The following is a 48606-nucleotide window of genomic DNA, read 5'->3' on the forward strand; positions in this document are numbered from 1 at the left end:
CTGTGATTCCATTATCTTCTATCACATGACCATTTGGAATTTGTGTTAAAAATAAATAAGCTTGATCATTAGTAAGTTTAACTTTTTCCAATCTTTCTGGTATATCTAAGCTCTCATCTTGCTTTAAACCTAAATTTTCTTCAATATCTGCAAGTTGGGTTTGAAGCTCATCATATAAGGCTGTTTTTTCCTCTAAACTTTTTTGCATGCTCTCATTTTGAGAAAATAATTTAGTATTTTTTGCTGATAAAGCTTCTTGTTCTTTTAAAAGCTCTGAACGTTTGTCTGCTAAATAATTAATATATAAAGCACCTAAAACTATAACAACAAAAACAAAAGAAGTAAAATAAATAATTACTTTTTTTATAATCTGACTTAATAAGAAATGTCTAGAACCATTTACATCTGTGATAGTTAGCGTAAATTTATCTTTCATTATAGCCTCTTAAAAAATTTTCTACCAATACAAAAGAACCAAAAACCAAATACAACTCATCTTTTTTTATTTGTTCAAATTTTTGATAAGCAATATCCAATTTTTCTAAATTTTCTAGCAAAACAGAACCTGCCAAAGGCCTATCTTTGCTTTCATACTCATAAATTTCAACTATTTTTATTATAGGCTTTAAAGCCCTTAAAATTTTATAAGAATCTTTATCTAAAAAACAATTATAGACTAAATGAACTTTTTTTTCCTTGAAAATTTCAGCTAAAGCTAAAGCCGCCATTTCATTATGACCCACATCAACAAAAATATTTTGACTTATTTGCTCACACCTTCCTTTTAAATCAAGTTTTGGTAAATTACTAATGCTGCAAATTAATTCTTTTTCATTTTTGGTACAAATTTTAGAAAAAGCTTCTAAGGCTAAAAAAAGATTATCTTTTAAAAAAGTTGCTAAATTATATTTTTGAATATAATTTTGCACATAAGGATAAATAGCCTTGTTTTCATCTAACGCACTAATATCTAAACTAGCTTGTTTTAAATTGGCTATTTTTTGAGCTAAATTTAATACTTTTACCTCTTGCTTGCGACTAACTAAAACTTTAGCGCTCATGGCCTTTAGTTTTGTTCTTGCTATTTCATCTAAGTTTTTACCTAATAAATCTTGATGATCAAAACCTATTTTAGTAAAAACACTAAAATCTATTTCAAAAACACTTGTTGCATCATACTCCCCACCTACTCCAGCTTCTAAAATCACATAATCGCAATCTTTAAAAACAAAAAATGCTAAAAATGTAGCATACTCAAAATAACTAAGTTTTTTGATATCTTCTAAAAAAATACCTTCTAATTCTTCATGTGCTTTTTCTAAAAGTTCATTGCTTACAATTTTCCCATTTAACCAAAATCTTTCATTAAATTCAAAAATATGTGGACTTGTATAATGCCCTACTTTATATCCTTGCTCTAAAAGTAAAAGTGCTAAAAATCTACCTGTACTTCCTTTGCCATTAGTGCCAATAATTTGAATATTTTTAGTTTTTGGAATAAATTTTTTATATTTTTCATACATACTAAACATAAAAAATCTACTGATTTTTTGTACATACATGGTTTTTTGTGAGAGTGTTTGTTGGAATTTCATACTAAGCTTTTTGCATTAATTCTTTTAAAATATCGCCATCTGGAAATTCTTTTTTTTCTACACAAGAAGATGATAAAACAAGCTTAACCACTTCTTCTTTATAAATAAATTTATAATCATCTATAAGTTTTAAAGCTTTTTCTGTAAAAATTTGAGCACTTTCTAAATTTTTACCTGGAAATATAATCAAATAAGAACTTTCATCTAAAATCCAAATTTCAGCCAAATTTTTACATAAATCTTTGAGAATTTTTTTAAACTTTCCGCTGATAGTTTTAAAACTATCAATACCATAGGCATTAATAACATGTTCTATATTATTGATTTTAAAGAAAGATAAAGCGTAATTAACCGCATAAAGCTTATAATTTTCATCAAGTTTTTTAAGCTCTTGAGCAAGATTCCATTGCTCTCTTTGCTCATCATCACTTGTAGCTTGAATTTGCGTTTTAATTTGAGCTATTTGCTCGTTTGCATATAAAAGTTTATCTTTTAATGTATCAAAATTAATCTGCACATTACCATTTTCATCTTTAGTTAAAGCATTAATAAATTTCACATCTTCTTGACTATTATCATAAAGCTTTGACACCATTTCATTTAAACTTTCTAAGTGCTGATTAAAAAAAGAAAGATTTTTTTGTATATAGTATTTATCTATTGCTTCTTTTTTTTGCAGCATCAAACAATACTCATGTGCAAATTCTTTTCTAGCAATCAATCTAGGATTTTCTTTTAGTTTTTGTTTAAATTGCTCCACTTCTTTACTCTCGCCAAATAAAGGCTCTAAAGAAGCTAGTAAAAGTTCGGCTTGTTTTTCGTAAGAGCGTTCTTTTAACATAGTGATAAGTTTTTCTATTAAAACATGAAAATCCAAAAACGCTCGGATGTTAAATTCTTCTAATTTTTTTAAAAGCTCATGATCTTCATAAGATTTTTCAAGTTCTCTCCATTTAGCTCTTAATAGATATATGGTTTCTAAATCCATAGCTTGAGATAATCTATGTTGAGTAATCTGAGCAAGTTCTTTGATTTTTTTATCTTTACTAATACTAAGTTGTTGAATGATTAAACCAAGTAAAGCATAAACATCTTCATATTTTCTACTTACCTGCCTATTAAGCCTAGAAACCAAAAACATCAAAAACTCATCAATAGTTCGAATACTTTTTCCTTTTAATTCTTGTTTATAAGAATCATCTAAAAGATTAGTATATTTTTCTATTCTAGCTTTATTAAGACTCATAACTCCTGCTTTTTTGGCACACTCTTCAAACACCTCACTATAATTTTCAGGAGTTGGATATAATTTACGCTCTTTTAATTTTATCAATGTTTCTTTTGCGATTTCATTGATATGGCTTGCCATTTTATTTATAACCCCTAATAGCTATAATAGAAACAAATTCATCAAAAGCTTCACTTGATGCATTTTTAATCGCTTCAAATCTAGCTTGATCGCTAATGATAGAGTTTGGATTAATATCAAAATTATAACTTCCTTTAGTATTTACGATTTCTTCTTTGCCATTTTTATAACGCAACACAAACTCCAAATAAAGCTCTGCTTTATAATTAACCACATAGCCATTTTTATCATAAACCATAGGATGAAATTCTAATTTTTTCATCGTAACTATAATAGAACTATCTGCATTATACTCATCTGTAATTTTTCTACCAAGCTTATTAAGCATAGCCTCTCTTAAAATATCTGTTATGTAAACACTATTTTCAGGATCTTGCTTACTGATATTAATTTTTAAAAATACATTTTCACCCAAAACCCTACTTGCCATTTGAGATGATGGAATATATCCACAAGCTATGATGAAAAAAGCAAAAAAAGATATTAAATATTTTTTCATTTAACCACCAAATTTACTAATTTCTTATCAATATAAATTTCTTTTACTATGGTTTTTCCGTCTAGCCATTTTGCAACATTTTCTTTAGCTAAAGCTAAAATCTCATCTTCTTTAGCTTCTGAATTTATTTCAATTTGTGCTCTTTTTTTACCATTAACACTAATAGCTATATTAAAACTATCTTTTACAAAAACTTCATCTTTTATTTTTAATACTTTAAAATTTTCACATTTAAATAAAAACTCACTAAGTTCAAAACAAACATGAGGGATAATAGGCTCTAAAATATTTAAAATAATATAAAAAGCTTCTTTTGTCACTTCTTTATGATTGATAGTATTTAAGGCATTTAAAGCCTCCATACATGCAGCTATTAAGGTATTAAAGGCAAAGCTTTCTTCATAAACTTCAAAAGATTTTTTCAAAGCTTCATATACTTTTAATCTAGCATATTTTTCTTCTTTATTTAAACTTTGATGATCAATTTCTTGCAATTTTCCACATTCTAAACTCATAGCCTTTTCATAAAGCCTATTGATAAATTTAAACGCACCTTCTAGCGCACTATCGTTCCATTCAAGTTCTTTAGCAGGTGGTGCAGCAAATAATATAAACAATCTTGCGCTATCTGCTCCATATTTTTCTATAATATAATCAGGATCAACTACATTACCCTTAGACTTACTCATCTTAGCACCATCTTTAGTGACCATTCCTTGGGTTAAAAGTCTATTAAAAGGCTCATCATCTTTTAAATAACCCAAGTCCCTAAGTGCTTTTTGGAAAAATCTAGCATAGAGTAAATGTAATATCGCATGCTCAATACCGCCGATATATTCATCAACATTCATCCAATAATTGACACTTTTTTCATCTACTGCTTTTTCTTGCCATGTTTTATCATCGCTTGCAAAACGCGCAAAATACCAAGAACTTTCAAAGAAAGTATCTAAAGTATCGCTTTCTTTTTGCGCTTTTTTTCCACATTTTGGGCAAATACACTCTTTCCATGCTTCATGCTTATCAAGTGGATTTCCTTCTCCATTTATCACTACATCTTCAGGCAAGGTAATAGGTAAATTTTCTATTTTTTGAGGAACTATACCACAAGAATCACACTTAATCATTGGTATAGGAGCTCCCCAATATCTTTGTCTAGAAACACCCCAATCACGAATTTTAAAATTAGTAACCTTTTTACCAATACCCAAAGATTCAATTTTTAAACTAATTTTTTCTCTAGCATCATTGCATTCTAGTTGATCAAATTCGCCACTATTAGTTAAAACGCCTTCTTTTAAAGTGTAGCATTGTGCGTCATTTTCATCTTTATAAATTACTTTTTTTATAGCCAAATTATAAGTTTTTGCAAACTCATAATCTCTTTCATCGTGAGCAGGCACACTCATAACAGCCCCGCTACCATAATCACTTAAAACAAAATTAGCTACCCATAAAGGAATTTTTTCTTTACTTAGTGGATGGATTACATAAAGATTTAAAAAATATCCTTCTTTTGGTGCGGCTTGTCTTTGGCGCGGTGTTTGATTTTGCATATTTTGAATTTTAGCTATAACATCTTGATCTAGTAATTTTTTATCAATTAATTCATTTACTATTTCATGATCAGGTGCTAAAGCAATGTAAGATACTCCATAAATAGTCTCAGCTCTTGTGGTAAAAACATTGATTTTTTTTACACTGATTTTATCATTTTCTTCTATATCAAAATCAAAACTAAGCCCTGTGCTTTTGCCTATCCAATTTTCTTGCATAGTTAAAACTTGACTTGGCCATTTTCCTTCTAATTTTTTAAGATCTTGTAATAATTCATCTGCATAAGCAGTGATTTTTACATAATATCCTGGCATTTTTTTTCTAATGACTTCATGCCCACAACGCCAACATTTGCCATCTTCAACTTGCTCATTTGCTAAAACTGTTTTATCATTCTCACACCAATTAACTTCAGCTTCTTTAGTATAAATAAGCCCTTTCTCATACATTTTGATGAAAAATTCTTGCTCAAATTTAGTATATAAAGGATCAGAAGTAGCAAGCATTCTTTTTTTAGAAAAAGAAAAACCCAAAGAAGCAAGTTCATTTTGCATATAATCAATATTTTCATAAGTCCATTTTTTAGGGTGGATACCATGTTTAATCGCAGCATTTTCAGCAGGCATACCAAAACTATCAAAACCTATAGGATGTAAGACGTTAAAACCTTTTTTTCTATAATACCTAGCCATAGCATCGCCTATGCTATAGTTTCTCACATGTCCCATATGAATTCTACCACTTGGGTATGGAAACATAGATAAAATGTATTTTTTTGGTAAAGAAAAATCATCTTTTGGTTCAAAATATTCTTTTTCTTGCCAAATTTTTTGCCATTTTTTTTCTATTTTACCTGCTTCATATGCCATTTTCACTCCTAATTTTCTTCTTGATTTTTTACTGAATCAACTATAACTAAAATCATTGAAAAGATATTAGCTATCAAAGCACCAATTGCTAAAGTATAAACCATAACATTAGCTTCTGGATTAATTTGTATTAAAGCAAAAGCTGGAATTAAATGCAAATCAGCCACTAAAGAACTAGCAAATAATTCAGCCGCTAAGAAATTTCTAACTCCAATTTTCAATAAAGTAGAAATTAAATTCACACAAGCTGCAATAAATAATGCAACTTCATTTTGATCATATAAAAATCCTGCGGTTGTAGTTAAGCTCATTAGAGCAAAAAAGATATAAATAACCTTACCCCAATTCATTTTTACACCGTTCCTTTTTCATACATCGCTCTTAATTTTTCTTTTTCTTGTTTTTTCTTTACTTTTTCTAATTCTTTTTGGCGATACTGTGCAACGCTGAATTTAAACCATAAAAGTGCTGGACTTGCTACAAATATAGAACTCGCAGTACCTGCTACAATACCCACTATCATAGTTAGAGCAAAACCTTCTATCATAGATCCACCAAAGAAATAAAGCACTACAACAGTAATTAAAGTTAATCCCGTTGTTAAAGTAGTTCTTGATAAAGTAGCTGAAACCGATTCATTGATAATTAAATCAAGTTTTGAATTTTTACTTGTTTTAACACCTTCTCTAATCCTATCAAAAATAATAATCGTATCATTTAAAGAATACCCAAGCACGGTTAAAACAGCCGCCAAAATATCTAAATTTACATCTATTTCAAATAACGCAATAGCGCCTAAAGTAATGACTATATCATGAATTTCACACACAATGGAAGCCATAGCAAAACGCCATTCAAATCTTACTGCCAGATAAATCAAAATAGCAATCAAAGAAATTCCAACCGCCATAAGACCTTTATTACGCAGTTCATCTCCTACTTTTGGACCTACCACATCCACACGGCGCACTTCAAATTTACCTGTATCTTTTAATAAATTTGCAATACTTACTCCAATGTCACTTCCCAAGCTATCACTACTTCCTGAAAAACGAATAATCACTTCATTAGCACTACCAAATTCAGTAACGCTAGCACCTTTTAAATTTTCATTGATAGCTAAAGCTTTGCGAATTTCAGCCAAAGGAGCTTTTTGCTCGTATTGAAGTTGCACTAAAGTTCCACCGGTAAAATCAATACCAAAATTCAAACCCTTAGTAAAAAGGATAAAAATAGAACCAAAAAATAAAATAAAAGACAAAGAGATGGCTGCAAATCTCATTCTCATAAAATCATAAACATGTTTTTGACTAAAAAATTGCATTAAGGTCTCCTATATCCAAACCATAATCTTGTGTTATTGCTTTTTTCCATACGGTTCATAAACATTTCAAACATACCATGAGTTCCAACAATAGAAGTAATCATCGAAACTAAAATCCCAATACTCAAAGTCACCGCAAAACCTTTTACCGCACCTGTTCCATAAGCATAAAGTACCACTGAAGTAATAAGCGAAGTAATGTTAGAATCCAAAATCGCACTCATTGCATGCTTATAACCATTTTCAACACTTTGCCTTATACTAGTACCTTCTCGCAATAATTCTCGAATTCTTTCATTAATAATAACATTAGAATCTACTGCCATACCCACAGTCAGTACAAGTCCTGCCATACCAGGTAAAGTTAAGGTTGCTCCAAACATAGCCATTACAGCAATAATCACTAAAATATTTGCTACCAAAGCAATATTAGCAAAAATCCCTGCTATACCATAATACATCACCATAAATGCAATAACTAATATAGAAGCACCTGCTAGGGCTATCATACTCATTTTAATACTATCAGCACCCAAAGATGGTCCAACGCTTCTTTTTTCAAGCATTTTAACCGGTGCTAAAAGCGCCCCACTTCTTAAAGCAATGGCCACATCATGAGCTTCTTCAACAGTAAAACTGCCACTAATTTGGCCACTACCCCCGCCTATTCTTTCATTAATTCTTGGAGCTGAATATACTTTATTATCCAAAACTATAGCTAAGCGTTTGCCTACATTATTTCCTGTATAGTCTCCAAATTTTTTCGCACCTTCTGAATTTAAAGTAAAATTAATCACAGGAAGATTATTACTTTGCGCAAAACCTACTTTTGCATCTGTTAACATAGAACCATCAAGAATAGGTATAGATTTTACTAGATATTTAATTTGAGGATTTTTTGCATCTTCAAAAATCAAGTCTCCATATTCAGCAGCTTGAGCTGGAGTAAGATTATTTACCTGATCCATTCTAACATCATCTACTTCCATTAATTGTAAATGCGCAGCTTTTGCGATAAGCTCTCTAGCTCTAGCCTCATCTGCAGCAGTTTTAATACCTGGAAGTTCGACTAAAATTTTATCCTCACCTGATCTTGCTACATTTGGCTCTGCAAGGCCAAATTGATCAAGTCTGTTTCTAATGGTTTCTACAGCTTGTAAAATAGCTTGTTCATGAGTTAATTTAATTTCTTCTTGGGTTAAAGAAAGTGTGTAGTGTAAATTTTCGTGTGTAATAGCCAAGCCTTTAATGTCTTTTAATAACAAATCAACCTTAGCTACATCATTTTCATCTAATAAACTAAATTCAATACTAGTATCATTTACTTTGATTTTATCAACAATAATATCTTCTTTATTGATAGAATAACTAAGAGAAGAGGCTATGGATTTAACCTTTGATTTAACCGCCTCTTCTACTTCTACACCTAATAACATATGCAAACCACCTTGCAAATCAAGTCCTAGGTTGATCTTAGCACCACTTTGGGTTTGCATAAAAGAAGGTATGGAAAAAACTAATCCTATAAGAAAAACTACAAAGAAAATAATACTTCTATAGGTAATTTTTCCACTACGCATCAATTTTCTTTGCTATAAAATCTCTAGAAATTTTTACAACTACATTTTCATCATTAAGCTTAACTTTGATAAAATCCTCTTCTGGTTTTACCACCTCGCAAATTATCCCACCATTTGTGATGATTTTATCCCCTTTTTCTAAAGATAAAACCATTAATTTGTGGTCTTTTGCTTGTTTTTGCTGTGGTCTAATAACCAAAAAATAAAAAATCGCAAAAAGCACAATGAGAGGCAACAATGAAGTCCAAATATTTCCGTTTTCTGCCATTTCTTCCCCTTTTTTTAAAGTTCATAAATTCTAATTCTACCACTTTTAAAATAATAAAAGCCTTTTTTTCTGCACTTTTATTGTCAAATTTTATTTATTTTTCTTTTTTTGAAAATTTACTTTTTGAATTTATTTCACCATTTTTAAGTATATATGGTTTGGTTTTATTACTAAGAAATAAAAGTAAAGTAGGATATTTTTATACCGGATTTTTTGTAGGAATTTTATGGTTTTGGTGGATAGCTTTATCATCAATTTATTTTGATTTAGCTTGTTTAATTCCTTTAGAAATTATCTTAATCGGATTAGTTTATGGATTATTATTTTTAGTATGTTTTTTTCTTAAATATGATTTTTTAAGACTTTGTGGAATTTTTTTACTTAGTTTTATTCATCCTTTTGGTTTTGACTGGCTAAATTGGGGTGTTTTAAGTGTATATGGAATCTTTGATGCAAGTTATCAAGGCATTATAACTATGTTTTTGATTGCTTATTTTTATTATGAAAAATACATTTCAAGATATTATAAGATGGCAATTATTTTAATCCTTATTCTAATCGGAGCTCAATATAATCAAAAACAACCACAAACACTAAATTTAGACTATAAATTAATCCAAACTAATATCTCCCAAGATCAAAAATTCATACAAGAAAATTTACAAACTCATTCTAAAGATATATTTTATCAAATCAATCAGGCCATAAAAGAAGGTAAAGAAGCAATTATTTTTCCTGAAACAGCTTTTGCCTTTGCTTTAAATAAAGCTCCAAGTTATTTACAAGCTTTAAAAGATTTATCAAAACAAATCATCATCATTACAGGTGCTATAAGTACCACACCTAATCATCTATACAATAGTACTTATGTATTTGACAATGGTAACATACAAGTTTTTAACAAACACTATCTTGTACCTTTTGGAGAAGAAATTCCTATATTTAAAACCTTTTTTAAAAAATACCTTTTAAACATTGATGAATTTTCAAAAGGAAAAGAATTAAATCAATATACTTTAAATAATCAACTCATCACTAATGCTATATGCTTTGAAGCAACTAAAGAAAAACTTTACAAACACTCAAAGATCATCATAGCCATTTCAAACAATGCTTGGTTTAATTTTTCAAGTGAGTATAAATTACAAAATTTTCTAATGCGTTTTTATGCAAATAATTATAATGTAAGTATATATCATGCAGTTAATGGAAAAGAAAATGCAGTAATTAAACCAAAAGAGATATTGATTTTAAAAATAAAAGAAAAACTTTTAAAGCAAAATGAAGCTTAAAAGCTTCATTTTATAATGCTTTAAATTCATCAAGCGCGTCTAATTTTTCCCAAGGATAATCAGCCTGCCCCACTTGACCACGAGCAGCTACATCAGCATACATGAAAGTATCTTTACTTGGTTTATCAAGATTGAATTTATTTTTAATCCAATTTGGAGTTAATGGGAAAGTTTTCATTACAAAATCACTTAAAATATCATCATTTAATCTTGTATTTGTTCCCATACAATCCACACTAACAGAAGTTGGTTTAGCCACACCTATAGCATAAGAAAGCTGCACTATGCATTTTTTAGCAAGACCTGCAGCTACGATATTTTTAGCAAGCCATCTTGCTGCATAAAGCCCACTTCTATCAACCTTAGTATAATCTTTAGAAGATTGCGCACCACCTCCTATTGGAGCATAGCCACCAAAGCTATCTACTATAAGTTTTCTTCCTGTTAAGCCACTATCATGTAATGAACTGTGATTTACATATTTTCCCGTTGGGTTGATTAAAATTCTTGTTTTTTCTGGACAAAAAAGCTCTTTTGGTAAATTTGAATCCAAAATCAAATCCATCACCAAAGCTCTTAAATCTTCTATTTTCATACTTTCGACACAAGGAGCTGAAACTACAATAGTATGGATACTTTGAGGTTTACAATTTTCAAAATTTTCTTTATTTGCATAATCAATCGTAACTTGAGTTTTAATATCCACTCCAAGTTTATCAGGATTGTTTTTTGCAAACTCATACACTTTATCGCAAAGCATTCTAGCATAAGAAATAGCTGCTGGCATATATTCTTTTGCTTCATTACTTGCAAAACCAAACATTATTCCTTGATCACCTGCTCCAATTTCTCCATCTTCTTGATCAACACCTTGATTAATATCAGGACTTTGCTCATTTAAAAATACCATTACATCTAAATCATCAGGATGTAAACATTGCTTTTTACTAAAATGTGGATGCCCATCATAACCAATATCTGCTAAAGCTTTTTTTACAATATTTTCATAATCTTGTTTTTCTAGCTTATGTTTTGATTTAATTTCACCACCAATTACTACTTTATTTCCTGCTACAAAAACCTCACTAGCAACCCTTGAGTCTTTATCGTGAGTTAAGAAAGCATCCACTATAGAATCAGCTATAATATCAGCACATTTATCAGGATGTCCTGCACTAACAACTTCAGAAGTAAATAAATACATATTTTTAATATTCCTTATCATAAAAAATTCTAGCTTTATTTTAACATAAGCTAGCTTAAAAATCAAAAAGCTTATTTAAGCTTTACTTTGTTAGAATAAATTAAAAATTTATCACTACAAAAAAGGTAAGAAATGAGTTTATTTTCTTGTGCAATCAAACGCTATAAAGATGGAAATCTTATTTTACAAATTTGCATAGGTATTGTTTTAGGAATTTTAGTAGGTATATTTTCTAAAGATTTAGCTATTTTTGCAAATATTTTTGGTGCTTTATTTACAGGAGCTTTAAAAGCTATAGCACCGATTTTAGTTTTTATCTTAATCTTAACAACTATTTGCACAAAAGAATTTAATCATGGAAGTGAAAAAATAAAACATATTATTTTCTTATATATATTTGGAACTTTTTTAGCTTCTTTAAGTGCAGTTAGTATAAGTTTTGTCTTTCCTGTAGAATTAGTATTAACCGATATTGAAAAAGCTTCCACTGCAAGTCCTGCACACATAGGCGAAGTATTTAAAACCTTACTGTTTCAAATCGTAGATAATCCTATCCATGCTTTATCTTCAGGAAATTATTTAAGCATATTAGCTTGGGCTATAGGTGGGGGTTTTGCTCTAAGGCATTGCTCTAATGATGCAAAACAACTTTTTACTGATATCAACGAAGGCGTGTTAAAAATCGTTAAATTTATAGTCAAGCTTGCTCCATTTGGAATTTTTGGACTTGTAGCAAATTCAGTTGCTCAAACAGGAGCAGCAGGACTTTTAAGTTATATTAAATTATTAATCATTTTAGTTTTAACCATGTTTTTTGTAGCCTTTGTGATTAATGCTTTAATTGTCTTTGCTTATACGAAGAAAAATCCTTATCCTTTGATTTTTATTTGCTTAAAACATAGTGCTGTTTTTGCATTTTTTACAAGAAGTTCTGCAGCAAACATCCCTGTAAATATGGCACTTTGCTCTAAATTAAATATCAACAATAACCTATATAGCATTTCTATTCCACTAGGAGCTACGATTAATATGGCAGGAGCAGCTGTAACTATAGCTATACTAAGTCTTGCAGCAGCTCATACAGTAGGTATTGAAATAAATTTTTTACAAGCTATGCTTTTGAGCGTTTTAGCTGCATTTGCAGCTTGTGGAGCTAGTGGGGTTGCTGGAGGTTCGCTTTTACTCATACCGCTTGCTTGCTCTTTGTTTAATATCGATTATGATATAGCCATGCAAGTAGTTGCGGTTGGTTTTATCATAGGGGTTATCCAAGATAGTGTTGAAACTGCATTAAATAGCTCAACAGATGTTTTATTTAGTGCTATTTGTTCAGATAATGAACTTAATTTAAAAATTTAAGGAGGACTTATGAGGCATTTAATTACTACAAAAGATTTTAACAATGATGAAATCTTGACTTTATTTAAAGAAGCAAAAGAATTTTTAGATGAAAAACCGCGTACATTTTTAGAAGGAAAAAGTGTCACAACAATTTTCTTTGAAAATTCAACACGCACTCAATCAAGCTTTGAAACAGCCGCAAGAAGACTAGGTGCTAAAGTTTTAAAATTAGATGTTTCAAGAAGCAGTTCAAGCAAAGGCGAAACACTTTTTGATACTGCTGCAAATTTAGACGCAATGGCGCCAAGTGCTATTGTAGTTAGACACAAAAACTCAGGTGTACCTCATACTTTAGCAAATTACACTCATTGTCCTATAGTTAATGGAGGCGATGGTAAACACGCTCATCCTACCCAAGCTTTACTTGATCTTTTTACTATAATGGAGCATTTTAACTATAATGTAGAAAGTAAAAAAATAGCCATAGTAGGAGATATTAAAAACTCACGCGTTGCTGCTTCAAATTTAGAATTATTACCTCGCTTTGGTATTGATATCACCCTAGTAGCCCCACCTCATTTTATGCCAAATTATCCTATTAAAAAAACAAATAAACTAAAAGAAGTTATTGATGATATTGATATTATCATGAGTCTTAGAACACAAACTGAAAGACACAATATTCCAACCTATGCATCACTTAAAGATTATGCAAATGATTTTTGCATTAGTAAAGATTTAATAAAAGATAAAAATCTCATTATCCTACATCCTGGCCCTGTGCATAGAAATATCGATATTAGTGATGAAATAATGGCCGATAAAAGATGCAAAGTTTTAACTCAAGTTAAAAATGGCGTTGCCATTAGAATGGCTGTATTAAAAAAACTCATTTTAGAAAGTTAAAATCATGCAAAATTGGAACTTAAGTACATTATTTAAAGATGAGCAAGAATTAAATCTTTTTTTACAAAAAATCCAAGATGATGCTTGTGAATTTAAAAAACAATATGAAAATAATCTTCATAGTTTAGACAATGAGCAATTCTTGCAAGCTTTAAAAAATTACGAAGAATTAATCTTAAAGCTTTCCCACATACTAACCTATGTGTATTTAAATTTTGCACAAAATACCACAAAAGGTGCTTTTTATGCAAAATATGAAAATTTAAGTAAAAAAATAGAAGAAAATCTTTTATTTTTTGAACTTGAATTTTGCGAGTTAAAAGAAGAAAAAAGCAAAACTTTCATCATATTTTGCAAAGATTATGAGTTTTATTTAAATAATCTTATCAAACACAAAAAACACAATCTTTCTAAAAAAGAAGAAAGAATTATCTTGGCTCTATCAAGTACGGGTTCAAATGCATTTGCAAGATTATTTGATGAAACCTTTAGTGCTTTAAAATTTAATTTTGAAGGGCAAAAACTAAGCGAGGAAGAAATTCTAAGCAAGCTTTATGATAAAGATAGAAGCATTAGAAAAAAAGCTTCAAAATGCTTTAGTAAAACCTTAAAAAAACAAAACAAACTTTTAGTATATATTTTCAATATGATTAAAAGCGAACTTGCTAGTATTTGTGAGTTAAGATTCTATGAAAATCCTGAAACCCCAAGACATATAAGAAATCAAATTTCTAAAAAAAGTGTTGATGCGCTTATTAGCGCTAGTGAGAATAGCTTTGATATTGTTTCTAAATTTTACAATACAAAGAAAAAAATTCTAGGATATAAAAAGCTAAAAGATTATGATCGTTATGCGCCTATTGGAAAGGAAATGCAAGTTGATTTTGATCAGGGAAAGGATATAGTTTTAAAAGCCTTTGAAAAATTTTCTAAAGATTTTTATATGATAGCAAAAGAAGCTTTTGAGAATAATTGGATCGATGTTTATCCTAAAGAATTTAAACAAAGCGGTGCTTTTTCTCACTCAAGCACGCCACTAAGCCATCCTTTCATACTTTTAAACTATACCAACCAAAGACGCGATCTTTTCACTCTAGCACATGAGCTAGGCCACACTATACATCAAAAACTTTCTTATAAAGTAAGTTTTTTAAATCAAGATACACCACTAACTACAGCAGAAACTGCTTCAGTGTTTGCAGAAATGTTGATTTTTGATTATATTAAAGAAAATTTAGACAAAGAAGAGCTTTTATCTTTATATGCAGCAAAAATCGAAGATATTTTTGCTACTCTTTATAGACAAATTAATTTTACTACTTTTGAACGCAGGTTTCATGCTAAAAAAGAAGAACTAAGCACGCAAGAACTAAGTGAAATTTGGCTTGAAGAATCAAGAAAAATGTTTCAAGATAGCGTAGTTTTAACCAAAAATTATAGCCTTTGGTATTCTTATATACCACATTTTATACACTCTCCATTTTACTGCTATGCTTATGCTTATGCACAACTTTTAGTTTTAGCGCTTTATGGTCTATATAAAAGTGGTAAATGTCCTGATTTTACTTCAATTTATATTGAGTTTTTAAGTAGTGGGGGAAGTAAAAGTCCAAAAGAACTTGTAGCTATGTTTGGCTTTGATATAGAAAGTGATGAGTTTTGGAATATAGGCTTAGAGCAAGTTAGAATACTAGTAGATGAATTTTTAAGGCTAAGCAATGATTGATAAAATTTTAAATAATAAAAATTTTATAACTTTAATGCAAAAAAGCATTTATGAATGTTTGCAAATTTTAATCCAAGAAGATATTGAATTTAATATCATTGTAAATACTAAATTTGTTACACTCGAACCTCCTTTGCCACCAGAATTAGATGTAGTGAGTAAAAATCCTTATTGTCTTTTCGCACTTGGTGGCTATACTTTTAAATCCATAGTTTTAACAAATGAACATATAGAATTTCACGCAGGTTTTGGGCCTGATGATTTTGCAACCTTTGTAAAAGTGGATTTAGGTGCAATTACTCAAATTCAAGTTGAAGATAATATCATTTTTGTTAATTTTTCAAACTATTTCAAAAAGCAAAATGATCAAAAATTAAAAGAAAAATCCATGAATGCTTTTTTAAATAATCCTAACAATAAAGATTTATTTAAAAAATGAGTTTTTTTGAAGGTTTAAATGATAGCCAAAAAGAAGCTATCATACATATTGATGGAGCTATGCTAATACTAGCAGGCGCAGGTAGCGGAAAGACTAAAACCATTACCACTAGACTTGCCTATTTAATCGATCATGTAGGTATTCCTGCGCAAAATACCCTTACGCTAACCTTTACAAATAAAGCTGCTAATGTAATGAAAACAAGAGCCTTAGCACTTTTACAAGATCAAAATTTACACAATCCCCTTTTATGTACTTTTCATAAATTTGGCTTGTTATTTTTAAGACTTTATAGCGAAAGAATTAATAGGGCAAATAATTTTGTCATTATTGATACAGATGATAAAAAGAAAATACTAAAAGATTTAGCTAGCGAAAATTTACAAAGCTCTTTAGCAAGTATAGGTGCTTATATTTCAAATTTTAAAAATCAAAGCAAAAGCGCCCAAGAAATACGCAAAGAATTAGAATTTTTAAAAGATGAAAAAAACAAAAATTATGAAGAAATCATTCATTTATATGAACAATATGAACATTTTTTAATCCAAAATAATTTCATGGATTTTGATGATTTACTCATGCTAACTAATAAAATTTTAGAAGATGAACAATTTGCAAAAGAGCAAAGTCAAAAATATACTTATATAACAGTAGATGAGTATCAAGATACTAATGCCTTACAATATCAAATTCTAAAAAAACTTTGCACGTCTCATGAAAATATTTGTGTGGTGGGTGATGATGATCAAAGTATTTATGGTTGGCGCGGGGCTAAAATAGAAAATATCTTAAATTTCAAAGAACAATTTAACAATGTAAAATTAGTCAAATTAGAGCAAAATTATCGCTCAACTAGCGCTATTTTGCAAGCTGCGAATGAGCTTATAGAACATAATAGAAAAAGACTAGGAAAAACTTTAATTTGCACCAAAGATGAGGGCGAAGAAATCACAATTTTACAAAATGATGATGAGAAAATTGAAAGCTTTAAGGTTGCAAGAGAAGTTTCAAAACTTTTAAACTCAGGGATTAATCCTAGTGAAATAGCCATACTTTATAGAGTAAATGCCCTATCTCGTGCTCTTGAAGAAGCTTTTAGCAAAGAAAAAATTCCTTTTAAATTGCTAAGTGGAATTCGTTTTTATGAAAGAGCTGAGATTAAAGATATTATTTCTTATTTAAGATTACTTTCAAATTTAAATGATGATTATTCTTTTAAACGCATTATCAACCGCCCTAAAAGAAATTTTGGTAATGCAAGTTTAGAAAAGCTAGAAAATTATGCCAAAGAAAATCATTTGTCTTTATTTGAAAGCCTATGTGCTTTGCAAGGAAGTGGATTTTTTAGCAAAAAAACAGACAAAGAATTAGAAAAATTCATACTAAGCATACACAAAATCAAAGAAAAAGATGATTTACTTGCAATGATTTTAGCCTTAGAAGAAGAATTTAAAATCAAAGAATTTTACAAAGATAATCCAGAGGGTGAAGATAAACTTTTAAACATAGATGAACTTTATGCTAATTTAAAAGATAAAATCACTCATGGAAATTATAATGGCTTAGATGATATTTTAAATGAAATTTCTTTACTCAATGAGCAAGATGGACTTGATAAAGAAAGTATTTGTATTATGAGTATTCATGCAAGTAAAGGACTTGAATTTGATTATGTTTTTATCATAGGCTTAGAAGAAGGGTTTTTCCCACTCACTAGCGAATCAAGCAATATAGAAGAAGAAAGAAGACTTGCTTATGTAGCAATCACTAGAGCCAAGAAAAAACTTTATTTAAGTTATGCTAATTCTAGATTTTATAAAGGAAGTCGCACAAGATTAGAAAAAAGTAGATTTTTTGGCGAGAGCAATGTAATCAAAAAAGAATTAACACTAGATCATCAAAAAAATTGCTACAAAAAAGGCGATTTAATCAAACATAAAATTTTTGGCATAGGCAGAGTCACTGGGGTAAGTAAAATAGGAGCTGAAGAAAAACTCACGATTAATTTTGGAGGCATAGAAAGAATGATAATGTCAAGTTTTGTGGAAAAAGTGATATGAATAAACTTTTTGTAGCTTACAAACCAAGTGGAATGAGTTCTAATGCTTTTTTAGGCAAACTTAAGAAAAAATATAAAAATAAAAAAGCAGGATTTTCAGGAACACTTGATCCTTTTGCAAAAGGTGTTTTACTCATAGCCTTTGATCAATACACAAAACTTTTTCGCTTTTTTGATAAAAATCCAAAAGTTTACAAAGCAACGCTTTGGCTAGGCGTGTATTCACTAAGCCTTGATAATCAAAACATCAAAGAAATCAATCTTATAAATGCTTTTGATGAGCAAATTTTAGAACAAATTAAAAATGAACTTTTAGGTAAAATCACCTACACCCCACCCGCATATTGTGCAAAAAAAATAGATGGAGTACGCTCTTATGAGCTTGCAAAAAGAGGTTTTGAAGTCAATTTAAAGCCTTGTGTTATGGATGTTTTTTATACTAAAATTTTACACTATAACCACCCCTTTTTAACTATAGAAATAGCAGTTAGTGAGGGTTCTTATATACGCTCTTATTGTGAATTATTTGCTAGAAAACTTGGTATCAAAGCCACGCTAAGCTCATTAGAGCGTTTAAGTGAAGGAAGGTTTTTTTATGAAAATGAAAAAGAGTTAAATCCTTTAGCTTATTTAAATCTTAGAAAAAATACGATAAAATACCCTCAAAAATTACACAATGGACAAAAAATATTTTTGGACGATTTGGAAATTCAAGAAGAAGGTAGCTATATTTTAGAAGAAAAAGATTTTTTTTCTATCATTTCTATCCAAGATAATCAAGTGCAATATTATTTAAATAAGGTATTAAAATGTTAATTTTATCAAGAAAAGAAAATGAAAGTATAAAAATCGGAGATGATATAGAAATCAAAGTAGTTCAAACAGGCAAAGGCTATGCTAAAATAGGCATCGAAGCTCCAAAGTCTTTAATGATACTACGTAAAGAGCTTATCGAGCAAGTAAAAAGTGAAAATTTACATGCAATTAGCGATGAAACGATAAAACTTGATGATCTGAGTAAAAAGCTTAAAAAATGAAAGCTTACGCAAAAGCTAATATTTTTTTAAAAATCATAGGAATTGACTCAAGATCATATCATTTATTGCAATCACGCTTTGTTTTACTAAAAGATATTTTTGATGAGTTAAGTTTTAGTGATGAAAAAACCAAAGAAGGGTTTGAAATCACTGGAAATTTTACTCAAGATACCATCATACACAAAGCTTATAAAGAATTAGAAAATTTAGGATTTTCTAATGAATTAAATGAATTTTTTAAAGACAAAAGTTTAAAGCTTACCAAAAACATTCCCATAGGTGGAGGTCTTGGAGGAAGTAGCACTGATGCGGTTGCATTTTTATTAATGATCAACGAAGCTTTAAATTTAAAACTTAACCAACAACAACTTGAACAAATCTGCCAAAAACTCGGCTCTGATTTAACCTTTTTTTTAAGTGGATATGATAGTGCAAATGTTAGCGGGTGTGGCGAGATTGTAGAATATTTTGAAGATGATTTTAACCAACTTGATTTTACTTTTCCTGCTATTGAATGCTCAAGCGCAAAAGTATATAAAGCATTTGATGAAAGCTCATATGATTTAACAGCGAATTTAAATTTAGCCAAAACACTTAAAACACTTAAAACAAGTGAAATTTTAGAGCATAAAAATACTGATTTAAACGACTTATTTGCTCCTTGTGTAAAAATTTATCCTAAAATGCAAACTTTTCTTGATGAGGCTTATTTTTTAAGTGGAAGTGGAAGTGGAGTTTTTAAGGCTAAATAATGAAAAAGACTATAGTAAAAAACAAAAAAGCTTTTTTTGATTATGAAATTTTGGAAAAATTTGAAGCAGGTATTGTTTTAAAAGGTTCTGAGGTGGTAGCATTAAGAGCTAGTAGAGCAAATTTAAAAGATTCTTTTGTGCGTATTATCAAAGGTGAAATTTTCTTACTTAATGCTCATATTTCTCATCTTAGTACTACACATTCTTTTTATAAGCATGATGAAAAAGGCGCACGAAAACTTTTAATGCATAAAAAGCAAATCGATAGGCTTTTTGGTAAAATTAGTACTCAAGGCTTTACTATAGTGCCATTAGAACTTTATTTTAATGAAAAAAATAAAGCAAAGGTCTTAATAGCCTTAGCTAAAGGAAAAAACTTACACGATAAAAGAGAAAGTTTAAAGAAAAAACAAGCAGATCTTGAAGCAAGAGCTGCTATGAAAAATCATTATTAAAAAAGGATTTTGATGAAAAAATTTGCTTATTTATTTTTTACATTTGCTTTTGCATTTTTAATAAGTGCTTGCTCAAGTGAAGAAAAAATCGAAAATGAATTTGCATTTGCTGAGTATAAAATGGGCGATGAAATTCTTTTAAAAAGTGTCAATGGTGGTGAAAAAACCTTAGTAAGAACACAAAATGGTTTTGTGGTAAAGGGCGAAGAGAATAAAATTTTAATGTTTGATTTTTTTGGAACCTTTTGCACACCTTGCCAAGAAGAAGCTACCCATCTAACAAGCTTATGGCAAAAAAATACCGATAATTTTATCATCATAGGGCTTAGTCATTTTGAAAATGTAAGTGATCAAGCTGTGAAAGATTTTGCTATCAAATACGGAGCATATTATTTTTTAAGCAATTCTAAAGAAAATGATAGAATTGTTGCACAAGCCTTAAAAGATATTAATTACCAAAGCATGGAGCAACTTCCTTTTAAAGTAGTTTTAAAAGATGGTATTTATCAAGATTTAACAGACTTTTGGAATAAAAACTCAAAAAGTTATGTGAAATATTATCTTGGAAAAGTTTCTACTGAGATTATGCAAGAAGATATTACTAGGATATTAAATGAGTCTAAAAAGTGAAATTTTAGAACAACAAAAACTAGCAGAACCTAAAATGTTTAAGGTTTTGCTTTTAAATGATGATGTCACCACTATGGATTTTGTAATTGAAATTTTAATGAATATTTTTCATCATGATTTTGAAAAAGCAAGTGCGATCATGCTTGAAATTCATCATCAAGGAAGTGGAGTTTGTGGTATATATACAGAAGAGATTGCACTAAGTAAAAAACAGCAAGTTGACACGGCAGCAAAAAACAATGATTTTCCACTCCAAACAAGGATAGAAGAACAATGAAATATAAAGAATTAATTGACTCATTTATACCAAATGCAAGACATTTAAGCTTTATCAATCATCATGAATTTATCACTTGCGAACATTTGCTTTTTGCTTTAGTTAAGCTTAGCAATGATTTTAAAAATCTACTTGAAGAAATCGGGGATGGTGATTTACAAGGCTTTGAAAATGAGTTAAAAAACTACTTAGCTAAAAATAACGAAATTTTAAAAAAAGAAATAGAACCTATTTTTTCTGTAATCTTGGAAAATATACTACATAAGCTAAATGCAAAAAATCAAACAAGTGTGATTGATTTTATCATCGCACTTTGCAAAGAAGAAAAAGCTTATTCTTATAATATTTTAAAAAAACACCTAATAGAAGAAGAAAAAATAAAAGAATTGTTACAAAATGCTGAATTTGAAAATTTAAAAACCCATACCATAGAGCTAGTTGAACTTGCAAAAAAAGGCAAAATAGATCCTGTTATAGGTAGGAAATTTGAACTTGAAAGAATGATGCAAATTCTAAGCCGTCGCAAGAAAAATAATCCTATTTTAGTTGGCGAGCCAGGTGTTGGTAAAAGTGCCATTATAGATGGACTAGCGCTAGCTATAGCTGAAGAAAAAGTGCCAAAACATTTAAAAAACTCAAAAATTTATAGTCTTGATATGGCAAGCTTGCTTTCAGGGACAAAATACAGAGGTGATTTTGAAAAAAGATTAAAAGATATCATTAAAGAATTAGAAAATATCCCTAATGCTATTTTATTTATAGATGAAATTCACACCATAGTAGGAACTGGCGCAAGCAATGAAAGCCATGCAGATATGTCAAATTTATTAAAACCTGCACTAAGTAATGGCAACATTAAATGCATAGGAGCAACTACTTTTATAGAATACAAAAATACCTTCGATAAAAACAAAGCTCTTAGTAGAAGATTTGCAAAAATTGATATAGATGAGTCAAGCGAAGAAGAATGTTTTTTGATCTTACAAGGCTTAAAAAGTAAATACGAAAATTTTCATAAAATCAAAATCAGTGATGAAATTTTACAAACAAGTATAAAACTAGCAAAACAATTTTTACATGATAAATTTTTACCCGATAGCGCGATTGATTTAATCGATGAGCTTGGTGCAAGCTTTGCTTTAGAAGATAAAAAAAGTAAAAAAATAGTAAAAATAAAAGACTTGGAAAATACTTTAGCAAGAATGACACATTCTCATAAAATTTATGAAAGTGATCAAGGTAAAATTCTTAAGAACTTAGAACATGATTTAAAACAAAACATTTTTGGACAAGATGAAGCTATTAAAGCTTTGTGTTCTATTTTAAAACAAAGCTATGCGGGGTTAAAAGGCAAAAATACCCCAAAAGGTGTGTTTTTATTTACCGGTTCAAGCGGGGTTGGCAAAACCGAACTTGCCAAAAATTTAGCACAAATTTTAAACCTTAATCTTGAAAGATTTGACATGAGTGAATATTCACAAAAACACGATGTGAGCAAACTCATAGGAACTTCAGCAGGTTATGTGGGCTATGAAGATGGTGGCTTGCTTAGTAATAGTATTAGAAAAAATCCTTTTAGTGTGATTTTATTTGATGAGATAGAAAAGGCTCATCCTGATTTAACTAATACTTTTTTACAAATTTTTGATAATGCAAGCTTGACAGATAATAGTGGATTAAAAGCTGATTTTAAAAATACTATTATCATTATGACTTCAAATTTAGGCTTAAAAGAAAGTAATGAGCTTGGTTTTTTAAGCAGCGATAAAGAAAAAAGTAATAAAGCCATAAAAGATTTTTTTGCGCCTGAATTTATCAACCGTATTGATAAAATCATTCATTTTAATGACTTAGATCAAGAAATTTTAGAACAAATCGTTCAAAAAGAGCTAGATTTAATGGCGAAAAATTTAAATAATATCACCATAGAAGCTGATAAAAAAGTAAAAGAATTTCTTGCTAAAAAAACCAATAACAAAGAATTTGGAGTCAGATTATTAAAACGCATTATTGCTGAAGAATTAGGAGAGAGATTAAGCGATGAGATTTTGTTTGGAAAATTAAAAAATGGTGGTAAATTAAAACTCAAACTTTCCAAAAATGAAAAAATCGAATTTGTATTCTAAACTTTTAAAAAGCCCTGATGATGCGCCTGTTTTTATTAGCGAAAAGCTAGAGGTAGATTTTATACCTCATGCTTATCGTCTAGGGCTTTTTCCATGGACTAGCAATCCTGTTACTTGGTGGTGTCCTTCTCCTAGAATGGTGCTTTTACCTGATGAAGTGCGTATACAAAAAAGCATAAAAAAAGCTTTAAAAACTTATGAAATAAGACTTGATTTTGATTTTAACTCGCTTATAAGTCATTGCGCAAAAAGAAAAAAAACTTGGATAAGTCAAGAATTTATACAAGTTTATATAAAGCTTTTTGAGCAAAATTTAGCTCATAGTGTTGAAGTTTATGAAAATGATGTTTTAATCGGCGGTTTATATGGACTTATCATAGGCAAAATATTTTTTGGTGAAAGCATGATAAGCCTTAAAAAAGATGCATCAAAAGTAGCCCTAATAAGACTTTGTGAGCTTTTAAAACCATATGATTTTTTAATAGATTGTCAAGTGCCTAACGAGCATTTAAAATTTATGGGCGCTAAAGAAATGACAAAAAAAGATTTTTTAAAAACACTAGAAAAAAAAGTTTCGCTTGAAAGTGGCTTTAAAAATTTCAAAAATTTACTATAAAAAGATATACTTATAGATAAACAAAATTGCATAAATATTTTGGAATGATTTTTGCTTTTAGTCTATAAAAGCTTTATTTTAAAGGAAAAATTATGATAAGCCCTTTTAAATCAAAAGAACTTATTGTTGATGCTTTAGCAGGAAGAAATCTAAGAAGTCAAATGATTAATTCTAACCTTGCAAATGTTGATACTCCTTTTTATAAAGCAAGAGATATAGAATTTGAAACTGCTTTAGTTAATAGAGCAAATGAAATTTTTAAAAAGAAAGATACCAAAGAGCTTGAATTAGCAAGTACAAATGCAAATCATCAAAAACCTTGGAAATTTCCAGATCCTAATAAATCAACCATTTATTTAAGAGATGGACATTTGGCAAGAAATGACGCAAATACAGTAGATCTTGATGTAGAAACTACTGAAATGAGTAAAAATACTATGATGATTACTGCTTTAGATGGTGTTTTAAGAAGACAAAGTAATATTTTTTCAACCATCATAGACACAAGCTCTAAATTAGGCTAGGAGAAAAATAATGGCTTATTTAAGTGATTTTGATATTAGCGGATACGGACTTAGCGCTCAACGCTTTAGAATGAATGTAATTAGCTCAAATATAGCTAATGCAAACACTACTAGAACAGCAGAAGGTGGTCCGTATAGAAGAAGAGAAGTGATTTTTAAAGCGACTGATTTTAATGAATTACTAAATAAACAAATCGCTAAAGATAATAATTTTTTAGATTATGAAAATCCTTTAAATGATCCTGCTTCACAAAAAGATGCAAAACCTGCTATAATGAGCGTAGTAGTTGATAAGGTTGTAAGAGATGATAAAGATTTTCGTATGAAATTTGATCCATCTCATCCAGATGCGAATGAACAAGGTTATGTTGCTTTTCCAAATATAAACCCTGTCATTGAAATGGCCGATTTAATAGAGGCAACAAGAGCTTACCAAGCAAATGTAAGCGCTTTTACAAGCACTAAAACTATAGCACAAAGTGCGATAGATTTACTAAGAGGTTAATAAATGAACACTATTAATGGTATAAATCAATTTAACAATGTTAACAATAAAAATAATAACAGCACAAATAATATAGGTGATGAATTTTCAAGCTTATTAAAAAATTCTATAAACAACCTTAATAAAACTCAAGAAACAGCTGAAGCTGCTATGGTAGATATCGCAACAGGTGAAGTAAAAGACTTACACCAAGCAGCAATTGCGATTAGCAAAGCTGAATCAAGTATGAAATTTATGCTTGAGGTTAGAAATAAGGCTATAAACGCATATAAAGAAATTTCAAGAACTCAAATTTAATATATGCTTTCAAACACCATTAAAAATAGAGTTTCAAAGGTAGCTTTTGCTTTTTGTATGGCTCTGTTTTTTATGGCCTTGTTTTTACTTTCTACTTTTTTTCTAACCTCAAAACGCCATATACCAAATACTCAAAAAGAACAATATTTTTCCGCTCTTAGAGGTAATATCATCACAAGTGATAATTTTACAGTAACTTCTAGTAGGCAAATTTATAGAGCAGAGATTGATCTAAGAAGTTTAAATCCTGATAAAAAAGAATTATTTTTAACACTTTTTCAAATTTATAGTGGCGCAAGCGATGAGCAAATGCAAGATATCAAAAAAAGAATGCTTGCAAAAAAAAGAAGAAGTTATAATTTTATTTTACTCCAAGATATTAATTCAAAAGATGCAAGCTATTTAAAAGAATTAGCTAAAAAGCTTTATACTCAAGGTTTTTTTAAGTCTTTTACAAACAACAATGGCAGAGTTGAAACAAGAGGGCTTGATATCATAGAACACAAAGAAGATCGTGTGTATATGCCAAAAGACTCACTTACCCCAATTATAGGCTACACGAGAACTTATATGGATGAAAAAAGTGAAATTTTCAAAAATGTTGGTATAAAAGGCTTAGAAAAATATTACAATGAATGTTTAAATCCTTTGCAAAATGCAAAAATCCAAGGTTTAAGAGATATAGGTGGTAATATTATCTTAAATTTACACTCTTATGAAAAGCGTAAAATAGATGGATGCAATTTATACTTAAATATTTCACTAAAACTTCAAAAGGGCCTAGAAAAGGCTATTGATAAAAGAAATGAAGATCTAAAAGCTAATGAAATTATAGTTGCAATTATGGAAAGTAAAAGTGGGAAAATTTTAGCCCTTGCTAGCTCAAGAAGATACGATCCGCAAAATCGTGGAAAAGATCTATCTGTGCTTAATGCAAGTGCGATAGAATATGGCTATGAAGCAGGTTCTGTTATAAAGCCTTTTATATTTACCACTGCTTTAATGCTAGATAAAATCAAAGTCAATGAAATCATCAATACCCAAGGTGGTCAATACAAGCTTGGTCGTTTTACTATACGCGATGATCATAAAAAAGATAAAATGAGTATGGAAGAAGTTATCACCTACTCTTCAAATGTCGGTATGATTAAAATCGCCCAAAGATTAAGCAATCTTGAAATCATCTCAGGACTTAGAATTTTTCGTTTTGGAGAAAGAAGTGGTATTGATCTTCCTTATGAACAAAAAGGAGAAATACCAAATCCAAAAAGATTAAGAGAAGTAGAAAAATCTGTATTAAGTTATGGTTATGGCTTAAAAACAACTTTTATGCAACTTCTAGCTGCTTATAATGTATTTAACAATGATGGAATTTATATCACACCACAAATTGCAAATAAAATTTATCAAGATGGGCGTTTAATAAAACTTGATGATGAAGTTAAAAAAGAAAAAATTCTCTCAAGTAAAGCTGCCAAAGAAATGCAACAAATTTTAATCAATGTTATAGAAAAAGGAACAGGTAAAAAAGCACAAACTCAAGGCATTATCATAGGTGGTAAAACAGGTACAGCTAGGATTGCTGAAAGAAAAGGCTATACTTCAAATCGCTACAACGCTTCATTTTTTGGCTTTGCAAATGATGAGAAAAACAATTATACCATAGGAGTTTTGGTAAGAAATCCTACCAAGGCTTATAGTTATTATGCTGCACAAAGTGCTTTACCTATGTTTAAAGATACAGTAAATCTTATGATAAAAGAAAGTTATTTAAAGCCTATAGAAAGTAAAGCGGTAAAAAATTAATCCAAACTAACTCAAAATTTAGAGTTTTATTTGACTCTAAACTAAACAATTTAAAATAAACTCTATAAACTCATCACTATCATTAGGGCAAGCAATAAGCTTATAATCACTTTTTGCTAAGTGTCTATACTCAACTCCAAGTTCAAAAATCGTTTCAGAACAATCTATACAAAAAGATATAGGATAAATCAAAGCTTTTTGATCTAAATTTGCTAAAATATTACTTGTATTTGGTTCAAGCCATTTTACTGGACCTAGTTTTGATTGATATGATAAAATGATTTGATCAAATTCATTTTTAAGTTTTTCTTTCAAGATACCCACATGCTCTTGCACATGTTTTTCATACAAATCGCCTTTTTTAATCACCGAAAGCGGTAGAGAATGGGCAGAAAAAATCAAAGTTTTATAATCACATTCTTTCTTTTTTTCTAAAATATGCTTTATAATCATTTCATTATAAAGTTCATCTTTATAAAAAACATCAATGATTTTTACATTAGCTTGATTTTGGATATTTCTTAGCTCATTTTGCACCACTTCTAAAGAACTAGTTACAGTGGTTTTAGAATGATGAGGATATAAAGGAAATAAAATGATTTCATCATTTTTTTGAAAATCATATTTTGAAAAAACATCATTTGCAAAGGGTGGCACATAAAGACTAATAAAATCAAAGTTATATTCTCTAGTTTTGGAATTTAATCTATCACATAAACTTTGTGTGATTTGGGTAAGCGGGGATTTTCCACCCATTTTTTCATAGTTTTGCTTCATAGCTTTTAGTCTTGATTTTCTTATCATAAAGGCTACAAATTTTCTTAAAAAAACATTTTTTATCCCTAAAATATAAGGATCATTAAACATATTTTTTAAAAAAACTTCACATTCATCAAGCTTATTAACCCCACCCATATTTAAAAAAAATACATATTTCACTATTTAACACCTTCTAAAATTTCTTGCACTCTCAAAGCATCTTCAATACTAGCTAAATTTTCACAAACTCCATTTTGCAAAAGCTCAAAAAAGTCTTCATGTTCAGCATATAAAGGAGAATTTTTATATAAATTTGGAATTTTTTGCATATTAATAAAAAGTTCAAAATTTTTAAGATCAAGTTCATAAGTATGTTTTTTACCTAAAAGTGTGATTTTTCTTATAATGCATTGTCCATTCCAACTATCATGGATATTTGCTAAAATATTTTCCAATTTTAAACCTATCATTACCTCATCTTCAAATTTATCATGATGAAAGCTTTTATAAACATTTGCTTTTAAAATTTGTTCTTGACTTAAAAATCTAACTAAGTCAATATCATGCACACTAAGATCACTTAAAACACCCACATCATTTATTCTTTGTGGATAAGGAGAAATTCTTTGTATGTTAATACTTATAATCTCATCTTCTAAAAGTTTTTCTTTTAAAGTTAAAATAGCCGGATTAAATCTCTCACAAAAGCCCACCCCTACCCTGACTTTATTTTCTCTAGCTTTTTGCTCTAAGATTAAAATTTCATCAACATTTAACGCCAAAGGCTTTTCTATCAAAACATTTTTTATTTTAGGAAAAACTTTTAAAGCTATGTCTAAATGCGTATGAGTAGGCGTAGCAATGATAACACCATCAAGATTTTGCTTTAAAAAATCATCAAAATTTTTATGCAAAAAGTGTTTAAATTTATCTTTACAAAAAGGATCATAAAGATGAATTTCTTTTACTTTTAAATTACGCTCAAGTTCTCTTAAATGGTTTTTACCCATTTTACCAAGGCCTATAAGCCCTATTTTCATTTAAAAGCCTCTATCACTCTAGCTTGGTGCTCTTCTTTTAAAAATGCACTCATAGGCAAAGATAAAATTTCATCACTTAAAAGTTCTGTATTTGGTAAATCGCCTTTTTTATAAGCAAGATAATCAAAAGCTTCTTGTAAATGAAGCCCTAAAGGATAATGCACCGCGGTAGGTATGCCTTGCTCTTGTAATTTTTGCATAAAATTTTCTCTATTTTTTACACGCACGCTATATTGAGCCCAGGCACTCACAAAACCATCTTTCCTTGGCGGTAAAATACAATTTTTTAAATTTTCATCATAAATTTTTGCTATTGTTTCTCTTTTTTTAATCTCTTCATCTAAGTATTTTAATTTCACATTTAAAATAGCTGCTTGGATGGTATCAAGCCTTCCATTAATACCGATGTATTTATGCTTATATCTTTGCACTTGTCCATGATTTAAATAAATTTTTATTTTTTGCGCTAATTCATCATCTTGGGTAAAAATCGCCCCACCATCTCCATAAGCACCTAAAGGCTTAGACGGAAAAAAGCTTGTACAAGATATATCAGCTATAGCACATGATTTTATACCCTTTTGACTAGCTCCAAAACTTTGCGCGCTATCTTCTATCAAAGCAATATTTTGACTTTTACAAAGCTCTTTTAGAGCAAACATATCAGGCATAAGCCCAAAAATACTCACAGCAATTACAGCCTTAGTTTTAGGCGTGATAGCACTTTGAACTTTTTCTAAACTAAGATTATAATCTTTAAAATCAATATCTACAAAAACAGGTTTAGCACCGATTAGTGCAACCATTTCAGCCGTAGCTATAAAGGTAAAACTTGGCACTATTACCTCATCATCTCTACCCACACCCAAAGCCATCAAGGCTAAAAATAACGCACTTGTGCCACTTGAACAACCTATTGCGTGTTCAATACCTACATATTTAGCTAAATTATTTTCAAATTCTTCTAATTTTGCACCACCTATAAAAGAGCTGCTTTGTAAAACTTCACTAATAGCCTCATCGATTTCATTTTTATAAGCATTATATTGAGCATTTAAGTCTATAAAAGGAATTTTCATTGTATTACCTTAGTAAATTTAAAATTATGATTATAAGATAGTTTTACTTAATTTAAAGTATTTTTGGTATTATTTTAAGCAAAAAACTAGCTAGGAAAATCTATGGATATAAGAAAAGAATATTTAGAATTTTTTAAGTCAAAAGGACATGAAATCACTCCTTCAAGCCCTTTAGTACCTGATGATGCAACTTTACTTTTTACTAATGCAGGTATGGTGCCTTTTAAAAGTATATTTACCGGAGAAGTACCACGCCCTAATCCTCCACGTAAAACAAGCTGTCAAACTTGTATAAGAGCTGGTGGAAAACATAATGATTTAGACAATGTAGGCTACACAGCAAGACATCATACTTTCTTTGAAATGCTTGGAAATTTTAGTTTTGGGGATTATTTTAAAGAACAAGCCATTGCTTATGCTTGGGAATTTGTAACTGAGGTTTTAAAACTACCTAAAGAAAGATTATATGTAACTGTACATGAAAGTGATGATGAAGCATATGAGCTTTGGCAAAAACATATAGAAAAAGAAAGAATTTATAAATTTGGCGATAAAGATAATTTTTGGCAAATGGGCGATACTGGACCATGCGGGCCTTGTAGTGAAATTTTTTATGATCAAGGTGCTGAGCATTTTAATTCTAGTGAAGATTATATGGGTGGAGATGGAGATAGGTTCTTAGAAATTTGGAACCTCGTTTTCATGCAGTATGAAAGAAGTGCTGATGGCACACTTACTCCATTGCCAAAACCTAGTATTGATACAGGCATGGGACTTGAAAGGGTTAGCGCTATAAAAGAAGGAAAATTTAGTAATTTTGATAGTTCTTTGTTTATGCCTATTATTGAGAGTATTGCAAAACTTTGTGGCAAAACTTATACCTACGAAAATGGGGCTAGCTATAGAGTAATCGCTGATCATATTAGATCAAGTGTATTTTTACTTGCTCAAGGAGTTGGCTTTGATAAAGAAGGTAGAGGCTATGTTTTAAGAAGAATTATGCGCCGTGCCTTAAGACATGGATATTTATTAGGTCTTAAAAGAGCTTTTATGTATGAGCTTGTAGATGTAGTGTGTGAGTTAATGGGTGGGCATTATACTTACTTAAATGAAAAAAAAGAATTTATCAAAGAACAGATTAAACTAGAAGAAGAAAGATTTTTAAGCACTATCGAAAACGGCATAGAAATTTTTAATGAAGAACTTAAAAAAACTAAAGATATTTTTAGCGGTGAAGTAGCTTTTAAACTTTATGATACTTATGGTTTTCCGCTTGATTTAACCCAAGATATGCTAAGAGAAAAAAATCTTAGTGTAGATGAGGCTAAATTTAATGAGCTTATGCAAGAACAAAAAGATAGAGCCAAAGCTTCTTGGAAAGGAAGTGGGGATAAAGCAATTAGCGGGGATTTTAAAATTTTATTAGAAAAATTTGGCAAAAATACTTTTAGTGGTTATGAAAATTATGAAGAAAAAACTAAAACCATGGCTATTTTAGATGAAAATTTTAAAATCACAACCGAAGCTAAGGCAGGAGATATAGCATGGTTAATGCTTGAAAAAACTCCATTTTACGCAACAAGTGGAGGGCAAAGTGCTGATATAGGTTTTATCAATGAAAATGAGGTTTTAGATACACAAAAATTCTTTGATATTAATCTTAGCCAAGTGAAATTAAAACAAGATCTTAAAACAAATGATGAAGTGTTAGCTTGCATAGATACTAAAAAAAGAGAACAAATCGCAAGACATCACAGCGCGACACATTTATTACACCATACTTTAAGAGAAATTCTTGGCTCACACATTAGCCAAGCAGGCTCTTTGGTAGAACATAATAAATTAAGATTTGATTTTACTCATCCAAAAGCTCTAAGTAAAGAAGAACTAAAACAAATAGAAGCTTTGGTAAACACTTACATCATGCAAGCAAATGAAGCTAAAATTGAAATTTTAGCTTTAGATGAAGCTAAAAAAAGTGGTGCTATAGCTTTATTTAGTGAAAAATATCAAGAAAAAGTAAGGGTTTTAACCCTAGGAGCTAGTAAAGAGCTTTGCGGTGGTACTCATGTGAAAAATAGCTCTGAAATAGGAAGTTTTTACATCATCAAAGAAAGTGGTGTTAGTGCTGGGGTTAGAAGGATAGAAGCAGTAGTAAGCAAAGCTGCACTTGATTATGTTAATGAAAATTTAAAAGAGTTAAACCAAGCCAAAGAAGAGTTAAAAACTCATGATATTTTAAGCTATGTGGCAAAATTAAAAAATGAAATAGCTAGTTTAAAAAATGAATTAAAAAATTCAAGCAAAGCAGAATTAAACTCTAAAGAACTAAATGGCATTCAATATTGTGTGCAAAAAATAGATAGTGGCGATATAAAAACCATGATAGATGAGTTTAAAAACAAATTTAACAAAGCTGTAATTTTACTTTTACAGGAAAAAGAAGGTAAGATTATCATAGCAGCAGGTGTTAAAGACGCTTCGCTAAAAGCTGGCGCTTTGGTAAAAGAAATTGCGCAAATGCTTGGTGGAAATGGTGGTGGCAGGGATGATTTTGCAACAGCTGGTGGTAAAGATACAAGCAAAATAGAACAAGCACTTGATCATGCTAGAAAAATCATAAAAGAAAGTCTTGCTTAATGCTTTATCTAGCTTCAAGTTCGCCTTCACGCGTTGCTTTATTAAAAGAAGCAAATATCGCTTTTGAGCAAATTATTATCGATTATGATGAGAGCTTGGTAAAAAAAGACAATCCAAGCTCTTATGTGCAAAAAATTGTTTTAGAAAAAGAAAGACAGTTTTTTACAAAATATCCTGACTTAAAAAATGTTTTATTTGCTGATAGCATAGTTTGTGCTCAAAATATCATTCTAACTAAAGCTAAAAGCGACAATGAGGCTTTTAATATGCTCAATTTACAAAGTGGTAAAAGCATTAGCATTTTAAGCGCGATGATTTTAGTTTTAGAAGATAAAAAGATTTTTAATCTTAGCAAGTGTGATTTGATTTTGGATAAATTTGATTTAAAAGATATGCAAGAATACGTTGAGTCAAAACTTTATCAAGGTAAAGCCGGAGCTGTGATGTGTGAGGGATTTCATAAAAAATACATTAAAAAAATCATAGGCCATCAAAGCACAGCACTAGGGCTTAATATAGAACTTTTGAAAGCATTTTTATGATAAAAATTTTAAAAATATTTCTTTCTTTTTGTATAGTATGTGCGGTTGGAGTTTTTATATTTATTGCATATTTATTTTCTGATTCTGATTTAAATCAATACACCTTTAAAGATTACAAACCACCTCTTACAACACAAATTTTTGATAAAAATGGAAAATTAGTTGCTAATGTTTTCGAGCAACACCGCTTTTACGCTCCTTATGAAGAACTTCCACCAAGACTTATAGAAGCTTTGGTAGCCATTGAAGATACTAGCTTTTTTGAACATGGTGGGGTTAATATAGATGCAATTTTTAGAGCAGCTATTAAAATCATAAGAAGCGGTGGAAAAACCATGGAAGGAGCTTCCACTCTTACTCAACAATTCATAAAAAACACAGAATTAACTCCTGAACGCACATTAAATAGAAAACTAAAAGAAGCTTTACTTGCATATAGGATAGAAAGTACTTTAACCAAAGAGCAAATTTTAGAAAGATATTTAAATTTCATCTTCTTTGGACATGGATATTATGGAGTAAAAACCGCTGCACTTGGATATTTTAGAAAAAATTTAGATGAGCTTAGTCTGAAAGAAATTGCCATTTTAGTAGGTATGCCAAAGGCTCCAAGTACTTATGATCCTACTAGACATTTAGATCTTTCTTTAGCTAGAGCAAACAGCGTAGTACAAAGAATGTATAATCTTGGTTGGATTTCTAAAGAAGAGTATGAAAATGCCTTAAAAGAAATTCCAAAAGTATACGATGATACTTTAACGCAAAATGCAGCCCCTTATGTAACTCAAGAAGTTTTAAAACAACTAAGCGGGATTAAAGACTTAAAAAGTGGTGGTTATAAAATAGAGCTTGCCATAGATCTTGATGTGCAAAATATTGCAAGAGAGGCTTTAAAATTTGGCTATGATGAAATAGTCAAAAGAGACAAAGATGCAAATTTAAGTACACTTAATGGAGCTATGATAGTAGCAAATCACCAAAATGGAGACATTTTAGCCTTGGTAGGTGGGGTAAATTATGCAAAAAGTAATTTTAACCGTGCTACTCAAAGCTTAAGACAGCCTGGAAGTTCTTTTAAGCCTTTTTTATACCAAATTGCTATTGACATGGGTTATTCTCCTATGAGTAAGGTTGCTGATATTTCAAGAATTTTTGAAAGTACCAAAGAAGATGAAAAAGACTGGAAACCTAAAAATTACGGTGGAAAATTTCTAGGACTTATAAGCTTAAAAGAAGCACTAACTGGCTCAAGAAACCTAGCTACTATAAATTTAGCTCTTGCTCTAGGGCTTGATGTGATCCATGATAAACTTCAATTTATGGGCTTTGAGAATATACCGGTTGATTTATCTATAGTTTTGGGTAGCTTTGGAATTTCTATTTATGATTATGCTAAACTTTATACAGTATTTGGAAACTATGGCGTGCAAAAAGATTTGATACTCATTAAAAGAGTAATCGATAAAAATGGTAAAATAGTAGTAGAATTTAATTCTGGAGAAAGAAAAATCAGCGAACCCGAACAAGCCTTTTTAGTTAATGATATGATGCAAAATGTTGTTAAAAAAGGCACTGGACGCAATGCTAGAGTAGAAGGGATTGAAATAGCTGGAAAAACAGGCACTTCAAATAAAAGCGTAGATGCGTGGTTTTGTGGATTAACTCCTGAGATAGAAGCTATCATTTGGTATGGAAATGATGATAATAAACCTATGAAACAAATCGAAGGTGGTGCAAGGACTGCTGCGCCGGTTTTTAAAGAATTTTTAACAAAATACTTAGAACTTTATCCTGATAGCGCTAGAAAATTTATCATTCCAAAAGGGGTTTATCAAGGAATTTATGAAAAACAAAGAGAGTATTACACTAATACTTCTCCATTTCCAAAAAACAACCCTGCTCTATCTGAAAATAACGAGATAATTTTTTAAAAATATTTTTTTAAATAATAAAAATTATCCTTTCATTTTCCTTTATATGTTTTAATATCACAAAATATATAAAGGATGTTTCATGAATATCACAAATGAGCAATTATATAACAAAAGACGTCACTTTTTGAAGCTAGGTGCAGGGGCTTTGGTTAGTTCAGCCTTGGTTCAATCTGAATTAATGGCATTAAATTTCTTTCCTGATCCTAATAATGAAAAATTAAAACTTAGCGATGAAAAAACTGCAACTAATTATGTTAATTTTTATGAATTTTCTACTGATAAAAAAAGAGCTGTTGAACTTGCAAAAAATTTCAACACAAAGGGCTGGAAAATAGAAGTTAGCGGGGAAGTTGAAGAGCCTTTGACTTTAACCGTGGAAGATTTACTAACCTTTCCTTTAGAAGAGAGAATTTATAGATTTCGTTGTGTTGAAACTTGGTCTATGGTGGTGCCTTGGGTTGGTTTTGAATTGCGTGCTTTAATAGAAAAATGCAAAGTCAAAAGCGAGGCTAAATTTATAAAATTTACCACTCTTTTTGATAAAAATCAATTTGCCGATCAAGCTTCATTTTTCCCAACTCTTGATTATCCTTATGTAGAGGGCTTAAGATTAGATGAGGCCATGCACCCACTAACGCTTATGGCCGTAGGAATGTATAAAAAGCCTTTGTTAGGACAAAATGGAGCGCCAATTCGCCTTGTGGTTCCATGGAAGTATGGCTTTAAAAGTATAAAATCTATTGTAAAAATAGAATTTACTAAAGAACAACCTAAAACCACATGGGAGCTAGCCAACCCTAGAGAATATGGATTTTATGCTAATGTTAATCCAAATGTCTCTCACCCAAGATGGTCTCAAGCAAATGAACGTCCTTTGGGAGATTTTTTCACTAAGCCTACGCAAATGTTTAATGGCTATGAAAAAGAAGTAGCACATTTGTATAAAGATATGGACTTAAAGGTTAATTTTTAATGAGCAAAAAATTTTATAATATCGGTGGATTTTTAGCTTTTGCTTTAAGCATTGTTTTTAGTATTTATCAAATCATGCAAGAATTTGATATTGTAAAATCTATATATTTTTATAGTGGTATATTTGGCTTAATCTTTTTTGGATTAAGCCTATTTTTTTCACTTTTAAAGTATAAACACACAAAAGACTACCCTAAATTTTTAGGTTTTTATGCATTTTTTTGGGCTTTGATTCACTTTTTAAATTATTTTGCTTTTGGTAAAAATTTAGATTTAATGCTTTTTTTCAAAGATACTTTTAGTAAAAATTTAGAATTTAGTGGTTTTGTAAGCTTTTTCATACTCACACTTATGTTTATAAGCTCATTTAAACTTTTTAAAAAATTAAGTAAAATAAGAAAACTTGGATATTTTTGCTTTTTACTAGCAACTTGGCATTATTTTTTATCTGCAAAAATACCACAAATTCCACATTTTTTGGCTTTAAGTCTTGCAGTAGCTTTTTTGCTTTTTAAACTATATAAAAATTATAAAAAGAGAAAAAGAGTAACTTTTTTGTAAAAATTTTTGTATTTATAAAATACTTTAAGAATAAAAATATAAATATACTCTTAAAATAAGACTTGATATATCTTATTTTAAGGACAATCATGCAAAGAAGGGACTTTTTAAACGGAATGGCTTTAACTATACTTGCAGGAATGACTCCTTTGCAAGTATTATACGGTAAAGAAGCCAAAATCGAAGATTTCACTAAAGAATACTACCCGCCAAAATGGCTTGAGTTAAGGGGCAGTAATAATGCAAGTTATGAATTTGCACATATGCTAAGAGATGGTGAAAAATTTGACTTTAGTGCTATCAAACCTAAACAAGAATATGACTTAGTTGTTGTTGGAGCTGGAATTAGTGGTTTAGCAGCGGCTTGTTTTTATCAAAATAAATTTGGAAAAGATAAAAAAATTCTTATCCTTGATAATCATGATGATTTTGGTGGACATGCTAGAAGAAATGAAATAGATTTAGAAGATGGTACTATTTTAAGTTATGGTGGTAGCGAAACATTTCAATCACCAAAAGCGTTATATTCTAAAGAAGTAGTAGATTTATTATCATCTTTGGGTGTGGATATTGATGAGCTTGCTAAGCGTTTTGATGTAAATTTTTATCCTGATTTAAATCTTAGCAGAGGTGTGTATTTTTCTAAAGCTGAATTTGGAGTAGATAAAGTCGTAAGTGGCAACCCTAGAAAAGTAATTTGTGATGATATTCCTGAAGGAAGACATAATGGCAGAAGCATTGAAGCTTTTATAGGAGATTTTCCACTTAATAAAAAAGATAAAAAAGACTTAATTGCTTTATTTAAAAGTGAAAAAGACTATTTAAAAGGTCTAAGCAAAGAACAAAGAGATGAATATGTAGCTAAGACAAGCTATAAAAAATTCTTAGAAGAAAAGGTTAAGCTTTCACCACAAGCTATAAAATTTTTTGAAGGTATGACAGATGACTTTTTGGCTTTAGGTATTGATGCTGTTTCTTGCGAAGACGCTAGAATTTCTTTCCTACCTGGTTTTGATAAACTTGGGCTTGATCCAATCGAGGGGGAAGCATTAGCTGAAATGGAAGAACCATACATCCACCACTGCGCTGATGGCAATGCTACTGTTGCTAGATTAATGGTTAGAAGATTAATTCCTGATGTATCTAAAAAAGGTAAAGATATGGATGAAGTTACTCTAGCTCATTTTGATTATTCTAAACTTGATCTTACTAAAAACAAAGTACGCTTAAGATTAAACAGTACTGTTATAAATGTAGAAAACACAAAAGATGGAGCTTTAGTAACTTATGTTAATAAAGGCAAAAATTACAGAGTAAAAGCTAAAAAAGTTGTAATGGCAAATTATAATAGTATGATTCCATACATAGTACCAAGTATGCCACAAGATCAAAAAGATGCTTTGAGTAAAAATGTAAAAACATCACTTTTACATACCAAAGTTATTATAAGTAACTGGGAACCATTTATAAAACTTGGAGTACATGAAATTTATTCACCAAAAATGCCTTATGCTAGAACCAAGCTTGATTATCCTGTAGATATGGGAGGATACCACCATCCAAGAGATCCTAAAAAGCCTATTTGTGTTCATATGGTATGCTCACCTTTAGTATTTGCTTCTATACAAGGAATTGACCTTGAAGGAATGGATGCAAGAGATAGAGCTAGAGTGGGTAGAAATTTATTATTCACCATGAGCTTTGAAGAGCATGAAAAAATCGTTCGCGATCAACTTCAAGGTATGTTAGGCTCAGCTGGATTTGACCATGAAAAAGACATTAAGGCTATAGTTGTAAATCGTTGGGGACACTGTTATTCATATACAGAAAACAGTCTTTTTGATGATAGTGAAGAAGCGCAAAAGACCATAGAACTTGCAAGAAAACCTTTTGGAAATATCGTTATAGCAAATTCAGATGCTGATTGGGATGCTTATATGCACGCAGCAATTGATCAAGCATATCGTGCTGTTAATGAACTATAAAATCAAACTCCTTTTAGGAGTTTGATGAATTAATTCTTATAAATATAGCTTAAAAAAATATCTAGCGTAATCTTAAAGAATTTAGTACAACTGTTACCGAACTAAAACACATTGCCAAAGCTGCCAAATGCGGACTAAGACTTATAAATGGCACAAAACCTGCTGCAATAGGAATGCACAAAGCATTGTAAATAAAAGCCCAAAAAAGATTAAGTTTGATGATATTTTTAGTTTTTTGAGAAAGCTCAAAACAATAAGCTATTAAAGATAAATCATCTTTTATCAAAATCAAATCTCCGCTTTTTTTAGCAAGCTCACTTGCTTTGGAAAAACTTATACTTGCACTAGCTAAATTTAAAGCAGGGGCATCATTAATACCATCTCCTATAAAAAGCACTTTTTCTTTTTTGATTTTTTCTTTTATAAAACCAAGCTTTTGCTCAGGTTTTAAATCAAAATGAAATTCATTGACATTTAATTCATTTGCCGTTTTAGTAACACTTTTTTCATTATCACCACTTAAAATAATACTTTTTATACCTTTTTGTTTTAAATTTGCTATCAAGTCTTTAGCTTCGTTTTTAAGTTCATTTTTTAAACAAACCCCGCCAAGACAAATTTTATTTTTTGCAAAATACAAACATATAGGCGCTTGATCTTCAAATTCTTGTAAAAATTGTTTGCTTTTTTGTATATCAACGCCATTTTCAAACATTAATTTCTCATTGCCTATTAAATATACATCATCATTTTCCTCATAAAGCAAACCACTGCCCACTAAAACACTTAATTTTCCTTGTAAATTTAAATTTATATTTAATTTTTTAGCAAAAGCCTTTGCGATTGGATGTGAACTTAAATTTTCAATTTGGGTGAGTTTTTGAAAATCTTCTTGAGTAAGATTATGCTTATAAACACTTAAATCATCTTGACTTAAAGTACCTGTTTTATCAAAAATAGCAAGCTTTATACTGGATAAATTCTCTAATACTGCTGGATTTTTCACTAAGATAAAATTTCTTGCTCCATTTGCTAAAGCACTAACTATGGCTATAGGAGTTGCTAAGCCCAAAGCACAAGGACAAGAGATTAAAAGCGTAGCACAAGCATGTAAAAACGCTGCACTAATTCCTTCTTTAAAATACCAAAAAGCAAATACAAAAAGCGATAAAACAATAATACAAGCTACAAAATAAGCTGAAATTTTATTAGCTAAGTTTGCTAAAGGTGTTTTGACATTACCTGCTTTAAAAACAAGATCTTTGATTTGTTCTAATGAACTTTCAATCGCCTTTTTATTAGCTTTAATCTTTAAGCTTCCATTAATCAACACAGTTCCTGCTAAAATCTCATCATCTTGCTTTTTCAAAAGTGGCAAAAACTCTCCTGTTAAAAAACTCACATCAACCTCAGCTTCACCTGCTATAATCACCCCATCAGCAACAACGCTTTCACCCTCTTTTACTAAAATCACATCATTTTCTTTTACAAAAGCACTGGGTATACTTTTTATACTTCCATCTTCTAAAAGAATATTAGCTTTTTTAATATCTATGTTTTTTAATTTATTTTGATATTCTAAGGATTTAAATTTGGCCTTTTCTTCTAAGTATTTACCTAATAAAACAAAGCTTATAATCATCGCTCCGCCACTAAAATACAAATAACCATCTTTACTAAATACCTCAAAATACACAAAAAAAGAATATACAAAAGAAGTAAAAGCGCCTAAGGATATCAAGGTATTCATATCTAAATTTTTATGCCTTAATCCTTTAAGAGCGTGAATAAAAAAACTTTTTCCACAATAAAAAATCGCTATCATAGATAAAAACATTTGAATTAAAGCAGAAACATTTCCTTGAACAAACATTTCAAAATACATCACAATGGAGCTTAAAATTATACTCATGATAAGCTTTGTTTTCATATTTTTAAGCTCTTTGAGTTTAAACTCGTATAAATTTTGCTCTTCTTGTAATATCTCAAAACCCAAAGCTTTAATTTTTTCTTTGATTTTTGCTTCCAAAGATAAATCTTTAAGCAAAAACACTCCACTAGAATTGACATAAGAAACACTTACATCTTCTACTCCATCAATTTTTGCACAGACTTTTTCTATAGCATTAGAGCAATTAACACAAGTCATATTGCCTATTTTTAATTTTAACTCATGCTTCATCTATCTCAAAACCTAAATCTTGGAATTGTTTTTTGAACTCTTCAACTTGCTCTGCTTTTAAATCAATCTCAATGCTTTTTGTTTCAACATTTATTTGCATAGTACCAAATTCATCTTCTAATGAAGCCTTGATTAAATTTACACAACTTTGACAATTAATATTTTTAGTTTTTATAATCACTTATTCTCCTTTTTCTCTGTATTCATATTTATGAGAGTGAAAAATTTTATTTTTTATAAATTTAAAGCCCATTTTTTCATAAAGCATTTTTGCATTTATATTTTCATCTTCTACGATTAATGAAAGCTTTTTATCATTTTTCAAAGCTTCATTGAAAGCACATTCGATCAATTTCTTAGCAATGCCTTTTCCTCTTGCTTTTTCATCCACACAAATACTATCTAAGTAAAACTCATTTTCACATTCTTTTAAAACTTTTTCACTGATTCCTAAAAATTCTAAATGATCATTTAAAGGCTTATCTAGCTCATCTGCCAAAGCCCCATCATAAAAACAAATCACACCTAAAATTTCCCTATCTTCTTCATAAACATATATATTTTCATAGCTTAAACGATTATTTTCTTGAGTGAAGAAATTTTCTAAAACCTCTATGGCTTTTTGATGATCATTATAACCACTAAGTTTATATATAAAATGATCCATTGCCAAAGCAAGCAATTGCATGCATTTTTTAGCATCATCTTTCCTAGCTTTTCTAATCACTCTTTTACTCCTTTAAAATCAAATTTAGACTTCTTAGTTTATACTTTTAACTTTAAAACAATATAAGAAAGAGAGAATTTATGGGAAGAGCGTTTGAATATCGCAGAGCCTCTAAAGAAGCAAGATGGGATAAAATGAGCAAACTTTTTCCAAAACTTGCAAAGGCTATACAAGTAGCAGCAAAAGAAGGCGGAGCTGATCCTGATATGAACCCAAAGCTTCGTAGTGCCATAGCTACTGCAAAAGCTAATAATATGCCAAAAGACAATATCGATGCAGCTATTAAAAGAGCAAGTGGAAAAGATAGTGCTGATATTAAAAATATCCACTATGAAGGAAAAGCAGCGCATGGAGCTTTAATCATCGTTGAATGCATGAGTGATAATCCTACACGCACAGTGGCTAATGTAAAAGCAATTTTTAGTAAAAATGGTGGAGAAATTTTACAAAATGGCTCTTTAACTTTTATGTTTTCACACAAGGCTGTTTTTCATCTTGAAAAATATGATGGAGATTTAGAAGAACTTGAGCTTGAACTCATTGATGCAGGACTTGAAGAACTTGAGCAAAATGAAGAGGAATTACTAATTATAGGTGATTACACTGCTTTTGGTGAGCTTAGCAATGCTATAGAAAAAAAAGGTTTAGTGCTTAAAAAAGCAGGACTTGAATATCTTGCTAACAATCCTGTAAGTTTTAGTGAAGAACAACTTCTTGATATTGAAAAATTGCTTGATAAATTAGAAGATGATGATGATGTACAAGCAGTTTATACCAACATAGAATAGGAGCAAAAAATGCTTAAAAAAATCGACACAAAAGATGCAAAAAAATACAATTTTGCTATCATTAGCACCGAAAAAGGCGATATGAAATTAGAATTATTTCCCGATGAAGCACCGCAAACTGTGTGTAATTTTGCTAATTTAGCTAATGATGGTTTTTATGATGAGCTTGTTTTTCACCGTGTGATTCCAAATTTTGTAATACAAGGTGGTTGTCCTTATGGTATAGGTTCAGGTGGTCCTGGCTATGAGATAGAATGTGAATGTGACGATCAAAAACACAAGCACTTAAGAGGTAGTTTATCTATGGCTCATGCTGGTAGAGATACAGGTGGATCACAATTTTTTATTTGTCATAGCCCACAACCTCACTTAGATGGAGTACATACTATCTTTGGACAAATTAATCCTGAAGATAAAGAAAGTTTGGAAGTACTAGATAGCATTAGAGCAGGAGATAAAATCAAAACTATCCAAATTTTAGAAAAACTTTAATTTTACATCTCCTTAAAATTGTGCTATGATTTTTTAAGGAGATTAACTATGCATTTTATTTTTATTTGTATTCATCTTATTTGTGCTATATTTTTTATAGCTTATGTATTTTTTGATGTATGTGTTTATCGCTTTGCTTATAAATTCCAAAGTAAAGAAGATTGCGATAAAATCAAAAAAGCCTATACTAAATCAAGTATTATTATCTTTGCTAGTATTTTTATCTTGCTTTTATTGAGTGGATTTTATCTTTTAAGTTTTTATGAAATTAACTCTTTTTGGGATTTTTTTGCAAGTAATTTTGGCATATTTTTATTTATCAAACTTTTATTATTAATGACAATGCTAGTTTTGACTTTTTACTCTTTATTTTTTATAAAGGTTTTAAAAAGAAAAGATCCTTTAAAATCTCACTTGATTGCATTGATCTTATGTATTTTAATAGTCATTTGCGCAAAAGCGATGCTATATTTTTAAAACATTAAAACTAAACTTATATCATTAGCTTAAAAAATAAAGGTTATTTATGCTTGGTGATATTATAGATTTTTTACTCACTCTTGCAAAAGATTGGGGTTATTGGGGGATTATTTTTCTTATGTTTGTAGAAAGTTCCTTTTTTCCTTTTCCTAGCGAAGTAGTGATGATACCTGCTGGATATTTAGCTCATCAAAACGAGCTTAACTTTTGGCTATGTCTATTTTGTGGGACTTTTGGAGCTCTATTGGGGGCTTTGCTTAATTATTATTTATGTTATTTTTTAGGGCGGGAGGTTCTTTTAAAAATATGCAAATATTTTGGAGTTAATGAAGCAAAATTTGCTCAATTTGAAGCTTTTTTTAACAAACATGGTGAAATATCGACCTTTAGTGGTAGATTAATCCCTGGTTTACGTCAATATATTTCTTTACCTGCTGGACTTGCAAGAATGAATTTGAAAAAGTTTATATTTTATACTAGTTTGGGGGCTGGAATTTGGTGTTTAATCTTGCTTATATTAGGTTATATTTTAGGTAAAAATGAAGATTTAATCAAAGAATATTTGCATTTTGTTATTGTAGCTTGTATTGTTTTTGTTGCTATGATTGTAGCTATTTATAGCTATATCCAAAAAAAGAAAAAAACACCTTAAAAATTTCTAATTTTAAACACCTAGTTTAATTAGCTAGGTGTTTTATAATTTTCTTTGATTTAATATATATTTTTCTAAAAACCTTTAAATTTATATGATTTTATATTTGATTTTTGATAAAATCTTATAAAAACTATTTCAAAGAAAAATGCTATGCAAAAACCATCAATTCAAAATTTAACGGATTTTTTAATCGAATACATTAGTGTTTTTTTAAGCGCTGGAACTTACACAGCAAGAGTGGCAAAGTGCGTTGGAAGGATAGCTAATGCGTATGGTTATGAAATTAACATGAATTTTTTCTTTCATCATACCACACTAAATATTTTTGACAAAAGTGATAATTCCATACAAAGAACCTATATCATACCTAATAAACACAATCACATTAACTTTAAACTTATTTTAGAGCTTAGTGCATTAAGCTGGCAAATTCATGATCATAAATACAACCTAGAAGAAGCTAAATTTTCTCTTTTAAAACTCAAACAAAGCACAAGAAATCCTTTTTTAGCGAATTTATTTTTAGTCTCAGTGGCAAACTCAGCATTTTGCAAGCTATTTGGAGGAGATTTTTATGGCTGTTTATTTGTATTTTTAGCTACTTTAGTAGGTTTTAGCTTAAGAGTTTTACTCACTAGAATAAAAATTGATTTAAGAATTCAATACATTATTTGTTCTTTTTTATCTTCTTTTATTGTATTTTTTGGGGTGGATTTGAAACTCGTGCAAGAAGCTAATGTTGCTTTGGGTTCTAGTATATTGTATTTAATTCCTGGGGTTTATTTTATAAACTCCGTTATAGACATTTTAAAAGATCATATACTCATGGGACTTAGTCGTATTATAAGCGTGGCGATATTAGTATGCTGTATTGCCATTGGAATTTATACTACTCTTAGTATTAGTGATTTTGGGATTTTAAGATGATTGATTATTCTTCTATACTTTGGGATATGTTTTTTGCAGCTTTAACAGGTTTTGGCTTTGCTTATGTGTGCAATCCGCCCTTTAAAACACTCATACTTTCAGCCATATTAGCTGCTATAGCCCATGGTATGCGCTTTACTTTGATGGGCTATTTTGGCTTTCAAACCTTAGCTATTGCAACCTTTATAGCTTCTTTTAGTATAGGCTGTCTTGGTTTATTTTTAGCTAAGATTTTTAAAACGCCTGCTGAAATCATAGCTTTTCCTGCTCTCATTCCTATGATACCTGGAATTTATGCATACAAAGCTATATTGTATTTGATTTCTTTTATACGCTCAGAGGATATTAGCGAAAAGACTAATTTCTTGATTCAATTTTTCGATCATTTTTTTACAACGCTTTCAGTAACACTAGCTTTAGCAGTAGGAGTAAGCGTGACTTTACTTTTGTTTTTTGAGCAAAGCTTTATGATGACAAGAAGTATTAAAAAAAGTAAAAATCACGATCAAAATCAATCGTGATTCATTTTATTTTTTGCTTCTATTCCCATAAGCGCAAAAGCTGTTTTAATACTCAAAGCACATACGGCAAAAAGTTTTAAAAGCTCATCCTCATTATCTGAACCAACTACTTTATTTTCATTATAAAATTTATGAAACAAAGAGGCTAAATTTTTTAAATAATCAGGAATTTTTTGCAATGATCTTGACTCAAATGCGTCATTAAGTACTGCTTTTAAATTTAAACTTTCAAATAAAAGATTCATACCATCTTCATTTAAACTCTCAAATTTAGCATGCATAACATCATTTGCACTTTTACCCGCTTTAGCAAATACTTGATGAATTCTTGCATGAGCATAATTAATATAATACACAGGATTAGAGCTATCTTCTTTTTTAAACTCATCTACATCAAACTCTAAATGTGTATCACATTTTTTACTAATAAAAATATATCTTAGCACATCACTACCAAGCTCTTCTAAAACATCACCCATTAAGATGAAATTTCCTGCTCTTTTACTCATTTTATAAGGTTCGCCATTTTTTAAGAGTGAAACCATTTGTGCTAGAATAATTTCAAGATTTTGACTATCATGTCCTAAAAATTCCATAGCAGCTTTCATTCTAGCTATATAGCCATGATGATCAGCTCCCCATATATTAATACACTTATCATAACCTCGGCTCATTTTATCTTTATGATAAACTATATCAGCAGCTAGATAAGTTCCTTTTCCATCATCTTTGATAATCACACGATCTTTTTCATCGCCTTTAGCACTTGATGCAAGCCATATTTTACCATCTTGCTCATAAGTACCACCATGCTCTTTTAAAGCTTTTAAAGTATTTTCTAATTCATTATAATAGCTTGTTTCACTCACATAAGCATCAATAAATATCTTAGCATCAGCTAAATTTTGCTTGATAATTTTAAGCATTTTATCTTTAGCCCAAAGTGCTAATTGCGGAATGTTTTCTTCTACAAAGAAATCTTTTTCAAATTCAGCAAAAGCCTCTTTTGCTACATCTACGATATATTCACCTTTATAATACTCATCAGGATATTGAACTTGCTCTTTTAAGCAATGCTCTTTTACTGCAAGCAATATAGAAAGACCTAAAAGATAAATTTGATTACCCGCATCATTGACATAATATTCTGTATCAAATTTATATCCTAAATGTCTAGCAACCCTAGTTAAAGTATCGCCAAAAATAGCTCCTCTAGCATGTCCTATGTGTAAAGGCCCTGTTGGATTTGCACTCACATACTCAAGTAAAAAACTCTGCTCTTTTTTATCATCTTTTGCAAAATTTTCACTATCACTCAAAGCTTGCGTAGCTAAAGAATTTAAAAAAGCTTTTGAAAGCTTAAAATTTACATAACCATTTAAAGCCTCTACACTTTCAAAACAATCACAATCTTTTAACTTAGCAACAATATCATTAGCAATTATCATAGGGTTTTGCTTTAATTCTTTAGCTAAAGAAAAAGCCAAAGGTGTTGCAAAGTGAGCTAGATTTTTATTCTTAGGATTTTCTAAGATAAAATCTCTTCCTAGTTTTTCTTTAATTTCTTTATAAACTAAAGTTTTCAATGTTTTACCTTAAGCTTTTTTTACTTCTTCGTTATTTTCTTTTACAAGCACATCTTTTTCGTTGATTTTTTCAATTTTTTGCGCATCTTCTTGAACGATTTTTTTATCATCTTCTGTGTTCATTTCATCTTTAAAAGTTTTAATACCTTTTCCTAAGCCTTTAGCAAGCTCTGGAATTTTTTTTGCACCAAAAAGTAACACCACAATAAGTAATATAATCAACCATTGAGTTCCGCTTGGCATATGCATTTTATTCTCCTTTATTCCATTGAATTTGAATTTGTTTTAAATCATGTTTTGTACTTTTTAATTTTGAAGCTTCAAAAACTGCTTCTAACTCCCTATAGCTTTTTTCAAGATCATCATTTATGATTAAAAAATCATATCGATCCAAATAAGCCATTTCATCACTAGCATTTTCTAATCTTTTGCTAATATCTTCTATTTTATCAGTATTTCGCTTAAGCAATCTTTTTTCAAGTTCTTTTTTATTTTTGGTTGTAATAAAGACAGAAGTAATATATTCAGGCATTTTTTCTTTAGCTATACAAAAACCTTGCACATCAATATCAAAAACGACACTTTTACCCTCTTGCAATGCTTTTTTTACGGGGATTAACGAAGTGCCATAATAATTTTTATGCACCAAAGCCCATTCTAAAAAATCGCCTTTTTCTATACCTTGTTTAAATTCTTCTTCGCTGATAAAAAAATAATCTACTCCATTTTTTTCATTTTCCCTAGGAGCTCTTGTTGTACTTGAAATAGAAAAATAAATATTATCTTTTTCTTTAAAAAGCCTTTGAAGCAAGGTACTCTTCCCTGCTCCACTTGGTCCTGAGATAATTAAAATTTGACCACTCAATGTTTATCCTCATCAAAGCTTATATTAATGTTTATATTCATTTTCATGCCTTTTAAGGCTGCTTTTAAAGTATCATCAGTAATACTCGAAGTGATAGTTTGAGCTATGCTTTTACTAAGTTCATTTACCATTTCATCTTCTTGTAAATTTTCTACTTTTTCTTCAGTATTTATCTTACTCTCCTCTTTCTTTTCTGCAATAACTGGAGCAAGCTCTTCACCTAAAGCTAACATAATATCATTTTCATTTAAATTTGCAAACTCATCTTGTGTATCATCTAAAATTGCGCCCATATTTTCCTCTATATTTTCCTCTATATTTTCCTCTATATTTTCCTCTATATTTTCCTCTATATTTTCCTCTATATTTTCCTCTATATTTTCCTCTATATTTTCCTCTATATTTTCCTCTATATTTTCCTCTAAATCTAAAACCTGCGCATTTTCATTATTACTTGCTTCTTGAGTATCAAAATCTTGCATTGACTCCTCATCAAGACCATTCAACTCTTCATCAAGCTCATCAATAGCAGCTAGTTCTTCTTTTATTTTATCTTGAGTGCTTAATTCTTCTTCTGGCTCAAAATCCATAGCTTCATCTTCTAAAAGCTCTTCTACCAAAGGTTCATTTTCTTCTACAACGCTATTATCTTCTTTTATTTCCCCAATAAATTGAGCATCCTCAGGCAAATCATCAAAACTCATCTCTTTTTCACCCATTTCTTCAACCATAGGCAATTCATCAAAAGAATCCATTTTGGCGGGATTTTCTTCTATATTTTCTTCTATATTTTCTTCTATATTTTCTTCTATATTTTC

At 29.9% G+C, this 48606-nt stretch carries 49 protein-coding genes and 1 pseudogene (1 of these 50 running past the window's edge); 30 read left to right on the forward strand and 20 right to left on the reverse strand.

What is annotated here, in order from left to right; translation table 11 throughout:
* The 9 genes in view from L8V88_RS02215 to yajC are tightly spaced (at most 8 nt apart) and all read right to left on the reverse strand, a layout consistent with a single transcriptional unit that may run on beyond the window.
* A protein-coding gene (locus L8V88_RS02215) for a M23 family metallopeptidase (RefSeq protein ID WP_236681191.1) crosses the window boundary here: on the reverse strand, positions 1-439 show its 5' portion. Its footprint begins 473 nt before the window's first position; only the first 439 of its 912 coding nucleotides appear in the window; its start codon is at positions 437-439; the stop codon falls past the left edge of the window.
* Positions 426-1595, reverse strand: a complete 1170-nt coding sequence (locus L8V88_RS02220) for a Mur ligase family protein (protein WP_263726589.1) — start codon at positions 1593-1595, stop codon at positions 426-428. The genes L8V88_RS02215 and L8V88_RS02220 overlap by 14 nt, the downstream gene beginning before the upstream one ends.
* Before the next feature lies 1 nt (position 1596).
* The gene (locus L8V88_RS02225) at positions 1597-2964 is read right to left on the reverse strand and encodes a hypothetical protein (RefSeq protein ID WP_263726591.1); all 1368 of its coding nucleotides are present in this window, start codon (positions 2962-2964) and stop codon (positions 1597-1599) included.
* Position 2965: 1 nt separating this feature from the next.
* Positions 2966-3463 carry an LPS assembly lipoprotein LptE gene (gene lptE / locus L8V88_RS02230; RefSeq protein WP_263726592.1) on the reverse strand — a complete coding sequence of 166 codons (498 nt, stop codon included), beginning with the start codon at positions 3461-3463 and terminating at the stop codon, positions 2966-2968.
* On the reverse strand, positions 3460-5889 hold the full coding sequence (gene leuS / locus L8V88_RS02235) for a leucine--tRNA ligase (RefSeq protein ID WP_263726594.1): 2430 nt from the start codon (positions 5887-5889) through the stop codon (positions 3460-3462). Before leuS ends, lptE begins: the two co-directional genes overlap by 4 nt.
* Positions 5890-5897: 8 nt before the next feature.
* A complete protein-coding gene (locus L8V88_RS02240) occupies positions 5898-6239 on the reverse strand; it encodes a DUF6394 family protein (protein WP_039618681.1) in 342 nt (113 codons plus the stop codon).
* A 2-nt stretch (positions 6240-6241) separates the two neighbouring features.
* Positions 6242-7213, reverse strand: coding sequence for a protein translocase subunit SecF (secF, locus tag L8V88_RS02245; RefSeq protein WP_039618682.1), 972 nt, complete (start codon positions 7211-7213; stop codon positions 6242-6244).
* On the reverse strand, positions 7213-8793 hold the full coding sequence (secD, locus tag L8V88_RS02250; protein ID WP_263726595.1) for a protein translocase subunit SecD: 1581 nt from the start codon (positions 8791-8793) through the stop codon (positions 7213-7215). The genes secF and secD overlap by 1 nt, the downstream gene beginning before the upstream one ends.
* Positions 8786-9061 (reverse strand): preprotein translocase subunit YajC, encoded by a 276-nt coding sequence (gene yajC, locus L8V88_RS02255; protein ID WP_012661754.1) that lies wholly within the window; start codon positions 9059-9061, stop codon positions 8786-8788. The genes secD and yajC overlap by 8 nt, the downstream gene beginning before the upstream one ends.
* On the opposite strand from yajC, the gene L8V88_RS02260 reads away from it, so the two are divergent.
* Positions 9031-10353: an apolipoprotein N-acyltransferase gene (locus tag L8V88_RS02260; RefSeq protein ID WP_263726597.1), complete on the forward strand. Its 1323-nt coding sequence runs from the start codon at positions 9031-9033 to the stop codon at positions 10351-10353. The two genes, yajC and L8V88_RS02260, sit on opposite strands and share 31 nt — an antisense overlap.
* A gap of 10 nt (positions 10354-10363) precedes the next feature.
* On the opposite strand, the gene metK is transcribed toward L8V88_RS02260, so the two are convergent.
* The gene (metK, locus tag L8V88_RS02265; protein ID WP_263706374.1) at positions 10364-11557 is read right to left on the reverse strand and encodes a methionine adenosyltransferase; all 1194 of its coding nucleotides are present in this window, start codon (positions 11555-11557) and stop codon (positions 10364-10366) included.
* Positions 11558-11689: 132 nt separating this feature from the next.
* On the opposite strand from metK, the gene sstT reads away from it, so the two are divergent.
* The 17 genes from sstT to L8V88_RS02350 all read left to right on the forward strand — a co-directional run bounded on the left by sstT (position 11690) and on the right by L8V88_RS02350 (position 27053).
* Entirely contained in the window at positions 11690-12916 is a 1227-nt protein-coding gene (gene sstT, locus L8V88_RS02270) for a serine/threonine transporter SstT (protein ID WP_263726599.1), read from the forward strand.
* A gap of 9 nt (positions 12917-12925) precedes the next feature.
* The gene (locus L8V88_RS02275; RefSeq protein WP_263726600.1) at positions 12926-13804 is read left to right on the forward strand and encodes an aspartate carbamoyltransferase catalytic subunit; all 879 of its coding nucleotides are present in this window, start codon (positions 12926-12928) and stop codon (positions 13802-13804) included.
* A 4-nt stretch (positions 13805-13808) separates the two neighbouring features.
* The gene (locus tag L8V88_RS02280; RefSeq protein WP_263726602.1) at positions 13809-15530 is read left to right on the forward strand and encodes a M3 family oligoendopeptidase; all 1722 of its coding nucleotides are present in this window, start codon (positions 13809-13811) and stop codon (positions 15528-15530) included.
* On the forward strand, positions 15523-15969 hold the full coding sequence (locus L8V88_RS02285; protein ID WP_133318700.1) for a hypothetical protein: 447 nt from the start codon (positions 15523-15525) through the stop codon (positions 15967-15969). Before L8V88_RS02280 ends, L8V88_RS02285 begins: the two co-directional genes overlap by 8 nt.
* Complete coding sequence (locus L8V88_RS02290) at positions 15966-18029, forward strand: ATP-dependent helicase (protein WP_263726604.1); 2064 nt, start codon at positions 15966-15968, stop codon at positions 18027-18029. The genes L8V88_RS02285 and L8V88_RS02290 overlap by 4 nt, the downstream gene beginning before the upstream one ends.
* The gene (gene truB, locus L8V88_RS02295; protein ID WP_263726606.1) at positions 18026-18844 is read left to right on the forward strand and encodes a tRNA pseudouridine(55) synthase TruB; all 819 of its coding nucleotides are present in this window, start codon (positions 18026-18028) and stop codon (positions 18842-18844) included. The genes L8V88_RS02290 and truB overlap by 4 nt, the downstream gene beginning before the upstream one ends.
* Entirely contained in the window at positions 18838-19065 is a 228-nt protein-coding gene (csrA, locus tag L8V88_RS02300) for a carbon storage regulator CsrA (RefSeq protein WP_012661763.1), read from the forward strand. Before truB ends, csrA begins: the two co-directional genes overlap by 7 nt.
* Positions 19062-19817, forward strand: a complete 756-nt coding sequence (locus L8V88_RS02305; protein WP_263726608.1) for a 4-(cytidine 5'-diphospho)-2-C-methyl-D-erythritol kinase — start codon at positions 19062-19064, stop codon at positions 19815-19817. The genes csrA and L8V88_RS02305 overlap by 4 nt, the downstream gene beginning before the upstream one ends.
* Positions 19817-20272: an SsrA-binding protein SmpB gene (gene smpB, locus L8V88_RS02310; protein WP_039668585.1), complete on the forward strand. Its 456-nt coding sequence runs from the start codon at positions 19817-19819 to the stop codon at positions 20270-20272. Before L8V88_RS02305 ends, smpB begins: the two co-directional genes overlap by 1 nt.
* Before the next feature lie 12 nt (positions 20273-20284).
* Positions 20285-20902 (forward strand): thioredoxin domain-containing protein, encoded by a 618-nt coding sequence (locus L8V88_RS02315; RefSeq protein WP_263726609.1) that lies wholly within the window; start codon positions 20285-20287, stop codon positions 20900-20902.
* Positions 20886-21179 (forward strand): ATP-dependent Clp protease adaptor ClpS, encoded by a 294-nt coding sequence (locus L8V88_RS02320; protein ID WP_087684979.1) that lies wholly within the window; start codon positions 20886-20888, stop codon positions 21177-21179. The genes L8V88_RS02315 and L8V88_RS02320 overlap by 17 nt, the downstream gene beginning before the upstream one ends.
* Entirely contained in the window at positions 21176-23305 is a 2130-nt protein-coding gene (locus L8V88_RS02325) for an AAA family ATPase (RefSeq protein WP_263726610.1), read from the forward strand. Before L8V88_RS02320 ends, L8V88_RS02325 begins: the two co-directional genes overlap by 4 nt.
* Positions 23280-23921, forward strand: coding sequence for a leucyl/phenylalanyl-tRNA--protein transferase (gene aat / locus L8V88_RS02330; protein ID WP_263726611.1), 642 nt, complete (start codon positions 23280-23282; stop codon positions 23919-23921). The genes L8V88_RS02325 and aat overlap by 26 nt, the downstream gene beginning before the upstream one ends.
* A 92-nt stretch (positions 23922-24013) precedes the next feature.
* Positions 24014-24445, forward strand: coding sequence for a flagellar basal body rod protein FlgB (flgB, locus tag L8V88_RS02335; RefSeq protein WP_039618716.1), 432 nt, complete (start codon positions 24014-24016; stop codon positions 24443-24445).
* A gap of 10 nt (positions 24446-24455) precedes the next feature.
* A complete protein-coding gene (gene flgC, locus L8V88_RS02340) occupies positions 24456-24950 on the forward strand; it encodes a flagellar basal body rod protein FlgC (protein WP_263726613.1) in 495 nt (164 codons plus the stop codon).
* A gap of 3 nt (positions 24951-24953) precedes the next feature.
* Entirely contained in the window at positions 24954-25247 is a 294-nt protein-coding gene (fliE, locus tag L8V88_RS02345) for a flagellar hook-basal body complex protein FliE (protein WP_263726614.1), read from the forward strand.
* A gap of 3 nt (positions 25248-25250) precedes the next feature.
* Entirely contained in the window at positions 25251-27053 is a 1803-nt protein-coding gene (locus L8V88_RS02350; protein WP_263726616.1) for a peptidoglycan D,D-transpeptidase FtsI family protein, read from the forward strand.
* Between the two features lie 36 nt (positions 27054-27089).
* Here L8V88_RS02350 and hemH read toward each other — a convergent pair whose 3' ends face one another.
* From hemH to L8V88_RS02365, 3 genes are read right to left on the reverse strand one after another with little or no spacing between them, the layout of a single operon-like run.
* Positions 27090-27992, reverse strand: coding sequence for a ferrochelatase (gene hemH, locus L8V88_RS02355; protein ID WP_263726617.1), 903 nt, complete (start codon positions 27990-27992; stop codon positions 27090-27092).
* Positions 27992-28852 (reverse strand): Gfo/Idh/MocA family protein, encoded by an 861-nt coding sequence (locus tag L8V88_RS02360; RefSeq protein WP_263726619.1) that lies wholly within the window; start codon positions 28850-28852, stop codon positions 27992-27994. The genes hemH and L8V88_RS02360 overlap by 1 nt, the downstream gene beginning before the upstream one ends.
* Complete coding sequence (locus L8V88_RS02365; RefSeq protein WP_263726644.1) at positions 28849-29925, reverse strand: DegT/DnrJ/EryC1/StrS family aminotransferase; 1077 nt, start codon at positions 29923-29925, stop codon at positions 28849-28851. The genes L8V88_RS02360 and L8V88_RS02365 overlap by 4 nt, the downstream gene beginning before the upstream one ends.
* Before the next feature lie 108 nt (positions 29926-30033).
* Here L8V88_RS02365 and alaS point away from each other — a divergent pair, with 108 nt between their 5' ends.
* The 6 genes from alaS to L8V88_RS02395 all read left to right on the forward strand — a co-directional run bounded on the left by alaS (position 30034) and on the right by L8V88_RS02395 (position 38565).
* Entirely contained in the window at positions 30034-32571 is a 2538-nt protein-coding gene (gene alaS, locus L8V88_RS02370) for an alanine--tRNA ligase (RefSeq protein ID WP_263726620.1), read from the forward strand.
* Positions 32571-33113, forward strand: a complete 543-nt coding sequence (gene maf / locus L8V88_RS02375; protein ID WP_263726622.1) for a septum formation inhibitor Maf — start codon at positions 32571-32573, stop codon at positions 33111-33113. Before alaS ends, maf begins: the two co-directional genes overlap by 1 nt.
* Complete coding sequence (locus L8V88_RS02380) at positions 33113-35044, forward strand: PBP1A family penicillin-binding protein (protein WP_263726645.1); 1932 nt, start codon at positions 33113-33115, stop codon at positions 35042-35044. Before maf ends, L8V88_RS02380 begins: the two co-directional genes overlap by 1 nt.
* 82 nt (positions 35045-35126) lie before the next feature.
* Positions 35127-36020 carry a protein-methionine-sulfoxide reductase catalytic subunit MsrP gene (gene msrP, locus L8V88_RS02385; protein WP_263726624.1) on the forward strand — a complete coding sequence of 298 codons (894 nt, stop codon included), beginning with the start codon at positions 35127-35129 and terminating at the stop codon, positions 36018-36020.
* Positions 36020-36580, forward strand: a complete 561-nt coding sequence (locus L8V88_RS02390) for a sulfite oxidase heme-binding subunit YedZ (protein WP_263726625.1) — start codon at positions 36020-36022, stop codon at positions 36578-36580. Before msrP ends, L8V88_RS02390 begins: the two co-directional genes overlap by 1 nt.
* Positions 36581-36669: 89 nt before the next feature.
* Positions 36670-38565: an NAD(P)/FAD-dependent oxidoreductase gene (locus L8V88_RS02395; RefSeq protein WP_263726626.1), complete on the forward strand. Its 1896-nt coding sequence runs from the start codon at positions 36670-36672 to the stop codon at positions 38563-38565.
* 61 nt (positions 38566-38626) lie between these two features.
* Here L8V88_RS02395 and L8V88_RS02400 read toward each other — a convergent pair whose 3' ends face one another.
* Genes L8V88_RS02400 through L8V88_RS02410 form a run of 3 tightly spaced genes read right to left on the reverse strand, consistent with a single transcriptional unit; the run spans position 38627 to position 41474 of the window.
* Positions 38627-40747, reverse strand: a complete 2121-nt coding sequence (locus tag L8V88_RS02400; RefSeq protein WP_263726627.1) for a heavy metal translocating P-type ATPase — start codon at positions 40745-40747, stop codon at positions 38627-38629.
* The gene (locus L8V88_RS02405) at positions 40737-40928 is read right to left on the reverse strand and encodes a cation transporter (RefSeq protein ID WP_263726629.1); all 192 of its coding nucleotides are present in this window, start codon (positions 40926-40928) and stop codon (positions 40737-40739) included. The genes L8V88_RS02400 and L8V88_RS02405 overlap by 11 nt, the downstream gene beginning before the upstream one ends.
* Positions 40929-41474 carry a GNAT family N-acetyltransferase gene (locus L8V88_RS02410; protein WP_263726631.1) on the reverse strand — a complete coding sequence of 182 codons (546 nt, stop codon included), beginning with the start codon at positions 41472-41474 and terminating at the stop codon, positions 40929-40931.
* An 80-nt stretch (positions 41475-41554) separates the two neighbouring features.
* Between L8V88_RS02410 and L8V88_RS02415 the strand changes: the two genes are divergently transcribed.
* From L8V88_RS02415 to L8V88_RS02440, 6 genes are all read left to right on the forward strand, one after another.
* Positions 41555-42262, forward strand: a complete 708-nt coding sequence (locus tag L8V88_RS02415) for a YebC/PmpR family DNA-binding transcriptional regulator (RefSeq protein WP_039618745.1) — start codon at positions 41555-41557, stop codon at positions 42260-42262.
* A gap of 9 nt (positions 42263-42271) precedes the next feature.
* Positions 42272-42754 carry a peptidylprolyl isomerase gene (locus L8V88_RS02420; protein ID WP_263677775.1) on the forward strand — a complete coding sequence of 161 codons (483 nt, stop codon included), beginning with the start codon at positions 42272-42274 and terminating at the stop codon, positions 42752-42754.
* 48 nt (positions 42755-42802) lie between these two features.
* The gene (locus L8V88_RS02425) at positions 42803-43231 is read left to right on the forward strand and encodes a trehalose-6-phosphate synthase (protein ID WP_263726632.1); all 429 of its coding nucleotides are present in this window, start codon (positions 42803-42805) and stop codon (positions 43229-43231) included.
* Between the two features lie 49 nt (positions 43232-43280).
* Entirely contained in the window at positions 43281-43886 is a 606-nt protein-coding gene (locus L8V88_RS02430; RefSeq protein ID WP_263726634.1) for a DedA family protein, read from the forward strand.
* A gap of 153 nt (positions 43887-44039) precedes the next feature.
* Positions 44040-44816: a threonine/serine exporter family protein gene (locus tag L8V88_RS02435; RefSeq protein ID WP_263726635.1), complete on the forward strand. Its 777-nt coding sequence runs from the start codon at positions 44040-44042 to the stop codon at positions 44814-44816.
* Entirely contained in the window at positions 44813-45337 is a 525-nt protein-coding gene (locus tag L8V88_RS02440) for a threonine/serine exporter family protein (protein WP_012661791.1), read from the forward strand. Before L8V88_RS02435 ends, L8V88_RS02440 begins: the two co-directional genes overlap by 4 nt.
* Here L8V88_RS02440 and argS read toward each other — a convergent pair.
* The 4 genes and pseudogenes from argS to L8V88_RS02460 all read right to left on the reverse strand — a co-directional run.
* Positions 45328-46923: an arginine--tRNA ligase gene (gene argS, locus L8V88_RS02445; RefSeq protein ID WP_263726637.1), complete on the reverse strand. Its 1596-nt coding sequence runs from the start codon at positions 46921-46923 to the stop codon at positions 45328-45330. The two genes, L8V88_RS02440 and argS, sit on opposite strands and share 10 nt — an antisense overlap.
* Before the next feature lie 9 nt (positions 46924-46932).
* Positions 46933-47172, reverse strand: coding sequence for a twin-arginine translocase TatA/TatE family subunit (locus tag L8V88_RS02450; protein ID WP_039618758.1), 240 nt, complete (start codon positions 47170-47172; stop codon positions 46933-46935).
* A gap of 1 nt (position 47173) precedes the next feature.
* On the reverse strand, positions 47174-47788 hold the full coding sequence (locus tag L8V88_RS02455) for a deoxyguanylate kinase / guanylate kinase (protein ID WP_039628617.1): 615 nt from the start codon (positions 47786-47788) through the stop codon (positions 47174-47176).
* Positions 47785-48606: pseudogene (locus L8V88_RS02460) on the reverse strand (hypothetical protein); the annotation flags it as partial. The gene L8V88_RS02455 and the pseudogene L8V88_RS02460, both read right to left, overlap by 4 nt.

It is taken from the genome of Campylobacter sp. IFREMER_LSEM_CL2101, from assembly GCF_025771825.1.
Lineage (GTDB): Bacteria > Campylobacterota > Campylobacteria > Campylobacterales > Campylobacteraceae > Campylobacter_D > Campylobacter_D lari_C.

What these genes read in the sequence shown, in the direction of transcription:
- L8V88_RS02220 (WP_263726589.1), bottom strand. Translation starts at nt 1,595, where the DNA reads ATGAAATTCCAACAAACACTCTCACAAAAAACCATGTATGTACAAAAA.
- L8V88_RS02225 (WP_263726591.1), bottom strand. Translation starts at nt 2,964, where the DNA reads ATGGCAAGCCATATCAATGAAATCGCAAAAGAAACATTGATAAAATTA.
- lptE (WP_263726592.1), bottom strand. Translation starts at nt 3,463, where the DNA reads ATGAAAAAATATTTAATATCTTTTTTTGCTTTTTTCATCATAGCTTGT.
- leuS (WP_263726594.1), bottom strand. Translation starts at nt 5,889, where the DNA reads ATGGCATATGAAGCAGGTAAAATAGAAAAAAAATGGCAAAAAATTTGG.
- L8V88_RS02240 (WP_039618681.1), bottom strand. Translation starts at nt 6,239, where the DNA reads ATGAATTGGGGTAAGGTTATTTATATCTTTTTTGCTCTAATGAGCTTA.
- secF (WP_039618682.1), bottom strand. Translation starts at nt 7,213, where the DNA reads ATGCAATTTTTTAGTCAAAAACATGTTTATGATTTTATGAGAATGAGA.
- secD (WP_263726595.1), bottom strand. Translation starts at nt 8,793, where the DNA reads ATGCGTAGTGGAAAAATTACCTATAGAAGTATTATTTTCTTTGTAGTT.
- L8V88_RS02260 (WP_263726597.1), top strand. Translation starts at nt 9,031, where the DNA reads ATGAAGTCCAAATATTTCCGTTTTCTGCCATTTCTTCCCCTTTTTTTA.
- yajC (WP_012661754.1), bottom strand. Translation starts at nt 9,061, where the DNA reads ATGGCAGAAAACGGAAATATTTGGACTTCATTGTTGCCTCTCATTGTG.
- metK (WP_263706374.1), bottom strand. Translation starts at nt 11,557, where the DNA reads ATGTATTTATTTACTTCTGAAGTTGTTAGTGCAGGACATCCTGATAAA.
- sstT (WP_263726599.1), top strand. Translation starts at nt 11,690, where the DNA reads ATGAGTTTATTTTCTTGTGCAATCAAACGCTATAAAGATGGAAATCTT.
- L8V88_RS02275 (WP_263726600.1), top strand. Translation starts at nt 12,926, where the DNA reads ATGAGGCATTTAATTACTACAAAAGATTTTAACAATGATGAAATCTTG.
- L8V88_RS02280 (WP_263726602.1), top strand. Translation starts at nt 13,809, where the DNA reads ATGCAAAATTGGAACTTAAGTACATTATTTAAAGATGAGCAAGAATTA.
- L8V88_RS02285 (WP_133318700.1), top strand. Translation starts at nt 15,523, where the DNA reads ATGATTGATAAAATTTTAAATAATAAAAATTTTATAACTTTAATGCAA.
- L8V88_RS02290 (WP_263726604.1), top strand. Translation starts at nt 15,966, where the DNA reads ATGAGTTTTTTTGAAGGTTTAAATGATAGCCAAAAAGAAGCTATCATA.
- truB (WP_263726606.1), top strand. Translation starts at nt 18,026, where the DNA reads ATGAATAAACTTTTTGTAGCTTACAAACCAAGTGGAATGAGTTCTAAT.
- csrA (WP_012661763.1), top strand. Translation starts at nt 18,838, where the DNA reads ATGTTAATTTTATCAAGAAAAGAAAATGAAAGTATAAAAATCGGAGAT.
- L8V88_RS02305 (WP_263726608.1), top strand. Translation starts at nt 19,062, where the DNA reads ATGAAAGCTTACGCAAAAGCTAATATTTTTTTAAAAATCATAGGAATT.
- smpB (WP_039668585.1), top strand. Translation starts at nt 19,817, where the DNA reads ATGAAAAAGACTATAGTAAAAAACAAAAAAGCTTTTTTTGATTATGAA.
- L8V88_RS02315 (WP_263726609.1), top strand. Translation starts at nt 20,285, where the DNA reads ATGAAAAAATTTGCTTATTTATTTTTTACATTTGCTTTTGCATTTTTA.
- L8V88_RS02320 (WP_087684979.1), top strand. Translation starts at nt 20,886, where the DNA reads ATGAGTCTAAAAAGTGAAATTTTAGAACAACAAAAACTAGCAGAACCT.
- L8V88_RS02325 (WP_263726610.1), top strand. Translation starts at nt 21,176, where the DNA reads ATGAAATATAAAGAATTAATTGACTCATTTATACCAAATGCAAGACAT.
- aat (WP_263726611.1), top strand. Translation starts at nt 23,280, where the DNA reads ATGAAAAAATCGAATTTGTATTCTAAACTTTTAAAAAGCCCTGATGAT.
- flgB (WP_039618716.1), top strand. Translation starts at nt 24,014, where the DNA reads ATGATAAGCCCTTTTAAATCAAAAGAACTTATTGTTGATGCTTTAGCA.
- flgC (WP_263726613.1), top strand. Translation starts at nt 24,456, where the DNA reads ATGGCTTATTTAAGTGATTTTGATATTAGCGGATACGGACTTAGCGCT.
- fliE (WP_263726614.1), top strand. Translation starts at nt 24,954, where the DNA reads ATGAACACTATTAATGGTATAAATCAATTTAACAATGTTAACAATAAA.
- L8V88_RS02350 (WP_263726616.1), top strand. Translation starts at nt 25,251, where the DNA reads ATGCTTTCAAACACCATTAAAAATAGAGTTTCAAAGGTAGCTTTTGCT.
- L8V88_RS02360 (WP_263726619.1), bottom strand. Translation starts at nt 28,852, where the DNA reads ATGAAAATAGGGCTTATAGGCCTTGGTAAAATGGGTAAAAACCATTTA.
- alaS (WP_263726620.1), top strand. Translation starts at nt 30,034, where the DNA reads ATGGATATAAGAAAAGAATATTTAGAATTTTTTAAGTCAAAAGGACAT.
- maf (WP_263726622.1), top strand. Translation starts at nt 32,571, where the DNA reads ATGCTTTATCTAGCTTCAAGTTCGCCTTCACGCGTTGCTTTATTAAAA.
- msrP (WP_263726624.1), top strand. Translation starts at nt 35,127, where the DNA reads ATGAATATCACAAATGAGCAATTATATAACAAAAGACGTCACTTTTTG.
- L8V88_RS02390 (WP_263726625.1), top strand. Translation starts at nt 36,020, where the DNA reads ATGAGCAAAAAATTTTATAATATCGGTGGATTTTTAGCTTTTGCTTTA.
- L8V88_RS02395 (WP_263726626.1), top strand. Translation starts at nt 36,670, where the DNA reads ATGCAAAGAAGGGACTTTTTAAACGGAATGGCTTTAACTATACTTGCA.
- L8V88_RS02400 (WP_263726627.1), bottom strand. Translation starts at nt 40,747, where the DNA reads ATGAAGCATGAGTTAAAATTAAAAATAGGCAATATGACTTGTGTTAAT.
- L8V88_RS02415 (WP_039618745.1), top strand. Translation starts at nt 41,555, where the DNA reads ATGGGAAGAGCGTTTGAATATCGCAGAGCCTCTAAAGAAGCAAGATGG.
- L8V88_RS02420 (WP_263677775.1), top strand. Translation starts at nt 42,272, where the DNA reads ATGCTTAAAAAAATCGACACAAAAGATGCAAAAAAATACAATTTTGCT.
- L8V88_RS02425 (WP_263726632.1), top strand. Translation starts at nt 42,803, where the DNA reads ATGCATTTTATTTTTATTTGTATTCATCTTATTTGTGCTATATTTTTT.
- L8V88_RS02430 (WP_263726634.1), top strand. Translation starts at nt 43,281, where the DNA reads ATGCTTGGTGATATTATAGATTTTTTACTCACTCTTGCAAAAGATTGG.
- L8V88_RS02435 (WP_263726635.1), top strand. Translation starts at nt 44,040, where the DNA reads ATGCAAAAACCATCAATTCAAAATTTAACGGATTTTTTAATCGAATAC.
- L8V88_RS02440 (WP_012661791.1), top strand. Translation starts at nt 44,813, where the DNA reads ATGATTGATTATTCTTCTATACTTTGGGATATGTTTTTTGCAGCTTTA.
- L8V88_RS02450 (WP_039618758.1), bottom strand. Translation starts at nt 47,172, where the DNA reads ATGCATATGCCAAGCGGAACTCAATGGTTGATTATATTACTTATTGTG.